Origin of the sequence: Olleya sp. 1-3, assembly GCF_002836085.1 — a bacterium.
In the GTDB taxonomy this organism is placed as follows: Bacteria; Bacteroidota; Bacteroidia; order Flavobacteriales; family Flavobacteriaceae; genus Olleya; species Olleya namhaensis.
In genome coordinates this window covers 1-57,671 of record NZ_PJBW01000008.1, presented here as the reverse complement: position 1 = coordinate 57,671, position 57,671 = coordinate 1, and the positions used below count along the sequence as shown (strand labels likewise).

The following is a 57,671-nucleotide window of genomic DNA, read 5'->3' as shown; positions in this document are numbered from 1 at the left end:
TGTTTGATTGGGATTCTAAATATTATAAAATAGAGAATCATAACAAAAAACTAATAGCAAGTGACACATCAGAAGTAAGAGCTTTCACTAAAAACGAATGGGAACTACTACTCTATCTTAACAACTATAAAATTTTAGCGTTTATTGATAAGCCCGCTTACATGTTTGATTGTTACGCTGTGGTTGCTCAAAAACTATAAATAAAAAAAAGCCCAAGTATAAACTTGAGCTTTTTTAGATTTAAATATTTTAATTATCCATCAGGATGCATAAATTTTTGCTTTCCTAATAAGGTGTCTTTAGTTTCTACATGCTCGTCATCCGGTACACAACAATCTACAGGACATACTGCAGCACATTGTGGTTCTTCATGAAAACCAACACATTCTGTACATTTATCTGGTACTATATAATAAATCTCGTCACTAATAGGCTCTTGCGCTTCATCAGCATCAACTTCCTTTCCATCAGTTAAAACCAACTTACCATTTAAACTAGTACCATCTTTGTATCTCCAATCGTCAGCACCTTCATAAATTGCAGTATTTGGGCATTCCGGCTCACATGCTCCACAGTTAATACATTCGTCTGTTATAATAATTGCCATAGCGTTTTTTAATCTTTTTTGTTTACTTAACTTTGCGGTACAAAAATAAAGCCAAAAAAGGTGTTATACAAATAATAATGAGTAACAAAGATCACATTACTGAAGCTTTTATACAATTAGGGCGTTTTATCAGCCAATTTTCTTCTGAAGAAGTAGAAAAAAAGGAAAACATACTTCACAACGATTTATTTTTTGATGGTTTTAAGCATCAAATTAAATTAGCGAAAGAATATAACGGTTGGTTTACAAAAGAAAATATTAGATTTTCATTAGATGGTTGGAGCACGCAACTTTCTGAAGACAATATAAAACAATGGCTAAACAATTATAATACAGACCAAGTAACCCCAAAAACAGTAGCCATAATAATGGCAGGTAACATACCACTTGTTGGGTTTCATGATTTTTTATGTGTTTTAGTTTCAGGTCACCATGTTTTGGTTAAACAATCGTCTAACGATAAGCACCTACTACCCTATTTAGCTAAATATCTAGAGCATGTAGCACCTGAATTAAAAGGAAAAATAAAATTTACAGAAGATAAATTAGAGGCATTTGATGCTGTTATTGCTACCGGTAGTAATAATACGGCGCGTTATTTTGAATTCTACTTTAAAAACAAGCCTTCCATAATTAGAAAAAACAGAAATTCTGCTGCCATATTAACTGGTAACGAAACTAAAGAACAATTAGATTTACTTTCTGAAGATATATTTAGATACTATGGTTTAGGTTGCAGAAACGTATCCAAACTGTTTATACCAAAAGGTTATAATTTTGATGCTTTCTTTGCAGCGATGTACAAATGGCATCCTATTGTTAACGAATCTAAATACGCTAATAATTACGACTATAATAAAGCCGTGTATATAATGAGCGAATTTGATATGTTAGAAAATGGGTTTTTGATGATAAAAGAAGACCAAAGTTATGCGTCACCTATAGCTACAGTGTTTTATGAGTATTATGACACTGAAGACACCTTAAAACAAAAGCTTGATATTGATAAAGATCTAATACAATGTATTGTCGCTGATGGCTTTTATGAAAATGAAATTCCGTTTGGAAAAACACAAAAACCAGAACTTTCAGACTATGCTGATGATGTTGATACTATTGCATTTTTGTTAGAAATCTAGTTAATAAATTATTATATTCTTAACTTATTTTAAATCAATATTTAGCACCTTTGTTAACTGAAAAATAAAGATAATTTCTGTTACAACAGAAACAAAAACTTGTACTCATGCAAAAACACAATTTTAGCGCAGGACCATGCGTTTTACCTAAAGAAGTAATACAAAAAGCATCAGAAGCTTTATTAGATTTTGATAATGGATTATCATTAATCGAGATTTCGCATAGAAGCAAGTCCTTCGTAGATGTAATGGAGCAAGCTAGATCTTTAGCTTTAGAGTTATTAGGACTAGAAGGTAAAGGTTACAAAGCTTTATTTTTACAAGGTGGTGCTAGTATGCAGTTTTTAATGGTTGCTCAAAATTTATTAGAAAAAAAAGCAGCGTATTTAAATACAGGAACATGGGCAGATAAAGCCATTAAAGAAGCTAAAATTTATGCCGATATTATAGAAGTTGCCTCATCAAAAGACGCTAACTACAACTACATTCCTAAAGGTTTTGATATTCCTGAAGATCTTGATTATTTTCACTGTACTTCCAACAATACTATTTTTGGAACACAAATGAAAAGTTTTCCAAAGTCTCCAATCCCATTAGTTTGTGATATGAGTAGTGATATCTTTTCTCGTACTTTAGATTTCTCTCAATTTGATTTAATATATGCAGGTGCTCAAAAAAATATGGGACCAGCAGGTACAACTTTAATTATAGTTAAGGAAGACATTTTAGGTAAAGTATCACGTAAAATTCCTTCAATGTTAGACTATAAAGTACATATTGACAAAAGTAGTATGTTTAATACGCCTCCTGTTTTTGCAGTATATACGTCTATGTTGACTATGCAATGGTTAAAAGACTTAGGTGGTATTAAAGCTATCGAGCAAGAAAACGATAAAAAAGCACGTTTAATGTATTCTGAAATTGATTTAAACCCTTTATTTAAAGGATTTGCAGCAAAAGAAGACCGTTCTGACATGAATGCAACATTTACATTAGTTAACGAGGATTTAAAAGAAACGTTTGATACGATGTGGAAAGAAGCTGGAATTAATGGCTTAAGCGGACACAGAAGCGTTGGTGGTTACAGAGCAAGTATGTACAATGCTTTATCATTAGATAGTGTAAAAGTACTTGTTGAAGTAATGAACGAGTTAGAAAGTAAAGCCTAAACTAGTAATGTAAACAGTTACAATAAATAAGTGTTTACTACATAGGCAAAAAAATAAATAGAATAAATGGTTATCCTAAATAATAAGGAATAACGCAATTACAATTATTATGAAAGTATTAGCAAACGATGGTGTATCTCAAAGTGGAATTGATGCATTAGAAGCAGCAGGTTTTGAAGTTAACACAACAACCGTTGCCCAAGAACAATTGATAAATTATATTAACGATAACGCTATTAGCGTACTATTAGTTAGAAGTGCAACTACAGCAAGAAAAGATTTAATTGATGCTTGTCCAAACCTAAAAATTATAGGTCGTGGTGGTGTTGGTATGGATAATATTGATGTAGAATATGCTAGAGAAAAAGGATTGCATGTTATTAATACACCTGCAGCATCTTCTCAATCTGTAGCAGAGTTAGTGTTTGCTCACTTATATGGTGGCGTAAGATTTTTACACGATGCTAACAGAAACATGCCTTTAGATGGTGATTCTCAGTTTAAAAAATTAAAGAAAAATTACGCAAAAGGTGTTGAGTTAAGAGGAAAAACTTTAGGTGTTATTGGATTTGGTCGTATTGGTCAAGAAGTAGCAAAAATAGGTTTAGGTGTAGGAATGAAAGTAATTGCTGCAGATAAGTTTATTGAAAATGCAGATGTAAAGGTTGATTTTTTTGATGGACAGTCTGTAAATTTTTCTATTAAAACAGAATCTATGGAAGACGTTTTAAAACAATCGGATTTTGTGACATTACATGTACCGGCTCAAAAGGATTATGTGATTGGTAAAGCTGAATTTGATTTAATGAAAGATGGTTCTGCCCTTATTAACGCTGCAAGAGGTGGTGTAGTTAATGAAGTAGAATTGGTTACTGCTTTAGAAAATGGTAAACTAGCCTTTGCTGGTTTAGATACATTTCAAAACGAACCAACGCCAGCTGTACAGTTATTAATGAATGGTAGAATATCATTAACACCGCATATTGGAGCTGCAACAAACGAAGCACAAGATAGAATTGGTACTGAATTAGCAACTCAAATCAAAAACATACTTTTAAACGGATAAATCAGTCGTTTTATCGATTCTTTAGTTCGAATTAAATTATTAAGAAGTCACATTGTTAAGATGTGGCTTTTTTTTGTACTTTGTAAGTATCAATATTATTAACTATTAATTTTTATATACAATGGCAGGAATTTTCGATCTTTTAAACTCAGATTTAGGTAAAACAATAATAAGCGGTGTTGCAGGTTCAACTGGACAAGACCAAGCAAAAACAGGAGGTCTTTTAGCGATGGCTTTACCAGTTTTAATGAAAGCAATGGAACGTAATGCTTCTACACCAGAAGGTGCTGAAGGATTAATGGGAGCTATTAGCGGTAAGCACAACGGAAGTATACTAGATAACCTTGGTGGTTTATTTGGTGGTGGTGTTAACGAAGAAGTAACTAATGATGGAGATAAAATATTAGGTCATGTTTTAGGAAACAAAAGAGCTGGTGTAGAGCAAGTATTAGGTCAAAAGGCTGGTATGGACTCAAGCGCTGTAGACAGTATCTTAAAAGTAGCTGCACCAATATTAATGGGTGTTTTAGGTAAACAAGCGTCACAAAACAATGTAAGTTCTTCTAGCGGAATCGGTGATTTACTAGGTGGTTTACTTGGTGGTGCTAGTAGTCAAGGTGCTGTAACTGAAGAGCAAAGCTTTCTTGAAAAAATGTTAGACAGCGACGGTGATGGTAGCATTATTGATGATGTTGCAGGAATGGTTTTAGGAGGATCTAATAAAGGAGGACTAGGTGGTTTACTAGGTGGTCTTTTCGGAAAATAAGATATACCCCTATTTATAATATTAAGAAGCCAAACAATTGTTTGGCTTCTTTTTTGTTTTATAATGCCTGATAAATGTTGTATTTTTAATAAAATCTAATAGTATGAAAAATTTAATATTAATTGCTGCTATCCTATTTATAGCTTTTAGCTGTGGTACAAATAAAAAAACTGCTACAATAACAAAAGACGCAGCACAGGTTGGAGATACTATTACCTTAAGTAGTGACGATTCTGACTACGAAATCTTGATTATAGAACCTGGATTTAATGCTTGGTTAGCAAGTAGAGCAAGACCTAAAGGGTTTCACTCTCAGTCCTTTTTAGAAAATAAAAATATTTTTTACGTGACACAATGGAATACGCGTGTAATGCAACCACAACGCTATAATGCTACTTTATACGAGATGCAAATAGATTATAGATCTAACATAGACTATGGTTATGACGTTAATTACCAATTATATAACTACTTTGTGTACTTTCAAAATAGATATAAACAAAATCTTTTAGGCGGTCGTATACCTACTAATTAAAGCCCTTTTAATACCTTTGCGACGACAAAAATTAAAATGGAAAAATTTAAAACACGTTGGGACATCCAACAAAATTGGCAACTCCTCTTCCCTTTACTTGGTATTGTAGGGTTAGGTTACTCTAGCTTTAAACTGGCTAAATTGCTGTTTGACAACAATCTAATCTTAACAATTGTTTTAGCAATTGTAATTACATATGCGTTGTTAAAGTTCTTTTTATTTCTATTTAAAAAACTAGAAAACAAATGGAAAGTTGATTATAGATGGGAAATGATTCGTATTTTTCTTGTCTTTGCAGTAACCGGAAGTTCTTCAGTATTTATTGGAAGACCAATAATTTCTTGGCTTGGAATTACTAAAGAAAACTTAAATGTTTTTGTCTATTGGGCATTATACATTATCATTGGCATAATATTTTACCAAATAATGCTAGTTTGTTTTGGTTGGCTATCTGGTCAACACAAATTCTTTTGGGAATTTGAAAAGAAAATGATTAGGCGTTTTGGTTTAGGTAAATTTGTAGATTAATTGAAACAACAACAGCACATCGCATTTAAAATTGCGGCAATAGTCCTTCTATTAGCTGTGTTAATGCCATCTGCGGTAAAGTTTACGCATATTTTTGAAAATCACAAGCATGAGGTTTGTACAGATTATTCAACAAAACATATGCATGAAATTAATTTAGAATGCGAGTTTTTCAAGTTTAAAGTAAACCCTATTTTTTCTATTAATTTTGAAACAGTTACATTTTTAAAACCATATAAAAAGCAAACTTTAATCGCTTCTCAATATCAGTTTGTTAGTGATTACCAAAAACTTGGTTTTGCACTTCGTGGTCCCCCACAATTAGTATAAATACATGTTAGTTTTCTTCGGAAAACATCTTTTATCATTCAACATTTATACTAAAAATTCATAAAATGAAAACTTTATATTTTATGCTATTGGCTGTAGTTTCTACTGTCTCAATAGCACAACAAAGCCTGTCTGGGCAGGTCTCAATTATAAATACGTCAGAAACCGTTTCTGATGCTACCATTTACTTTCCTCAGTTAGAAAAAGGAACAACTACAGATAGTAATGGTCAATTCATAATAAATAATTTACCATCGGGAACACAAAAAATAGTGGTTTCCGTTATTGGATTTGAAACCATATCTCAAAATATTACCCTTCCTACTACCCAACTTTTAACATTTGAAATCATCCCTTCTGTTATCGAAATGGACGAGGTCATATTATCCACTCCGTTTCATAAACTTCAAAGAGATAACGTTATGAAAGTGGAACAGGAAAAAATATCAGATTTACAAGCAAAAGGAGCTGTTACCCTGTCTGAAGGTATTACAAATATTGCAGGTGTAGAAAGTGTTACTACTGGTTTAAGCATTGGAAAACCAGTGATTAGAGGACTAAGTAGTAATCGTGTTTTAGTGTATGCACAAGGCGTACGACTAGAAAATCAACAATTTGGAGCTGAGCATGGCTTGGGAGTTAATGATGCTGGTATAGAAAGTGTCGAGGTTATAAAAGGACCAGCGTCCCTCCTATATGGTAGTGATGCACTTGGAGGTGTGTTATATCTAAATCCAGAACGTTATGCCGCATCAAACAGCAGTAAAACAGATGTTAATACACGCTATTTTTCAAATACAGAAGGTTACAGTACTAATGTGGGCTTTAAAAAATCTGCAGATCAGTTTAAGTTTTTAATACGTGCTAGTCAAGCGGAACATAGTGATTACGAAACTAAAAATTATAGTGTAACAAATACACGGTTTAGAGAGCAAGATTTAAAAGCAGGTTTAGGTTACCAAAGCACTAATTTTAAAACTGATTTTAGATACAACGTTAACTTATCTAAATTAGGTATCCCGGAAGAAATTGGAGCACAATCAAACTCCAGGACACCGTTAGAGCCATACCAATCCTTAACAAATCACATTTTAAGTTCTAAAAGTACTTGGTTTTTTAACAATTCTAGTTTAGATGTTAATCTTGGATTTATTTATAACGATAGAAAAGAATTTGAAGACCATCATCACGACCATGACGCAGACCACGATGATGAAGAGCACGACGAAGACGCGCACGAGGATGAAGACCATGAAGAAGAAGCACATGAAGATGAAGACCATGACGACGAGCTAGAAGTAGAAGCACCTGCGTTGCACATGAAACTTAAGACGTTTAATTATGATGTAAAATATAATTTACCAACGTTAGGTAAATTTGAAACTATTGTAGGCTTGCAAGGGATGAATCAAGTAAATACCAATTATGGAGAAGAATTATTAATACCAGATGCAACCACTAATGATGTTGGTGTACTAGCAACGTCTCACATACATTTTGAAACCTTTGACGTCCAATTAGGAGCAAGATTTGACAACCGTAATATTAACATTAATAACAGTATAAAAAAGCAATATAATAGTATTAATGGCGCTGCCGGAATCAAAGCTAGCTTGTTAAAAAACACAGTAGTAAGATTAAATTTAGCTAGTGGATTTAGAGCTCCTAATTTAGCTGAATTAGCCTCAAACGGAACCCACGAAGGAACAAACCGTTATGAAATTGGAAATATTGCACTTAAAAATGAGCAAAACTTCCAAAGCGATTTAGCTTTAGAATATAACAACAAACACTTTGAAGTATTCGCTAACGGTTTTTACAATCATATTAATAATTATATTTTCTTAGCGCCTAATGGCGAAACTATTGATGATACACCCGTGTATAACTACTTGCAAAGTGATGCCCGTTTGTATGGTGGCGAATTTGGATTGCATTTACATCCACACCCTTTAGATTGGTTACATGTTGAGTCTAGTTTTGAAACCGTTATTGGACAGCAAGAAAACAAAGACTATTTGCCATTAATCCCTGCAAATAGCTTAACTAATACCTTACGTGTAGAGTTTGAGAACACAACCTTTACAAAAAGTTATGCGTTTGTAAAATTAAAAAGCACTTTTATACAAAGTAACATTAGTGCTTTTGAAACCACCACACCAAGTTATACACTACTAAGTGCAGGTTTTGGTACAACCGTTAGCTTATTTGATAACCCTTTACAAATTAGTTTATCTGGTACTAACTTAACAGACAAAGTCTACATTAATCACCTATCAAGATTAAAATCTGAAGGTATTGCAAATATGGGACGTAATATCAGCATTGGTTTGGGGTATACTCTGTAACAATTATTACAAAAAGTGTGGATATCCCAGGAATTTTGTGGGATATTCACTACTTTAGTTGTTATATAACGAGTTAGCAAACATTTGAAAAAATCGCAATCAATGAAATTATTTAGTCTTTTAATACTTATTTTAATATTTGGATGTAATACTTCTGAAAAAAAAAAAGACAGAATAACTGACAATAAGAATATGGAGTCAATAGATAATTTTAATGACTCAATAATTGAAAAAAAAGAAGGAACTACAAAATTATTAATGGTTAATAGCGCAAGCCTTAAACCTTCAAAAGAAGTGCTGATAAACGGAAGAGATTTTTCCATTGTCGAAAACGAGAAAAAAGAAATAATATATTGGAGTACAAATGACAAAGAATTCTCTACACCTGAAGGTTATTCAGTTGGAATGAATTGGACTGAAATACCAGAGGAACTGAAAAATAAAACTGGAAAAATGAATGGTTGGGGATATTTTATTAGACTCAACTCTGGCTGGCAACTTGGCTTTTGTGAAGGGAGTACTTGTACTGATACTTATCCAAATAATCTTTCAGTTGTAAAATGGATATTTAAAAGAAAAGAATAAAAACGATTTGCTAACACCGTGTATAATTAATTGCTTTGGTCGTTGCCTATTTGGAAAATTCCTTCGGAATTTTCTCTGGTTCGTATTTGTTTACTAATTTAGTTGCTTAACCACGCAACTAACCATACACAACAACGTTGCCTACAATTTATGAAAACCGTCAATTACATTATAATTCTGTTTTTTTTAACAAGCTGTTCGGTAGACAAAACTGAAATAGTTCCAGCAAAATATAATGGTAAATACGGAGCAATAAATTCTAAAGGAAAGTGGCTTATTGAACCAACTTTCGATTCTATAAATAGTTTTTACAATGGTTTTGCAGACACATATAAAAACGGAAAACAAGGATTAATAGATATCGAAGGAAAATTAGTGATTGATTATGACTATGATTTCATTGGGCATGTTGAAAACGAGAGAGTTTTAGTTCAAACAGAAAACCACTACAATTTTGCGGATTTAAAAGGTAAATTAATATCTAAAACTTCCTTCTCAGATGCAGAAGAATTTTCTGAAGAGTTGGCTTCTGTTCAGTTTATCAAAAACGGAAAATGGGGATATATAGATGTTAATGGAAATTTAGAAATAGACACATTATTTTCTCTTGCTTACGAATTTAAAAATGGCCTTGCGGAAGTCGAAATAGAAACTACTGACACGACAACTGTTAATCCAAAATATATCATGTTAGAGCCAAAATTCTATGATTGTAGAATAGATAAGTCTGGAAAAATAATTGACACAATTGAATATAAAAAGAACGAAAGAAAATTTCCATTAATTGGTTCTGCAAACACAAACACTTTAGGAAAACTAAATAGATTTGGAGATACCATAATGCAAAAGAAATACAGAGCTTTTGGTTATCCACAAGGAAAATATATGTGGTATTTAACTAACGAGAAATATGGATTAGCAGATACAACTGGAACTATTCTAATAAAACCAATTTATGAGAACCTTTCTTATTTTAGTCATAATGGATTGGCAATAGCAAAACAAAATGGAAAATATGGCTATATTAATAATAAAGGGGACATAATTATTGATTTCAAATTTGACGATGCACGAAGTTTTAAATATGATTTAGCACCTGTGAAAATCAATGGTAAATGGGGGTTTATCGACCAACATGGTACTTTTAAAATCGAACCAAAATTTGAAAATATAATTGGTCATTTCCGAAAATTAAATGGAAAAACCGAACGAATTTATGAATACAGCGAGGAATAAAAACTGCACATAACACCATGTTTAATTGATTTCTAGTTCTAGACTATTCGAGCATTCTTGCGGATTTCTATTTGGTTTTTATTCCCTAAATTAGACGTTTAAACACTCATTTAATCAAATACAATCACATTATACACCAATATGATAGATTTATCTCAAACTGAGAAACAAATTAGACATGTCACAAATTTTAAAGACCTAATTTCAATGCCTTTTCAGGGAGAAATTAACGCAAGTTGTTGGACTCGTAATCTAGTAGGTGATTTTTCTGAAATTATTAAGCAAATAGAACAAAACGAAACTATAGTAGAACTTAATAAAGAAGAGCTACTAGATCTAAAATTGAGTGCACAGGGACAACTTGCCCGTAATATTATTTTAAATGATTTAGAGACGCTAAAAGCACAAGGCGCCTCTCCAATACTTAATGTGATCAAGAGTTATCAACGAGACGATGCCTATCCCCTTTTTCCAACGGATGTGTACTCTTTTCATGTAGACCGTTCTCCTATACCAACCAATACTTTTTTATGCACTTATCACGGAGAACCTAGTGAGATATTACCCAATGCACAAGCCAATCAGAAAATATTGGTACCAGAAATACGTCAGGAATTAAAAAAACTATATGATGGTGCTGATGATGGTTTTGAATCGTTTTTAAGCGAGTATTTCTTTGATTTACACTATCAGCCCAAACCTAATGCAAATATTGTAAACCTAGGTGTTGGTCATTTATGGAAGCTAGCAGTTGATCATCCAGGAAGTCAAGTCCTACCTTGTATACATCGCGCACCTAAGGAAAAAGAGGGCAACAGGCGGTTATTGTTAATCTGCTAATAGAAAATTACAATAAGAGTAATACGGTTTTAAGAAATCTGTAATTCAAAAAAAAGAAGCTGTATCTATCCGTGCGAAATTAAATATTACTAGTTTACGCCTAGTAATAAAAATCTAGGTAGATTTTCCATTCGATTTTTATTTACTAAGTTAGGCAACTAAACAGACTACTAATTTCAAAACTGCCTTTTAAATTTAATCACTCAGATGAAAATACCAAAAATAAAAGGAATTATAGACCGACGAATTTTAATCAATTATCAAATTGACAAAGCGGTCTTAGAAAATTATCTACCTAAACCTTTTAAACCTAAATTAGTAAATGGAAAAGGTGTTGCAGGAATCTGTTTGATAAGATTAAAGGACATCAGACCAAAAGGTTTGCCTAAACAAATCGGAATTTCATCTGAAAATGGCGCACATCGTATTGCTGTTGTATGGACTGAAAATGGTAAGCAAAAAGAAGGTGTTTATATACCAAGAAGAGATACGTCTTCCAAGTTAAATGCATTAGCTGGCGGAACTATATTTCCTGGCATTCATCATTTAGCAAATTTCACAATAAATGAAAAAGACGGACAGTACAAAGTCGCTTTTATAAGTCATGACGGTACTGCACTATCCATAACAGCAAAAGAAACAAATACTTGGAATACCGAAAGTGTATTTGAAAATTTAGACTGTGCTTCTAAATTCTTTGAAAATGGTGCAGTGGGCTATTCTCCCGACAAAAATAATTTTGATGGCCTTGAATTAAAAGTCTATAATTGGAAAGTATCTCTTTTAGAAGTTGAGCACGTAAGATCAAGTTTTTTTGAAAATGAAAGTATTTTCCCAAAAGGTTCTGTCAAATTTGATAATGCTTTATTAATGAAGGATATTGAACACGAATGGATTGGGTTGTCAAAAATCAAAAACTGATTCAATCTAAAAACAATTACTTTTCTAATATCGCCTTTATTATTCGGCGTAAGCCCTCCTCCAATATTACTCTAGGACACGCTAGGTTTAATCTAATATAACCATCAGCATTAGCAACAAACATATTGCCTCCTTCCAATAAAACACCCGCATTTTTAGCAAAGAATAAAGTAAGATTTTCATTATCATTAAAATAATGACTAACATCTACCCAAGCCAAATACGTTGCATCTGGAATTTTGAATATCGCCTCAGGTAAATAGGTATCTAATTGTGTTTTTAAGTACTTAAAGTTATCATCTAAATAATCTGTCAACTCAACCAACCAAGCATGTCCTTCTGAATAAGCAGCCTCAGCTGCTACGATGCTTAATGGATTTTCTACAGGTAAATAATTTTCGTTGTACTTAAGGCGTAATGCTTCGTTAGGGATGATAATGTTAGCAAACATATTCCCGGCAAGGTTAAATGTTTTACTTGGTGCCATACAAGTGATAATCTTATCCGAATTAGGAAAAAGACTAGCCAATGGTGTGAAGATTTTATCTTTACGGAGCACATCACAATGGATTTCGTCAGATATAATAGTCAAGCCATTTTCTAAACAAACGTCGCCAAACGCTACTAACTCTTCTTTAGACCATAATCTTCCCGAAGGATTATGTGGACTACAAAATATTGCTAAAACACATTTAGGGTCTGAAGCTTTAATTTTTATATCATCGATATCCATTCTAAATTCACCTTTTTCTTCTAGCAAATCAGAACAGACCAACGCTACCTCATTATAATCCGTTCCATGCTTAAAAAAGGCATAAGAAGGCGTAATAATCAATACTTTTTGATCTGATATACAAATATGACCAATCAAATCATATAAAGCCGGGACAACACCCTTGGCGTGTACTAAATGATTTGTGTCAATCGCCCAATTATAACGCTTAATACACCATTGCTTAAAACTTAAAGCATAAGAAGGATCAGCAACCATAGAGTATCCCAATAAAGGATGCTCTAAACGCGCTTTCATAGCATTAATAATTTCTGGAGCAATAGCAAACTCCATATCTGCAACCCACATTTTGATAAAATCTGCCTCTCGATATTTACCACTAAGGTCTTCCTCTGGATCAAAAAGATACCCTCTATAACCTTCAAGAGACATGGCATTTGTTCCTTTGCGTTCTAATACTTGATTAAATTGATATTTGGTAGATGACATTTGTTTCAAAATTTAAGCTAAGTAAAAGTACAACCTTAGAATTAAACAAGATTTTCTCTATGTAGATGAGGACTATGTATCTATCATATCTAATTAAGTGATAGTATTAGAAAATTTACTAAAGTCTATACTGACTTTTTATTTGTGTTTTATTTACTAAATTAGTTCCTTGAAATATGTTGCTAATTTTTAGATAAATATGTTACCCAAAATTCCTCAAAATACTATAAAACTAACTAAAGATAATTTGAAGGGTTATTTACTAAAGCAAATGTGTAACTTGGAAGGACGCAAGGCTAAACATGTATAAACAACTAAAATACTTAAAGTAAAACTTACGTAAACTAATGTATTCTAATAAAAAATTGATTAATTAACTTAGTAAGAAATGGACATTACAAGACATTGCATATTGTGTGAAAACCAAGTCAAAGATCTTGACACTGGCTTAACTTGTAAATTAACAAAAAAGGCTCCTGATTTTTATAAAAAATGTCCAAACATTAAGCTTGACAAAATGTTTGAGTATGAACTACATCAAGCTAATCTAAATTTACATTTAATACTAAAAAAGAAAAATATAAATTACACCAAAATTATTATTTTAGCAATCTTTGGAATTATTATAATTTTAGGAAACGAACAAATAACTAATACCTTACGACCTTTAAATTATTACTGGGTCTATCGAGTCTCATTAATTGGGATAGGAATCTTAATAATAATTAATGCTAATTTTAAAATGCAAAGTTTATTAAGTCAATTAAAATCCGTAAGATTTAAGAAAAGCAAAATTGATAACGTACTAGATAAATATCGAATTATATATTATACAACTTTTGACTATAAAAAAAAGATTCATGGTTATCAAGAAATTGAATTAACAATTAAATATAAAAATTGGAAAAAAAACAACACTACATCACTATTTATAATGTCTGACTAAGTTTTAAGGACCCAAAAACTCTAATATTTTTTTATTCTATTTTATTGCTAGATAATACATTTTAAAGATGTTACTAAATAATAAACAAACCTATAAGTTACAATTGCAATGAACATTAAGATAATAATTACAAGCATCGTTGCTTTTATTTGTTTAGAATCATATTCTCAAAATATCTATTCGGCATTACATCACGATAGACCTATTGATTTAAGAGAGGACTCAAATGTTTCTCAAATCATTTCTACAAATACCTTTTATAACCCAAATGGTATTGAAATACATAAAGAGGTTTCTATAATAAACGAAAAGCGAAGACTTTTATCAGAATTGAGATATGACGACACTGGAAAATTGGAAGCAAGACTCACTTTTAAATATAATTCAACAAAATTAAAAAGTCTTTCTAGAAAATTTGAACGATGGAACACATTTAGTGGTTATTCGTCCAAAATAACAACCTATGAATATGACGACAAAGGATTTTTAATAAAGATTAATGATAGAAATAAGAACAATGTTTTATTTAGACAAACATTTTTAAAAAATAATAAAAACGGTCATCCTATTGAATTAAAACTAGAAGAGATAAATTTTGATTTTTCGGGAAAAGAAATTGCAGAGTATGATTACTTTAACAACATAGTAAAAACAAAAGTCATTGATGGAAGCGGAAAAGTTATTGCTTCAAATAAAAGTCAGATTGATTTTTCCTTTAATAAATATCCAAATTCAGAATATAATGAGATGGGGGATTTGATTAAATCTACTAACTATGAGTACGAATACAAATACGACAAACACTCTAATTGGACCAAAAAAACTATTTATAAAATAGTTAATGGTAAAAGAGAAAAAAATCGAGTCTTCAAAAGGAAAATAAAATATAGAAAATAAAAACAGACACTTTAAAAAACTGGAATGAAAACAATCTTATTTATTTGTATAATTTGTCTTTATACAACACTAACATTTGGGCAAAAAAAAGAAATTTATTTCAATGATGATTTGGTTAAAATCACTAAATCAGAATTTGATAAAGAAAGTGATATTCATAAATCTTACGATTTAAAGTTTAATTTAGACACATTAATAGTAAACATTAAAGTTCAAAGAATAAAAAAAGGTAAAGTCGCCAAAACAAAACTTGATTCGATTAGAAATGAGCTCTCGCTGGTATCAAAACGTGATATTCCTGAACGCGATATTATAATTGTAAATTATTACCATGGATTGGACAAATGCAATTCGTCAGGAAATAAATCTTCAGTAAAAATAAGATATCAAAATTACTTAAAAAGGGTAAAAAAACTAAAAAATGTGAGTCAGTTTTTCTTATATAAATCACTAGAAGGAACTGATGGTTATGGAAAACAATTGAATTGGTTAAAAGACCCGTCTGGAATAATAGCAAAGACTTTTCTACCTATACAATACCCTTGTGGAAGTTATGTGATTATTGATGAAAATGGAAATTATTATGCCCATAAAGGTGAATATAATATTGATAATATCACTCGCTTAGTTAGAAACAAGAAAAAAACATTTGCTAACTCCGAAAATAATTAATAGAGCACTTAGTCTACTGTCAATTGCAAATTAAATCTCTCAAAATATAAATTAAAAAAAATATAAAGTGGCACAATATATGTTAGAAAAAGAGACTAAACCTAACCTAACAATTATGAAAAACAAGACATTACTTTTTGGACTTTTATTTTTAGCACTAACTAGTTGTAATAACGATGATGATATGCAAACCATTGATACAAGTAATAAAAATTTAGTCGCTTATTTTCCTTTTAATGGTAATGCTATAGACCAAATAAATTTAGAGAATACTAGTTTGGTTAAAGGCGCCATTTTAAGTACTGACAACCAAGGGATAGACAACAGTGCTTTTAGATTTAATGGTATAGATGATATTATAGAAATTAACCACAGTGCGGCATTAAATTTAACAAATGAATTTACAATCTCAGCACTTGTTAATCCTGAAGAAATCAAATCGCAAACAATTATAAGAAAGGGAGCTGCCGTAAATGGAATAGGAACTGTGCCTTATGGATTAAGTATGTCCGCGACAGGTACCATCTCATTTACCGCTACTACAGAAAATGGAGCAACAATAAACCACGTCAGTAAGCAAGGGTATCAAATAAATGAATGGTATTTAATAACGGGAGTCTTAAAGGATTCTGAGATGTTTTTATACGTAAATGGAGTCCTGGAAGATTCTGTCATTATTAATGGAGAAAGTAATACAAATTCATTCCCTTTATTAATTGGTTCAAGGTTACGATTAGAAAGTAATACTTTTAAAGGTGTTATTGACGAAGTAAGGCTTTACAATGTGGCTTTAACTGAATCTGAAATTTTAGCTTTGCAAAACAACTTGTAACTAAAGTTATAATTGTTATGGTAATTATTCAATCTTAGAGCGTGATATTATTCTAAACGGTATCACGCAATAGTAAATTATGATTTAGTTAAAACCTATATGTTGCAACTTCTTGTTTTCAATTATAATTAAAAAGAATATCGAACTATTAACTAAAATATTATAATCAACAATTTAGCAATACAGTACAATCTATAAAGTCTTATCTTTGCATACTTTACTATAATTGGAAGTTTCTATTTTAAGTATCAACTTGGTATATTCCGCAACACCTATCTATCTTATGACTTTACATGTCAAAATTACCAAAAGCGCATAAATTTATAGATCTTTCAGACTATGGAAGACCTATTGCTCAAATTATTGCCAACAGTTTAAAAAACACCTCTTTTACGCCTATCCATGTTACTTTAGCCTTTATTATATCCGGTTTAATAGCTGTATATTTTATTATTAATGGCAATTATTGGTGGGCAGCTTTTTTTTTAATTCTAAAATCAATTTTGGATGCAGCGGATGGCGAGTTAGCTAGAGTAAAACAAACACCATCTTATACGGGGCGTTACCTAGACTCGGTTGCAGATATATTATTAAATGCCATAATTTTTGTAGCTATTTGGTATATAACGGATGCCTCAATTTGGTTAACACTATTAGCCTTTTTAGGCATACAATTGCAAGGTACTTTATACAATTATTACTACGTTATTTTAAGAAACAAATTTGATGGTGATACAACCAGTCGTATTTTTGAAACTAAAATACCCACTGCTTTAAAAGGAGAACAACAACACCATGTCAATATTCTTTTTAAATTATACACAGCCTTATATGGCGGTTTTGATAAAACCATCTATTTTCTAGACCCAAGAGCGGCGTACGGTAAAATAGTGCCTAAATGGTTAATGACCTCAATTTCTACTTTTGGATTAGGTTTTCAGTTATTGATAATTGCTGTGTTATTAGTTTTAGGATTAAAAGACTACATCATACCGTTTTTTGTTGGTTACTCTGGGATGATTTTAATTTTTATTGCCATCAGAAAACTATACTATAAATAAAAAAGCTGCATCTTAATAAGATGCAGCTTTTTTGTTACTTGTTATTTTATTTAACCGTTATGGTTTCCTCTTTAGACTTATTATTATAGACATACGTATATAACCACATTAAGGTAAAGGATGGTATAATATCAAACCCAGGCAATGCTTCTTCAATAAAGGTGAAAACAGCAGCTATTTTTCCGGTTCGACCTTTGTATAATTTAGTCATTAACCATGCGGACGCAGGCGCCCAAACAATATCAGCAAATTCGCCAATACCAGGTATAATAAAAGAAACATATCCTAGAGCATCAAAAATTAGCCCTAAAAATAGTTTTGTGTATTTGTTTGTGTCGTTAAAAATCATTTATAATATTTTGTAATTCTATTTAATATAAAGCAAATAGTATTCCAAAAATCTAGCTTAATTTAGAACTTATTAAATTTAAAAACTCTGTACGCGTTTCTATGTTTTGAAAAGCACCTCTAAACCCAGAAGTTGTCGTGACACTGTTTTGTTTTTGCACACCACGCATTTGCATACACATGTGACTTGCTTCTATTACTACAGCTACACCTTCCGGTTGTAATGTGTCATTTATACAATCTAATATTTGATGTGTTAAACGTTCTTGTACTTGCAAACGTCTAGAAAACACATCTACAATTCTTGGTAATTTACTTAAACCTACAATATGTCCGTTAGGGATGTAAGCAATATGCGCTTTTCCAAAAAACGGCAATATGTGATGTTCGCAAAGCGAATAAAACTCGATATCTTTAACAATAACCATATCATTGTAATCTTCTTTAAACATCGCACCTTTCAAGATTTCTGCTGCATCTTGATCATACCCTTGCGTTAAATATTGCATTGCTTTTGCAGCACGTTCTGGTGTTTTTAATAACCCCTCACGTTGTGTGTCTTCACCTAAATCTTCAATAATATTTTTATAACGGTTTTTAACATCATCTGTAACTTTAACGTTATACTCTTCAAACTTTTTATATGGCATCTTTAGGCGTGTTTTCTTTTAATTTAGTACTGTAATACTTTTTTATCTTATTAATTTTTGGATCTATAACAAACTGACAATAAGATGTTTCTCGGTTTCTGTCATAATACATTTGATGATCGGCTTCTGCTATATAAAATGGTCCTAACGCAGTAACTTCTGTAACAATAGGACTATCAAAAACAGCTTCGTTTTCTAATAAATCAATAAAAGCTTCCGCTTGTTCTTTTTGACTTTCAGAATTATAAAAAATAGCAGATCTATACTGTGTCCCCACATCATGTCCCTGTCTGTTTAATGTTGTTGGATCGTGCGTTGCAAAAAACAACTCCAATAACGTTGTAAAAGTAACCTTATTTTCATCATAAAATATCTGAATACCTTCTGCATGTCCTGTTCTTCCTGTACCTATTTCTCTATAAGCAGGGTTTTTAATAGTCCCACCAGTATAACCAGACACAACCTTTTCCACACCTTCTATTCTTAAAAACACAGCTTCTGTGCACCAAAAACAGCCATTAGCAAATGTGGCTATTTGTAAATTTTCTTCTTTCATAGTATAAAAATAACTAATTCCGCATAGCTTTTCTTTATTCGACAATAGTCAAAATAAATTTTTAACGTTTAATTAGGAGTTTTTTTTTAACATCAAATTTAGATTTGTAATCTAAAACTGTAACAAAGGAATAATTTTACTGTCTTTACTACAGAAACCATCAATCAAAATTTAATGAAACCTTTTTTAATCACTTTTTTTGCATTACTAATCTCTTTTCAGACCTTAGCCCAAGACAAAAAATCTTACCAAATTAAACGTACCGACTATCCTCCAAAAATAGATGGTGTTTTAGATGATAAAGCTTGGAGCGATGCACAAATAGCAACAGACTTTACAGAGTTTAAACCAGATGTAGGAGATACAGCGCCCGATAATAAAAAAACGAAGGTCCAAATGACCTATGACGATACTGGTATTTATGTCGCTGCATATTGTTATGACAACCCTGAAGATATTATGCGTCAATTTACACAACGTGATAATTTTGGACAGTCAGACTTTTTTGGTTTAATTTTTAATCCTAATAATGACGCCCAAAATAATACTGAATTTTTTGTGTTTAGCTCCGGAACACAAGCTGACGCTGTTGAAAGTCCAAATTATGGTGAAGACTTTGGTTGGAATGCTGTTTGGGAAAGTAGCGTAAAATTAGTGGATGATGGTTGGATTGTAGAGATTAAAATTCCGTACCGTGCTTTACGTTTTACGCAACAAGAAGATCCAACTTGGGGAATTCAATTTCATAGACATTACAGAAAAACACGTGAGCAAATGACGTGGAGTGCAATTGATGTTACAAAAGGTAATATTGGATTGTATAATGCCGAGTTGAAAGGAATTAAAAACATCACACCTCCTACCCGACTTAGCTTTTTCCCTTATGCTTCTGGATTGGTAAGTACTTTTGATGGCCAAACAGATAGTGATTTTGCTGCCGGAATGGATATTAAATACGGTTTAACCGAAAACTTAACTTTAGATGCTACATTAATCCCCGATTTTAGTCAAGCCGGATTTGACGATGTACAATTAAACTTAGGACCTTTTGAACAACAATTCTCTGAACAACGTCAATTTTTTACTGAAGGTGTCGATTTATTTAGCAAAGGAAATCTATTTTACTCTAGACGTATTGGAGACCGTGCATCAGGACGATTAAGTTTAGAGGATAATGAGTCAGTTGGCGATTTTCCTGAAAAAATACAGCTATTAAATGCTGTTAAGGTTTCTGGACGTACTAAAAATGGATTAGGAATTGGTTTTTTTAATGCTGTTACCGAAAAAACCGAAGTATCCATTACAAATGAAGATACTAGTCTTAAAAGAAGCCAAGTTATAGAGCCTCTTGCCAATTATAACATTATGGTATTAGACCAACAGTTTAATAAAAACTCTGCTATTACCTTAATTAATACTAATGTGACTAGAGATGGTGATTTTAGAGATGCCAATGTTACTGGTCTATTATTAGATTTAGTAAACAAAAGCAATACTTATGGTGCTATAGCCGAAGTTAAAATGAGCACATTTAATGATGTTCAGAATAAAGACAATGGTTACACTGCACGTCTTGGTTTAGGTAAAAACAGTGGTAATTTACGTTATAGTGCAACTTATGACTATGCTGATGAAAACTATGATATCAACGACTTAGGGATACTGTTTAGAAACAATTACAGCAATTTTAATGCAGAGGTTAGCTATCGTACTTTTGAGCCTTCAAAAAACTTTAATAACACCTATTTAGGGACTTGGATAAACTACAATCAATTGGCTAATCCTAATACATTTACTGGGGCTAATACTGGGTTTAATTTTAATGGACAAACAAAAACACTACACAATCTTGGAATAAACGGTAATTGGAATTTTGGAAAACAATATGACTATTTTGAGCCTAGAAACGGGTTTGACAGCTATTTTGTTACAGAAAATTATGCGCAAGCTAATATGTGGATTTCTAGTAACTACAACCTGTTTTTTGCTTTAGATGCTAATTTAGGGTACGGACGTTTATTTAACGATACTCGTAAAAATTTTAATAATATATGGTTTGGTTTAAATCCGAGATTTAAATTTAACGACAAATTTTTAATGGTGCTTGGGTTTGATTATGACAACTATACTGCAGATAGAGGTTATGTTAATGGTCAAGAAATTGACGACAGAATTTTATTTGGACAGCGTGACCGTGTGGATATGACTGCTAGTATTTCTGGAAGTTATAACTTCAACTCTTTTAATGCTTTAACCTTAAGTTTTAGAAACTATTTAAGTACAGTAACCTATGACAATAGTTTGTATGTATTACAAGACAATGGGACTTTAAACAGGTCTGATATATATACCAAAAACAACATAAGCAGTGATCCTGATTTTGATCCAGACATTAACTTTAACACATGGAATTTAGATTTAAGTTATACTTGGCAATTTGCGCCAGGAAGTAACCTGACTGCCTTATATAGAAATCAAATATTTAATTTTTCTAACGACTCTGAAGCTAGCTTTTTTGATAGCACAGGAGACCTGTTTAAACAAGAGCAACGTAATACGTTTTCGTTAAAATTAGTCTACTTTATTGATTATAACGATTTAAAGAACGTATTCAAAAAGAAAAGCAAAACCAGTTAATTGTTGCCTAAGAATATATAAAGTAGTAATTTCCGTACTTTATAAGTAACTATGATTAAAGCAAAAAATATACATAAATATTATGACGATTTACACGTTTTAAAAGGTGTAGACGTCCATATTAAAAAAGGAGAAATAGTATCTATTGTTGGGGCTTCTGGAGCAGGAAAAACAACATTGTTACAAATATTAGGAACCTTAGATTTTATTGATAATAAAACAAAAAGTACGCTTGAAATTAATGGTAAACAAATTACTGGATTATCAGACAAGCAACTTGCACAATTTAGAAATCAACATATAGGATTTATCTTTCAGTTTCATCAGTTATTACCTGAATTTACAGCAATGGAAAACGTCTGTATTCCTGCTTTTATTAAAGGAACAAATAAAGCTGAAGCTGAAAACAGAGCTAAAGAATTACTTGACTTTTTAGGCTTATCACATCGCTACAATCATAAACCAAGCGAGTTATCTGGAGGAGAACAGCAACGTGTAGCAGTAGCTAGAGCGTTAGTAAATAATCCCGAACTTATTTTTGCTGATGAACCTTCTGGAAATTTAGATAGTGAAAGTGCAGAGAATCTTCATAACTTATTTTTTAAATTAAGAGATCAATTTGGACAAACCTTTGTAATTGTTACACATAACGAAGAATTAGCAAATCTAGCAGACCGAAAATTAACTATGGTAGACGGAAAAATAATATAACATATGAAGCAGTTATTTTCCTCTATTTTAAAGTATGTAAAAAACCCACGTTTAAAACAACTTAAACACGCTACTATACAACAAAAAGTAGGCATTGTGTTAGCATGTGTCCCTATTTGTATAGCTTTAGGACTAGGTTTTGGTCTTATAATTGCGCTCTTAGAAGCTTTAGGTGTTTATAGCTCCGATGATCACGCGGTATCAAAATTATTTGAAGAAGAAACACCACTATCCATTATATCTTCAGCAGTAATTTTAGCGCCAATAATAGAAGAATTAATTTTTAGAGGACCTATTACGCTTTTTAGTAAAAAGTATTTTAAAATAGCATTTTATACATTTTCTCTGTTATTTGGGTATGTCCATCTTTTTAATTTTGAAATAACGCCACAACTTATACTTTTATCACCATTATTAGTCGCTCCACAGATTGTTGTTGGATTAGTTTTTGGATATGTACGTGTCCGATTAGGTTTGATATACTCCATGTTATTACATGCGTGTTATAATGCTGTTTTAATTATTCCGTCTGTAATATTTATGTCTTAAAAATTAAAATCAGATTTTTTCACGCAACCAAAGTGTAGTTTTGACATCTATAAATAAAAGCAATGTTAAAAAAAACCGCTTATTCCCTACTCTTTTTTCTAAGTCTTCAATTTGTATTGTTTTCCTGTTGTAAAGAAAAAACTTATTTGGTTAATTTACAATCTATTGAAATTTTTAACGACACAGAAGATCCAATTACTACGACGTCAGAAGACTTAATAGTCTATCTTAATATAATTTATGACTACGATGATATTAGTGTAATAAACGCATCATCATTCAACTTTAATACTGCTGTAGCAACAAGTTGTCCTGACAATGTATACATATATCAATCAGAATTTACAGATCTAAATATTACCGCAGACCAAGAAATTAATGGTATTGCTGCTGGTCAAAGTTTAAATAGCATCATGAAATTTGCTTATTATAATATAGACAATCCGTTAGATATTAGTCAATTTTACAACACTACAGATAGTGAAGAAAACACATTGTCAAGAGCTCCTGATTCAATCGTTTTATTTTTTGATCAAACCATTCAATCAGATAGCCCTTTTAACTTAACAGTAGCTGTACAAAACTCTAATCAAGAAACATTTACAGCAGTATCAAACACTTATATCATAGAATAACATAAATGAATAAAAAAGACCTTAAAGATTTTCTAGATAATAAAGTAGAACAGTACAATAAACCTGACTTTATTACAAGTGACCCAATACAAATTCCGCATTTATTTACAAAAAAGGAAGACATTGAAATTTCTGGTTTTTTAAGTGCTACAATATCTTGGGGAAACCGTAAAAGCATTATTACTAATTGTCATAAAATGATGGATTTATTAGACCAATCACCATTTGATTTTGTTATGAATCATCAAGAGTCTGATTTAGAAAAGCTAGAAGCGTTTGTGCATCGTACATTTAATGGCTTAGATTTTATAACTTTTATAAAAGGGTTACAACACATTTATAAAAACCACGACGGTCTAGAAGCTGTATTTAATAAACACGCCCAAAACGATAGCTTACAGCAGTCTATCCATTACTTTAAGCAAACTTTTTTTGAAATAGAACACTTGCAACGTACACAAAAACACATTAGTGATCCGCTAAAAAATAGTGCATCTAAAAGAATAAACATGTTTTTACGTTGGATGATTAGACCCAATAATACAAATGTAGATTTGGGTATTTGGACTACCCTTAACCCTGCACAGCTATCATGCCCGTTAGATGTACACTCCGGTAATGTTGCTAGAAAACTAGGGTTATTAAAACGCAAACAAAATGATGGGAAGGCTTTAGCCGAATTAGATACTGCTTTAAGAGCTTTGGATAGCAATGATCCAGTTAAATATGATTTTGCGTTATTCGGCTTAGGTGTTTTTGAAAAATTTTAACACTTAAAGTCCAAATTATCAGTATTTTCGTGAAAAATAGTGTAATATTTATTTCTTTTAATGATTAAACCTGATTTTCCTAAAAATGAACTGGAGCGCATATCCTGTGTCAAAAAGTACAATTTATTAGATACACTTCCTGAAAGTGATTTTGATAATATTACTAGTTTAGTTGCAACTATTTGTGATGTACCAATTTCTTTAATTACGCTATTAGATACTGATCGTAATTTTCTTAAATCTCATCATGGTATAGATATACAGGAGTCTCCAAGAGATATATCCTTTTGTGGGCACGCTATTTTACACGAAGACAATATTTTTATTGTAGAAGATGCCCGCGAAGACATTCGTTTTAAAGATAACCCATTAGTTGACGGTTTTAAAGCTATATTTTATGCCGGTGTGCCTTTAAGAAATACAGACGGATTAGCGTTAGGGACTTTATGCATCTATGATCATAAACCTAGACAACTTACTAAACTGCAAAAAAAGGCATTAATTACAATTGCTAAACAAGTTATTAATTTGTTTGATTTAAAGTTGAATAATCGTCTTTTAGCCGACTCTAAACAAGAATTATTAGATCGTAATGCTGAACTAAATAAATTTGCTAGTCATGTCTCACATGATTTAAAATCGCCTTTAGCTAATATCATGTCTTTAACTAGTTTTTTAAAAGAGGAAGAAGACAATACTTTAACAGAAGCCTCTGTAGAGTACATTAATTATATTGAAGAATCTGCTGAGTCGCTTAAAAATTACATAGATGGTATCTTAATCCATTATAAAGCCAACGAACTTTTAAATGCAGATAAAGAATATATTGCAATTGACACTTTATTTTCTAGTGTACAACGCATCCATTTATTAGATGATAAGCATTTTAAAACAACACCAAATTCAGCTCTAATATTTATTAATAAAGCAGCTGTAACACAAGTATTAATAAACTTGGTTGATAATGCATTAAAGTATAACAACAAACCTAATCCTGAGGTCGTTTTAAATTATTCTGAAGACTCAAATTTTCATATCTTTTCTGTTACCGATAACGGAAATGGAATTCCTGCTAATCGGCAAGACGAAGTGTTTAAATTGTTTAATAACAATAACCAAACTGATGTCTCAGGTAAAAAAGGAACTGGAATTGGTTTATTTACAGTAAAAAACTTAGTAAAAAAATTAAACGGGACTATTACTTTACAGTCCAAAATAGATGTGGGAAGCATGTTTACTTTTACTATTTCAAAATAAAAAAAAGCCTAATCTAAAGATTAGGCTTTTTTTATATCAGTATTAAAAGTTATGATTTCCTCATAAGTTTAATAAGCTTCTTTGTTAATGTTTCTTGGTCTTTATACAATGTACCACTCATTCCTAAACATTGTCCATCTTCAAGCTTACCTGTTTTCTTACCGTTTACATAAGTTCCGTTTGTCTCTACAACCGTCCCATCATGTAACGTTATTGCTTCATCTAATTGTACAACACCATTTGCTGTATAATGAAACACTTTACTGTCTAAAAGAATAACGTAATTAGCATCTTCAATTTGTTTAGCATCCTGTGCCATTGCTGTATTTACTCCTAAAAATAAAGTAAAAGCAATAAGAATTAATTTTTTCATTGTAATATGTTTTAAAGTTTATTAGCCCAAACAATTTATAACTGCTATAAATCATTCTTTAAATTACTTAATTCAACTTCTATGCCAAACTTTTTGTAATTAAATTAACCTTTTAACCACGCTTTTCTAGTTTCCTTTTGAGCAGCAGTAGCATTTGGATTTTCAATTAATTTAGTCCCAGTTGTATAGGATTGTGTCGTTTTTGTTTTAATAACAATTTCTTTTCCACCTCTATCTAATACAACATTAATATCAGTACCTGGCTGCCACATATACATACTTGTAATAATAGCTTGAGCAGTTCCCATGTTTAATTCTTTACCATCAACCGTTTTAATAACATCTCCCGGTAATACCCCGTTTTCTGCCCAAAAACTGTTGTCTTTAACTGCTTCTCCAAAAGGAATAGTCATTGTTTCTCTATTTGGTGTAAAGATTAAAGCACCGTCATTCTGGATATAATTAGTTTTAACGCGTCCTTTATCTAAAGATAAACCTACTTTTTCAAAAAACACAGCGTAATCAATTGGTGTACCACCTACAACATGTGTATTTAAAAATTCACCAACACTTGGATACGTCATTGCAGTAAGTTCTTCTATTAATTTATCATCTTCAAAAGGCTTGTTTTTACCATATTTATTAGATAATTCTTTCATTAAAGATAAAATACCTCTGTTTCCGTTACTCTCTTCACGCATTAAAATATCTACACACATACCAATTAAAGCACCTTTCATGTATACATTATAATATTGTGGCGCGTAGGGTTGATCTAATACGTTTTCACTCATTGTAGTAAAACTCATACTATCATCCATATTAGCTGATGTTTGGATTTTACCTAAAATATCTCCGTAAAATTCTTCACTGTCAATTAAATCTTGATCAACTTGAAATAATGTAGCAAAATATTCTGTTACACCTTCGTACATCCATAAATGCTTAGAGAATGTTGGTTTATTATAATCAAAATAATGAACATCCTCAGAATGAACACTCAACGGTGTTACAATATGGAAAAACTCATGTGATACAACATCTATCATACTTTCGGCTAAAGCTTCAAAAGGCGAATTCTCCTCTAAAACAACAACTGTAGACGTATGGTGCTCTAAAGCACCAAAACCTTTTGGAGAGTCTGGCTTTCCTTCAGATAAATATAAATAGATATCATAACGTGGTGTGCTATTTACATCTCCTAAATATGCTTTTTGCGCTTGCATCATTTTTTCCATTACAGCTTTAATACTTGCTGCTGTGTGTACTTTATTTGGCGAGTAAACACTTAATACAATCTTGATGTCTCCAACCTGAAATTCTTCAACATCTAAATCTCCATAAAACATTGGGTTATCTGTAATATCAAAATATCGAGGGGCAAAATAACTAGACGTTGCAAACTTACCATCTTGACTTACTTTTTTACCCGTTTCTTGTAATGCAGATGTACGTTTAAAGTCTGCAGGAGCAGTCACGTCTAAACTGTATTGATTGTCTTTTAAACTATCAAAATAACCAATAAACCCATGTAAATTTAATACATAGTTAGTCGGCTCTATATTTGTTCCTGCTGGAGAAAATGGTGCCTCTCCACCTATTCCACCTGTAACTTCTTGATCAAATGTATCGTTAACATTATACGTAATGTAGTCTAACTGTGTTGCGTTTGCAATAGTCCATGTATTAGTGTCTACTTTAGTTGCAGGCAAAGCGTTACCCTTATAATCTACTGCTTTAAAATCATCAATATACTTACCAAAATCACTCACAGAATATGTTCCTTGCACAACTCTAGGCAATCTATACGTTACTGTTTGTGCTGTAAATCGTCCTGGATTAATAGTTACAGGTGCTTTATCATCTACTACTTTAGATAAATCTATAGACGTTGCTATTGGCGACTGTGATGCAAGTTTATCCGATGTTTTGGTACTGTTACAACCCACTAATAATAGGCCTGTTGCAATAGTTGTTACTAGAAGTTTTTTCATATTAAATCTGTGTGTTTGTTAATGGTCTTGCTTAAAAGACGCTCAAATGTAAAATTTGTTACACAATACATACATTAAGTTTTTGTTAAAATGTTATTTTGGATATACACTTATTATAAATGCAATTATTATCTTTGACAAACTTTAAAATTAATGCAGTTTAAAAACCCAGAACTTCTTTACGCGCTTTTCTTACTGCTTATTCCTATTATTGTTCATTTATTTCAGCTTAGAAAATTTCAAAAAGTTTATTTTACTAATGTAGCTGTTCTAAAAAAAGTACAATTACAAACTAGAAAAAGTGCAACAATTAAAAAGTGGTTAATCCTTTTAACTAGATTGCTATTATTAGCAGCAATTATTATTGCTTTTGCCCAACCCTATTTATCAAAAACAAACACCTTTAATACTAAAACCGAAACCGTTATTTACCTAGATAACTCGTTTAGTATGCAAGCAAAAGGTGAAAAAGGAGACTTGTTAAAACGTGCAGTTCAGGATCTAATTGAAACCATACCGGAAACCGAAACATTATCTTTAATAACTAATACAGAAAGTTATAGAAATACAACTATTAAAGCCATAAAAAATGAGCTTTTACAATTGGATTATGTTTCTAACCAATTGCCTTATGACGCTGCTTTACTAAAATCTAAAAAGGCCTTTTCTAGCGACAAAAACACGCTTAAAAACTTAATATTTATATCTGATTTTCAGCAAAAAAAATCAACATTAAACATTAAACAAGATACGGCTATCGCTATAAATTTAGTACAATTAAAACCCGTAAGCACTAATAATATTGCTGTAGATAGTTTATTTGTTTCCAAACAAGATCCTAATAGTTTAGAGTTAACTGTTGTTTTAAAAAATAATGGTTTAGAGGTTAAGAATTTACCAATTTCATTATTTGACAATGGTAGTTTATTATCCAAAGCCTCTGTAGATTTAGATGGTAAAGCAACTGTTATTTTTAATATTCCTAATAATAAAATAATCAAGGGTACAGTCACTATTGAAGATAAGCAATTACAGTTTGATAATGCGTTATATTTTAATATTAATGAAACTTCAAAAATTAATGTTCTAGCTATTAGTGATACTAATACATCATATTTAAGTCGAATTTTTACTGAAGATGAATTTCTATTAACTTCAAAAACGACAAGCAATTTAGATTACAGTTTATTTGATACACAAAATTTAATAGTTATTGATGAAACGGAAACTTTACCAAACAACTTAGTAACCGCTTTAAAAGTTTTTACGGACAAAGGAGGCGCAGTGGTTTTAATACCATCTCTAAAAGGTAAATTATCCGATTACAATACGTTTTTACAACGTTTTGGTTTTGCTCCTTTTGAAGCTTTAAATACAGCCGAAAAACGTATCACAACCATCAATTATGCACATCCATTGTACGCCAATGGTGTTTTTGAAAAACAAGTAGATAATTTTCAATACCCAAAAGTTAATCGTTATTACCCGCAAACAAATACTAAAACAACCGCTATTTTACAATTTGAAGACGCCAAACCCTTTTTATCTCAAAACAAATCTGTTTATGTCTTTTCTGCACCAATAAATAAGACTAATTCTAATTTTAAAAATATAAATTTAATTGTTCCAACGTTTTACAACATTGCAAAACAAAGTTTAAATACTACGACTTTATATTACACAATTGGACAAAATAATAGTTACGATGTCCCTGTTAATATCCAACAAGACCGTGTTTTAACTTTAGTTAATGGTACTGACAAAATAATACCAGAACAAAATTATTTTAATAACAAAGTGGTTATTAAGACTAATGATATTCCCGAAAAATCAGGGATATACGATTTAAAAAACAATACTACAATCCTCCAAAACGTAAGCTATAATTATAATAGAGCAGAAAGTAATTTAAACTACATTAATTTAGATGATGTAAAACACGCCACGGTTAACAACAATATTTCTACCGTGTTTGAAAACATAAATAACGACACCAAAGTTAACGAGTTATGGAAATGGTTTGTAATTTTGGGGCTCGTGTTATTAATTATAGAAATGCTCATCTTAAAATACTTGAAATGAACGTCTTAATAAAAACAGCAACAATCATTGACCCTTTAAGCAAATTTCATAACGAAATTTGTGACGTCTTAATTGAAAAAGGTAAGATTACTAAAATTGCTACAAGCATTGACAATACCAATAATTACAAAACAATAAGCTTAGATAACCTGCACCTTTCACAAGGATGGTTTGATAGTAGTGTTTGTTTTGGAGAACCTGGTTTTGAAGATCGTGAAACCATAGAAAATGGTTTAAAAACAGCTGCTAAATCTGGTTTTACTACTGTTGCGCTTCAAGCCAATACATATCCAGTAATAGATACCAATGCAAATGTTGCTTTTGTATTATCAAAAGCGCAAAACCATGCTGTCAAACTATTACCTATCGGTGCGTTAACTAAAAATAGCGAAAGTGTTGATTTGGCAGAGCTTTTTGATATGAAAAATGCCGGAGCAGTTGCTTTTTCTGATTATAAAAAACCAATTAGTAATCCTAACCTTTTAAAAATAGCATTACAATATGCTAGTAATTTTGATGGTTTAGTGTGCTCATTCCCATTAGAAACTAAAATTTCTGGAAAAGGAATTGTAAACGAAGAGTATAATAGTACATCGCTAGGCTTAAAAGGAAGCCCTAATTTAGCCGAAGCTTTGCAAGTAACGCGTGATCTGTTTTTATTAGAATATGCGGGAGGAAAATTACATATTCCAACTATTTCTACTGCAGAAAGTGTTGCCCTTATTAGAGCTGCTAAAAGTAAAAAGTTGGATGTAACCTGTAGTGTAGCAATCCACAACTTATGCTTAACAGATGACGTTTTAGTAGAGTTTGATACTAATTATAAAGTCAACCCACCACTTAGAATACAAAAGGATATTGACGATTTAATAGAAGGTCTAAAGGACGGTACGATTGACATGGTTACTAGTGATCATAATCCAAAAACTATTGAAGATAAAAAGGTCGAGTTTGACCATGCTGCTTTTGGAACCATAGGACTAGAAAGTGCTTTTGGCGCTTTAAACACAGTGGTATCTACTAAAAAAGCAATCCAATTGTTAACTAAAGGGAAAACTAGATTTGGTCAAGAAACAAGTAGTATAAATGAAGGAGAAATGGCAAATATTACGTTGTTTAATCCAACTGGCACATACGCTTTCGCGGAATCTGATATCGTTTCAAAATCTAAGAACAGTGCGTTTTTAGGCCAAGCGTTAAAAGGAAAAGCATACGGGATAATTGCAAACAATAAAATAGTATTATAATATAATGAATCAAGAGACAATCGAAGAAGGAAAAATATACGCTGTAGTTAGTTACCTTACCATAATTGGAAGTGTAATAGCTATAATAATGAATGGCGAAAAGAAAAACGAATTTACAAGCTTCCATAATAGACAAGGCTTAGGCTTGTGTCTTTTATGGATGTTAATTGGTTATTTTGTTAGTCAATTTGATAATATGCAAATATCACTTGCCTTTTGGGTAAGTATGGGAGCCTTATTATTTTTAGGCGTAATGACAGCAGTAAACGGGTCAATGAAGCCTATTCCCGTTATTGGACCTCTATTTCAAAAACTATTTAAAGCAATTGGTTAATAATGGAAAACTTTAACTTACATCACATCACAAGGCCATCGTCTTTAAAAGAAAACGCCCCTTTACTTATACTCTTTCATGGTTATGGAAGTGACGAGAATGATCTTTTTAGTTTTGCAACGGAATTATCGGAAGAATTATTTATAATCTCGGTAAGAGCACCATATCCAATGCAACCTTACGGAAATGCTTGGTATGCTATCAATTTTGATGCGGACAAAGGTAAATGGAGCGATAATGAACAAGCCATAAAATCTAGAGATTTAATAGCTACTTTTATAGACCAAGCTATAGCAAATTATCCTGTAAACAAAGACAGTGTATCACTTTTAGGATTTAGTCAAGGTTGTATATTAAGCTACGCAGTAGCCCTAACCTACCCAGAAAAAATCAACAATATTATTGCACTAAGCGGTTATGTTAACGAAGATTTATTTGACGTTAAAGATCCATCTGCTTACAAACATTTAAACTTTTACTGTTCTCATGGAAGTGTTGATCAAGTAATACCTGTAGATTGGGCAAGACAAGCACCAAAATTTTTAGATGCTTTAAATATTAAAAACCAATTTAAGGAGTTTCCTGTTGGTCATGGTGTTGCACCTCAAAATTTTTATGAGTTCAAAAATTGGTTGGATACTTTGATATAAATTTTGTTCCCTAAATAAAACGTATGGTTCCCTAATCAAAAACAGGTTTTAACTAATTGTAAGTTTTTGGGATACTACTAATTTGTAATATTTGAATAAAATAAATTCAGTATTATGAAACATCTACTATTATCAACAATCCTATTATTTACTATAACCACCTCCAGCGCATCAAATAAAGAGATAGTCGCAGAGGTGGTTTTTGAAAACTTATCAGATACCCCATTTGACACCGGTCAGTTTATAATCTCTGAAACAAATACCAAAGTATTAGTAACTAGCACAGATAGTTTTAATATTACACTACCCAAAAAAGGAAAGTATAATTTTAGTTTTTCAACCTACAATTTCATCTCCTCCATATCCTATCCTAAAAAAATCACTAAAAATAAGCATGTAATTTATATTAGATTAATTGCAAAAAACAATGCGTTTCAAAATAAATATTCATTACAAAAAAACTTAACTAATCAGGATAAACTTTCGGACGAAGACATTGCAGACCTAATAAAGTCAGGTAGCGTAAATTTTATAGCTAACGCAATTACTAATAACATCTCCGAGGAATACATTCAATTTAAAAAAGAATACAATATTGGTTTTATTATTGAAAACTGTGCTATCCATCCACTAGCTTTTGGTGTGGCTGTTGAAAACAATAAAATTATTTCAGCATTTTTAAGTAGAATTTATGGTGAGAATTGGAAAAACACACTAAAAAACAAACCTTTAGGCGTTAAGTAAGTTATATACTAAAGATTATCTAGTATACAATAAGTAGTCTAATACCTCAAATTCTACTTCTTCAGCACCCGTTACAAAATACTTTATTAATATTTCTCCCCAATATTGACCATCAGAGAAATCGGCAACAATCCATCTGTGATTAAGCATTTTAATAGTGTTAAATTGCATTTTTCTGCCTTCTGACGCTGCAAATGGTATTAAAGGATGTTGACCATCCGTTTCATTTAATTTATATAATTCGTTTTTTATAAACGGAATTAATGAATCGCTATCTAGTTTCTTGTTATAAAAATAATCTTGAGCCTCTTGGTTATAACGCAAATCAAACAAAGACAAATCAGACAACTCCTCTTTCTGGTTTGCTAAAGAGTCCTTAAGTGCTTCGTTTTTAGCAATAAAAATGCCCATACGTTTTTCGCCTGCATCTAGTATTTTTTTAGAATTTACATATTGAAACACCACGATTAGTGAGGCAAAAATAAACAGGTACATAAATATTTTATTCTTCATTCTAATAATTATTTAGATTGTAATTTTTAATTGATCATAAGCCAGAAAAACATTTTCTGGTAATTGTTTTTCCACCTCGTCATGAAACCCTAATAAATGACTAACATGAGTCAAGTAAGCGCGTTTAGGCTTAAGCAAAGCAATAATCTCTAAAGCCTGTTCCAAATTTAAATGCGAAATATGTTCTTTAATTCTCAAGGCATTGATGACTAAAACATCTAAATCTTTTAGCTTATCCAATTCTGTTTGCGTAATAGTTTTAACATCCGTCAAATAAGCAAAATTGTCAAATCTAAAACCAAAGACTTGTAATTTATAATGCAAAGCCTCAATAGGAATAATTGATTTTCCAGCAATAGTAAAAGCTTCGTTTTTAATTTCATTTACAGAAACCGTTGGCGCACCTGGATATCTGTTTTCTGTTGCAAAAACGTATTCAAACCTTATTTTAAGCTGTTCTATAACTCGTTTATGAGTATATATTGGTAAATCGCCCTGTCTAAAACAAAACGGTCTAATATCATCTAAGCCAGCAGTATGATCTGCATGCTCATGTGTAAATAAAAGTGCATCAATCTTTTCTGGATTAGCCAATAACATTTGTTGCCTAAAATCAGGTCCGCAGTCTACAACAAAAATCTTGTCATCCCACTCTACCATTATAGATACTCGTAAACGTTTATCTTTAGAATTAGTACTTAAACACACAGGATGTGTACTTCCAATAATGGGAATACCTTGTGATGTACCTGTGCCTAAAAATGTAATTTTCAATTGCCGAAGATTTTACACAAAAATAAGTTATTTATTTTGTTTGATATACTTATTTGATACCTTTGTAAAACTTAACAATATTGTGATTTTTATATGGAAATTAGGCTAAAAGGAGATAAAGAGTTTGAAAACATTCCCTCTCTGAAAGACAAGGCATTACGTATTAACTTAAACGAAAATATTTACGGTACGTTTGCTGAAATTGGAGCTGGACAAGAAACTGTTCGTCACTTTTTTAGAGCTGGAGGTGCTTCTGGTACTATTGCGAAAGCAATGTCTGCCTACGATAAAGATTTTAGTGATGCTATTTATGGTATTGAAAACGACCGACGTTATGTAACGGAAGCGCGTTTACGTAAAATGGTCTCTCATGAAATTAAATTGATTGAAGAGCGTATTGATCGTGAAAAAAATCCACACAAAATGTTTTTTAGTTTTGCAAACACTGTGGCTACCATAGATTTTGCAAAAAAGTATAAAGGACATGGTTGGGTTGGTATTAAATACCAAATTGATCCTGAAGAAGAAGAATATAATGAAATTGTATTACACATACGTTTTAAAGAAAACGATGCAAGATTACAACAAGAAACACTTGGTATATTAGGAACAAACCTTATCTACGGTGCTTTCTATAAATATAACGAACCTAGAAAATTACTACGTTACTTATACGATCATTTAGATAAAGATCAAATTGAAATTGATACTATTAACTTTTCAGGTCCTGTTTTTAAAGACGTTGATAACCGTTTAATGAGTTTACAACTGGTTAAAAATGGTATGACTGATGCTATTATGTTTGCTCCTGACGGAAATAACGTATTACCTGCAAGAGTATTATATAAAAAGAACATATTAGCCTTACGTGGTAGTTTTAGACCCGTAACCAAAGTAAATATTGACATGTACGAGAAATCGTTAGACATGTTTATCAAAGAAAATAAGGTTGATGAAAATAACACGCAGGTTATTTTTGAAATTACCCTTTCAAACTTAAGAGCCGAAGGTGAAATTGACGAACAGGATTTTATGGATCGTGCTAGATTACTATGTTCTTTAGGTCACACTGTATTAATCTCTAACTTCCAAGAATATTATAAGTTAGTCGAATATTTCTCTCAATACTCTAAGAGTAGAATGGGATTAGCTATGGGTGTCAATAACCTAGTGGATATCTTTGATGAAAAATACTACAGACATTTAAGTGGTGGTATTTTAGAAGCGTTTGGTAAATTATTCTTTAAAGATTTACGTGTTTACTTATATCCAATGAAAGAATCGGATGGTACACTTACAACAAGCGATACTTTAAAAGTACATCCTAGAATGAAGGAGCTTTACAAGTTTTTCAAATATAACGGAAAGGTTGTAGACATTACAGACTTTGATCCTGCAACTTTAGATGTATTCTCTAGAAGAGTACTAAAAATGATTGCTACAGGCGAAGAAGGATGGCAACAAATGCTACCAGAAGGAGTCTCTAAACTAATCTCTGAGCAGAGTTTATTTGGTTGCGAAACTGAAGAAATTCATAATAAAAATTAGATTCAAATCTAATTAGTAACAAAAAAGCGGCTTTAATTTATAATTAAAGTCGCTTTTTTTATTATAGCGTTGTGTTGTAGTAGATAAATGTTTCTTTTTAGGGACTTATAGTTTACTTTATGTTTCATTGTGTACTACACTTATTATAAATCAAATGTCATACCAAGATTCTAATTTTAATAAAAAAACTAAATATTTTTTTCAATCCTACCCTTTACACCTTTAAAAAAAGATTTCATAAACTTAAAATCTTCTTCAATATTATCTGTTGGAAAAAAAGGTTCAGAAATAGTATTTTGTTTATTTCCAAAGTCCAATGTAAACATTATAATGGGCACGTTAGCTTGCTTTGCTATATAGTAAAACCCAGTACGCCACTCGTCTACCTTACTCCTTGTCCCTTCAGGCGCAAGCGTTAATCTAAACTCCTCTTTATTTTCAAACAACTTGGCAATTGTCTGTACTTTATTCTCTTTATTTTTTCGATCTACTGGCACACCACCTACTGCTCTAAAATAATAGCCGAAAGGCCATGTAAAAAGCTCTTTTTTACCAATAAAATTTGTTTTTACCTGTGTGATTTTTCGTAACAAGATTCCGATTATAAAATCTAAATTACTAGTATGAGGCGCGGAAATAATGATAGCTTTTTTAATAGTATCCTTTGAAAAGTTAGTATTACCTACAACTTTCCAACCCATGATTTTAAAATAAACAAATTTAGCTAACCAATACATATTACATCTTTTTATACAACGCTTTTAGCGTGTCATGAGTAATAGTTTTTTTCCAGTTTTTACCAATTGCATTTTCCCAAAGTGGTTCTAAACTTAGAGCGACATTAATCATAATATCAAAATCCTTATCAGATAAATCTGCACAAATACCTTGCGGTAACGTTATATTATGTTTTGCTTTCATTTGCTTAAAAACAGCAACACCTTCTGGATAATACGCTTCTAAATGATCAAAAACAATACAATTACCGATACCATGTTTAACACCTAATAAATATCCCAAACCATAACTCATAGCGTGTGCAACACCTACTTGAGAATAAGCAATACTCATCCCACCGTGCCAACTAGCCATCATTAATTTATCTTGAGATTCTTCAGCTGGTAAATCATCATTTAAAAATATTTCTTCACATAATTCTAACGCTTTTTCGCCATAAGATTGGCTAAATGCATTAAGATATGTTCCGTTAAGTGACTCAATACAATGTACATAACAATCCATTCCTGTATAAAACCATTGGTCTTTTGGGACATCTTTTGTTAATTCAGGATCTAAAAGCACTTGGTCAAATGGTGTGTAATCACTATTAATACCAAGTTTACGTTCTGGTCCTGTTAAAATAGTGGTTCTAGACACCTCTGCTCCTGTTCCTGAAATAGTTGGTACACCAACATGATATACCGCTGGATTTTTAACGATATCCCATCCTTGATAGTCTTTACTTTCACCATCATTATTAATCATAATAGCAACAGCTTTAGCGATATCTAATAAAGATCCACCACCAATACCTATAATACCAGAAGGTCTTTCGTTAAAGGAAACAATAATATCTTCTACGTAAGCATCTATTTGTTCTGTTTTTGGCTCTTCATTAGCTGAAACATAAACGACTTTATCTTGATAGGATAACGGTATTCTCGAGGTTAACCAAGGATTACCTTTAAAAACATCATCCACAAAAAAGATAAATGGTGCGCTAGTGTTTAACCTATTAGGCTCTAAAATATCGCTTAATTGATTAAAACTACCTCGTCCAAATATAACTTTGGACACCATTGGAAAATTTTTATAACTCATTGACTTTTCGTCTTAGATTGTAAATTTATTACTTATTTAAGTTTTTCTGAAATATTTCTGAAAATAAACTAATATGATAACCATCTACTAAAGCATGATTAACATTAATAGCTACATTCATAACCAGATTACTTTGTTGTTTTACTGCTTTACCAAATGCTAATTTTGGTACTGAATCCATTTGACCCGATACAGGCTCTTTATGACCTGAAAAATCAAGCCAAGGTAACGCAGAACAATGTATACAATTTAAACCATTAACCGGTGGAAACAGATCCGGTGTATGCTCTATTCTTCGTTTTTCCGCAGATAAATTAGATAAAAACACATGTAAGTCTTTATCATAATCTATAAATGAAAATCCAAAAGTATTATTGGATCGCATAATTGTTGCCGATGCATGTATTGTATCACAAATTTGAACCGTATTATCTACAATTCTATATTTTAAATTTTCTACCGCATTAATAGCCGTCATACAAGCGTGTAAATACACACCAAAAAAGCTTACTTTATTATCTTTTGCATACTGATAAGCATGTTCCACATTAAACGGAATAGTAACACCAAAATAGGGATCTTTAAGCTTTGAAAAATGATCAAAATGTTGCTTTCTGTCCCATGTATTAATATCTAATAGTTTCACTTTTACTGTAAAATTTTAAGCAAGTCTTTAAGACTTTTTATTGTTTTGTATTGTTTAGACTCTTCTTGATTTACATTTACTTGTTCATGCAACCAAGTTGTATGAAAAGGTACATGTACTGCACTTGCCTTGATATTAATTAATGGTAAAATATCTGACTTTAAAGAGTTACCTACCATTAAAAACTCTGAAGGTTTAATCTCTAAATGATTTAATAATTTAGAGTAATTAGCTTCTTTTTTATCGCTTAAAACCTCAATATGATGGAAATAATCTAATAATCCTGATTTTTCAAGTTTACGTTCCTGATCTAATAAATCGCCTTTAGTTGCAACTATTAATTTATATTTTTGAGATAATTGCTTCAAGACTTCTTCCACGCCATCTAACAACTCTACCTCTTGATTAATCATTTCTTTACCAATATCTAAAATTTTAGATATGGTTTGATTAGAGACTGTATTGTTGGATAGTTCCAAAGCCATTTCTACCATTGACAGCACAAACCCTTTAACACCATAACCATAAACTGGAAGATTTTTCATCTCCATTTTAAACAGCTCTTGATCTATTTTATTTTCAGTCTCAAATTGGCTTAACAATTTAGCAAACTGCACTTCTGCATCTCTAAAATAGGTTTCATTAACCCAAAGCGTGTCATCAGCATCAAAACCAATAACTTTAATATGTCTGTAATCTACTTCCATAGTTTTTTTGCGCGCTCTAAATCTTCAGGAGTATCTATTTCTACACCTTGAATATCTGTTTCTACCATTTTGATACGCTTTCCGTATTCTAAATATCTTATACACTCAATTTTTTCTGAAGCTTCCAAAGTCAACATTGGTAACCTATAAAAATCCATTAAGGCCTCTTTTCTAAAAGCATAAACGCCTTTATGTTTAAAGTATTTAACAGGCACTGCTTCGTCTCTTGGATACGGTATTGGACTTCTTGAAAAATATAACGCAAAGTTTTGCTGATCAACAATAACCTTAACCGTGTTAGGGTTTTTAATTTCGTCCCAATCGGTAATATGCACCATCAATGATGCTAAGTCGACTTGCTTATCTGTATCTTCTTTAAAGACTTTTATTAGTTTTTTAAGAGATTCTGTATCAGTAAAAGGCTCGTCACCTTGCACGTTTACAACAACATCTATGTCTAAATCCTCTACTGCTTCTGCAATACGGTCACTTCCACATTCGTGTTGCTTAGTACTCATTAAAACATGACCACCAATTTTAGTGATTTCGTCAAAAATAATATCACTATCAGTAACCACAATAACGTCATCAAATAGTTTGGTCTCTACTGTAGCTTCATAAGTACGAGTAATTACCGGTTTTCCGCCTAAATCTTTCATTAGCTTACCAGGAAAACGTGAGGCACTATATCGTGCCGGAATCATTGCTATTATTTTCATCTAAGAATTAAATTGGAGCATAAAAATATAATAATTTAATGGTCTTCTTCAAAAAAATCGTCTTTAAAACCAATTAAATACAATTTATCTTTAGCTCTAGTTATAGCTGTATACAGCCATCTTAAGTAATCTTTATCAATTCCGTTAGGAAGATAAGGTTGTTCTACAAAAACAGTATTCCATTGTCCACCTTGAGACTTATGACATGTTATTGCATAACTAAACTTTACTTGTAAGGCATTAAAAAACTTATTGCCCTTTATTTTTAAAAACTTTTTATAGTTACTGGTTTCATCTTCGTAATCTTTTTGAACCTCTTGATATAATCTGTTAGACTCTTCATAAGGTAAAGACGGTGTTTCTGCCTCAATAGTATCTAACATCAAAACAGTTTCAAAAGGTTGCATTTTAGGATAATCAACCATCCTAACCTTTACTTCTGCAAATCTGAAGCCATATAATTCTTTAATGCTAAAAATTTCTAAAACTTCTACAATATCTCCGTTAGCAATAAAACCAGCTTCGGATGTAGGTTTTAACCAAAAATAATTATTCTTTACAACCATTAAATAATCTCCAGAAGATAATTCGTTCTCACTAAACAAAATACGACTACGTATTTGCTGGTTGTATAAATTAGCGCGTTTGTTACTTCTTACAATAATACTTGTGTCTTCATATCCAAAAGAACTATACGCATCATTTATAGCGTCCATAATCTCATAACCATCTACAAGCCTAACTATGTCCTTAAAAGACTTTAAATTAAACTTAAAGCTATCAAAAAAGCCATCGGCGATAGTTTCTCTTAAAATAGTTGCGTTTTCTAAAATACCGGAGCCTTCACCTTGCCTTACAACTTCATCTAATTCCATTTTAGTCACAGACTTGTTGTAATTTAGACTTAGTGTTTTTTCGTCCAATGCAGGACTTAAATCTAATTTTATTGGAGGTAATTGGGCTGTATCTCCTATTAAAAGCAATTTACATCTTTGACCTTGATACACATATTGCATTAAGTCGTCCAAAAGCGATCCATTTTCAAAAAGTTTAGAATCACTTGGCGAATCTGGTATCATCGAAGCTTCATCAACAATAAAAATAGTGTCTTTATGTTTATTTGGTTGTAACACAAATTTTACACCTCCACCCTTTTCTTTTTTCGGAAAATATATTTTTTTGTGGATAGTAAACGCCTCTTTTTTAGAATAATTGGAGATAACTTTAGCTGCTCGACCCGTTGGAGCCATCAAAACTGCACTTTTTTTTGCGTGCCACAAATTTGTCACAATCGTACCAATAATGGTGGTTTTACCAGTACCAGCGTAACCTTTTAACAAAAACACGCCATTTTCTTTATCATTTAAAATAAACTCAGAAAGTTGTAAAAGTAAAATATCTTGTTTTGAGGTTGGATTGAACGGAAAATGCTGTCTTATAAGGGAATAAAATTGAGAACTGGTCATTAAATAGTGTGGATTGAAAACTTTTTATCAAATATATAAATCATTTTTACCAACAATGGTTTTTACGAATAAAAAAAAATTGTAGATTTGTCACAGACCTTAATTAAATTTAATAAAATACTTATGATAAAATTAGCACTTATTATACTTGGAGCAATTTTACTAACAATTTTGATTGTTTGGCTTATTGACAAATTTATTCCAACAAAAGCAAAACCATTTATTACCATCGCACTTTGGGCACTTATTGCTTATTTAGGATTCTTAACTTTTAACTCTGTATATGGAGAAATTAAGTTTAACCAATTAAAAGAAAAAAGATACAGAGCAGCTATTGAACGTTTAGTAGACATTAGAGATTCTCAATTAGCACACAGAACTGTTACAGGTAAGTTTACTAAAAGTTATGATACTTTAATTAAATTTATTGAAAACGGTAAATTCACATTAATAGACAGAAGAGATTCTACAGTTATTGATGTTGAAGCTACAAAACGTTATGGTGGTGTAACAACAACTAAGGAAATTGTTATTACAGATACAATCGGATTTGAGCCTGTAAAAAATCGTTTGTTCAAAGGTACTGATAGATATAAGCAAATGATGAATGTACCTCTTGGAAAAGAAGGAACTAAATTTACAATGAACGCAGGAGAGATTGAAGACGAGAAAGGAAATAAAATTCCTGTATTTGAAGCGTTTGTAAAAAAATCAGACATTTTATTTGATCAAGATAAAAACTTAGTACTTAAAGAAAGTCAAGTAATATCTGTTGAAGGAGTAAATGGAGATGCACTACGTGTAGGATCTATGGATGAAGTTAAAACTATCGGAAACTGGCCAAAAACTTATGGCAGTAACGACTAGTAATAATAACGAATTAACCAACTTAGAATTGTCCATTCAAATTAGTTTGAGTGGACATTCTTTTTGTGTTTTAGATACAAATACAAAAACTATAGTTACACTTAAATCTGAACGCTTTTCTGTTAAGAAAACGCCATCAGAATTATTAGATGCTATCAAACATCTTTTTAATACAGAAACTGTATTAAAACAGCCTTTTAAAGCTATAAATGTCATACATGTTAATGATTGGTCCACAGTTGTTCCAAAACCATTATTTAATGAAGACACTTTAGCCGATTATTTAAAATTTAATACTAAAATTTTAAAAACTGATTTTATAACGTTTGATGACATCCATCCAAACGATAGTGTTAATGTTTACGTGCCTTTTACTAACATTAATAACTTTATATTTGATCAATTTGGCAGCTTTACTTACAATCATTTTTCTACTATTTTAATAGAACAATTATTGACCTTTGAAAAACACAGCAATACTCCAAAAGTTTATGTCCATGTGTCAGACACAAATTTTGAAATTATTGTTATCAATAAAGGAAAGCTAACGCTGTACAATACGTTTGAACACCAAACAAAAGAAGACTTTATTTATTATTTATTGTTTACCTTAGAGCAATTACAGCTTAACCCAGAAACCATAGAAGTATTGTTTTTAGGTGAAGTAACCAAGGACAGTCCGTTGTTTGAAATAGCTTATAAATACATCAGACACGTATCTTTTGGCAATAGAATGGACACTTACGCTTTCGCGGAAAAACCAACACACAATCACTCAAATTTCACATTACTAAAAAGCTTATAATGCGCATTGTATCAGGACAATTTAAAGGAAGAAGAATCACTGCTCCAAAAAAGCTACCTGTAAGACCTACAACAGACATGGCCAAAGAAGCCTTGTTTAACATTTTAAATAACCAATATTATTTAGATGACATTTCTGTATTGGATTTATTTGCAGGAACAGGAAACATAAGCTACGAGTTTGCCTCTAGAGGTACAGAAAATATTTTAAGTGTAGATCAAGATCATGGTTGCATTAAGTTTATTAACGAGACCGCTGCTAGCTTTGAAATGGACATACAAACTATAAAAAGTGATGTATTTAAATTTTTAGAACGAAGCAAACAACAACATACTATTATTTTTGCGGATCCGCCTTATGATTTTTCTGTTGAAGATTTCACTAAAATTCCAGATTTAATATTTGCTAATAATCTTTTAGAAACTGACGGTTTACTTATTGTAGAACACTCTAAATATACAGACCTATCAGGCATATCAAATTATAGCCACTCTAAAAGTTATGGCGGAAACACCTTTAGCTTTTTTGAAAATATAACTTCAGACGAAGAAGAGTAAAAACAAAAAACCATCTATTTCTAGATGGTTTTTTTTATAAGTAAGTAAATCTATAAGCCGGATTTTGTACTTCCTAAGAAGCCCCTATCATTTATCTGAGCTTGCTGTTACCAACACGCTTTAGCTACCTACCCTCTAACAATCGCGCGTGTACGCTCAAACGTTAGTATACATGGTATTGCACCTCATAGAGTTTACCTGGTTTCACTACAGCATGACCTGTACATTCTTTCTGTTGCACTTTTCCTCACCTCTCGGCGGATGGCTGTTAACCACTATGATTACACTACGGTGTCCGGACTTTCCTCTTTAAAATAAATTTAAAGCGATAAGGCAATTTACTGAAAGCAAAACTACAATAAACTAGACATTTTTAAAGCTATAATCTTTAAATTGTTTCCACTTTAAAGATTAATACTGTTTTGTTGATAACTATAAATAAAATCACAGTTTAGACTTCTTAATTAGCCTTCTATTTTTTAAATTTGTTACATCTTAATAATAGCATCAAAAAGACGCTAAAATAAATTTTGTAGCATTGGAACACTTTGTAGTATCGGCAAGAAAATACAGACCACAAACCTTTAAGGATGTTGTTGGACAATCTGCTATTACCAATACACTACTTAATGCTATTGAAAACAATCACCTAGCACAAGCTTTATTATTTACGGGTCCGCGTGGGGTTGGTAAAACAAGTTGTGCACGTATTTTAGCAAAAATGATTAACAGTGACGGTAACGAAACTGGAGAGGAAGATTACGCCTTTAATATTTTTGAACTAGATGCCGCATCAAACAACTCGGTTGATGATATTAGAAATTTAACAGACCAAGTCCGTATACCACCACAAGTTGGAAAATATAAAGTCTATATTATTGACGAGGTCCACATGTTATCTCAAGCTGCCTTTAATGCCTTTTTAAAAACGTTAGAAGAGCCACCAAAACATTGTATTTTTATTTTAGCAACTACAGAAAAGCATAAGATAATTCCAACCATTTTATCACGTTGTCAGATTTTTGATTTCAAACGTATTACTGTTAAAGACGCTAAAAACTATTTAAAATATATTGCTAAAGAACAAGGTGTAAATGCTGAGGATGACGCCTTACATATCATCGCTCAAAAAGCTGATGGTGCCATGCGTGATGCCCTATCTATATTTGATAGAGTTGTAAGTTTTGCAGGTAAAGAACTTACAAGGCAAGCTGTAACTGAAAACTTAAACGTTTTAGACTACGAAACCTATTTTGAAAGCACAGAGTATATCTTAGAAAATAAGATCCCTGAACTGTTGATACAGTTTAATAAAACTTTAGCAAAAGGTTTTGATGGTCATCACTATATCGCTGGATTAGCCTCTCACTTTAGAGATTTGCTAGTTTGCAAAAACCCAACTACTATAGAGCTGTTAGAAGTTGGTGAAGACACCAAAAACAAATACTTAGAACAATCTCAAAAAGCAAGTCAAGACTTTTTAATAAAAGGAATTAACTTGGCTAACGACTGTGACTTAAAATATAAGAGTAGTAAAAACCAACGACTCTTAGTCGAATTAACTTTAATGCAACTTGCCTCTATCACTTTTGATGGAGAAAAAAAAAATAGTAGTCGGTTCATAATTCCGCCATCTTACTTTAAAAAAATAGGCATTACTCCTGTAAAGGTTAATGTACCGCAAGCTGCTGTACCTGTTGTAAAAGCAACACCTACTCCACAACAACCCGCTAAACCTGTAACACCTAAAATTGTTTTAGAAAACGGTATAGCCTCTAAAACAAAACGTACTTCTGGTTTATCTTTAAAAAGTATCAGAGCTAAAAAGGAACATCAAATTAGACAATTAGATGTTGTTGTGGACGAAGAAAACTTACCAAGAGAACCATTTAATCAAGATGAATTAACTGAGGTTTGGAATGCTTTTGTAACTAAAATTGAAGGCGAAGGTAAATTTAACTTAGCCTCTATCTTATCTATTGACAAGCCTACTTTGGCACCTGATGGATTTTCTATTCAACTAACGTTTCCAAACGCGACAAACAAAGTTGAAGTGGAGCGTCAGTCTTTTGATCTCATGTCTTATTTACGTAAAAACTTAAAAAATTACGATATCACATTAGATATAACTATTAATGAAGAATTAGATACTAAATATGCCTATACGCCTCTAGAAAAATACGAGAAGCTAAAGGAGAAAAACCCTAATTTAGAGCTATTGCGTACCACTTTTGACTTAGACGTTTAACTATGAACAAATTTGCTTTTTTACTATTTGCGCTAATCCTTGTTTTATTAAGTTGTGATGGTCGTCATCATGTTAATAAAAAACCAAGGGATATTCTTATTGAAAAAAACCTATATCAATCCTTTGCAGAACAGACACAATACTTCCCAGAAAGCTATACTGAAACAAGCACAGATACCATTTTAAGCAATGGTTACAGAGTTACAATAAAAAGTTACACAGACATGACTAAAGCTGTGTTACAATCTTTTGAAGAAGACTATATAACTAACAATAATTACTATAGAGAATTTGTCTCTGAAATTGAAGTTTTCAAAGATGATAGACCAATATTTAAGCAAGTCATGGATGACAATTTTCTGTCTGAAAAAGTTAGCGACTATGTAAGCACTGAGATTTATATAGACCAACAAAAAAGCTTGGAAACAAACAAAGTACACATTATTGCATCCCAATGTATTCCTAGATCAACAAATTGCCCAACATACAATTTAACTATTGAAGCAAATGGGGATTACAACATAACAAAACAGAGTTAACTTTTAACACCTAAGACATGCTAGGACTTAAATTACCAACAGATCCACGTTGGGTAAATATAGTAGAAAAAAACATAGAAGAAATCTTAACAGATCATGCTTACTGCGAGCAAAAAGCAACAAGTACAGCAATCTCCTTAATAGTTAGTTTTCCTGAATATACCGATCTAGTACAAGAAATGGTTGCTTTGGTTAAAGAAGAGATTAGCCACTTTAAAATGGTCCATGATTTGATAATAGAAAACGGTTGGATTTTAGGTCGTGACCGCAAGGACGATTACGTTTTAAGATTGATTACCTTTTTTCCTAAAGGAGGGAGTAGAACAACACAGTTAGTGCATAGACTGTTATATGCTGCATTGATAGAAGCTAGAAGTTGTGAACGCTTTAGATTATTGTCTGAAGAATTAGAGGATAAATCTTTAGCTGAGTTTTATCGTAAATTAATGGTTAGTGAAGCTAACCATTACACCATGTTTTTAGGATTTGCAAGACAATATGGAGATCGTACAGAAGTTGATAAAAAATGGAATGATTTACTAGAATATGAAGCGCAAATAATGCAAGATTTAAGTAAAAAAGAAACCATACACGGATAAATAAAATTGCTAAATAAAAAAGCCCATTCTAAATTAGAATGGGCTTTTTTATTATAAAATATTATGTTTAGAATTTTACTCCAAAACCTATTTGCATGTTTGTGTTTTTTGCTTCTAAACCAGCATCATTATCATCTAAAACATTAGATAATCCATACGAATATCTAAAATCAATAAAAAATTCGTCAGTAATTAAATACTCTAAACCTCCTAATACCGAAAAACCTAAATTTCTCAATCCGTCTTCATAAGAATGCCCTTTTAAAGCCGCTTGAGGACCTAAACCAACAGATAAAGCTGAGTCTATTTTATATTTAAAAAATAATGGCACTTGAATATAATTGATACGTAACTCTTGATCTTTTGCTCCTTCTGCAGAAAACTGAACTTCTGGTGCAAAAGAAAATGAATCCGTTAAACTATATTCGCCAAAAAAACCAATAGCAAATCCATTTCTATGTGCATTTGCAACTCCAGCGGGTACACTAGGATCAAAATCTAAATTAGAAATATTATATCCAGCTCTTACACCGTATAACGCGTCTTGTGCATACCCATAAAACGAGGCTAAAACAAAAGTTAATAGTAAAATAGTTTTTTTCATGTTTTGAAAACTTAAATTGGTTTATTTAATACTTGATTGTAGAAGTAAAGATATATTTTTTTCAATAATATGATACATTAAATAGATAAAATGTATTATTTTAACTTTGTATGACTAGAAACAGTATCATTATACATACTTTTTATGATACCATCTGCAAGTCCAATTTTGGGTACATAAATATCTTTTGCACCACACCATTTCATTGCTGACAGATAAATACGTGTTGCTGGAATAATAACATCTGCCCTATCTTGATTTAAATCTAGAATAGAAATACGCTCCTCGTAAGAATACGTTTGAAGCATGTTATAATAAGAGGTTAAGTAAAAATAAGACAATGGTTTTCCCATGGCTTTACCAGAGACTTTAAATATCTTATTTATGTTTCCTCCGGATCCAATAACCTCTATTTTTTCATATTTTACAGTCTCAGATTTAATCCAGTTTTCAAGTTCTAACCAAGCTTCTTTTTTCACCATATCGTTTAATAAACGGACGGTTCCGATTTTAAACGATTTGGATGCTGTTTTTTGACCTTTATCAATTACAGAAAACTCCGTGCTCCCTCCACCAACATCTACATAAAGATAAGTCTTATTGGCATCTATATACGACTGCAAGTCTGTAGCTGCAATTATGGCAGCCTCCTCTTCGCCTTCAATAATATCTATTTGAATTCCTGTTTTTTGTTTTATAAACTTAGCAACTTCTCTTCCATTATTTGCTTCTCTCATTGCTGATGTTGCACATGCTTTATACTTTACAACACCGTGGGTTTTCATTAACAATTTAAACGCATGAATGGTATCCAACATACGATTAACGTTGTATTCTGAAATCTGCTCTTTAATAAATACATCTGCACCCAAACGCACCGGAACCCTAACTAACGAGCTTTTTTTAAAACGCGTTGGCTTATCTCTTTCTTCGACTATATTAGATATAAGTAATCTAACCGCATTGGACCCAATATCTATAGCTGCATATTTTTGAATATTAAGCATCTAATTTATTTTTTAAATAGGTGTAAGCTTCAAATTGAGACCTACATTTAGGTTCGTTATTTCTTTTATAAGTATTGTTTTGTGCTTTGTTTAAAATCCTAGCTTTTACATTATCCTTCCAACAAATGTGGAAGGTATCTATCAATTCTTCCTTAATTTCTTCGTCATAAATAGGACAACTTACTTCTACTCTATTTTCAATATTTCTAGTCATCCAATCTGCAGAAGAAATATACACTTTAGGTGCATTATCATTACAAAATACATATAATCTTGTGTGCTCTAAAAACTTATCTACAATACTAATAACCTCAATATTTTCGCTAATCCCTTTTACACCAGGAACCAAACAGCAAATACCTCTAACAATCATCTGTATCTTAACACCTGCTTGACTTGCTTCGTATAACTTGTCTACCATTTGGTAACTAGAAATACTATTCATTTTTAATTTAATGTAGGCAGGTTTTCCTTCTTTTACATTTTTGATCTCGGTGTCAATTAGTTGAAAAAACTTGTTTTTTGTATAATGCGGAGACGTAATTATATGTTTAAATCTATAAATTTTATAATTGACTTCAAAAAAGTTAAATACTTTATTTACGTCTTTTAAAATCTTTTGATTGGCAGTAAATAAGGTGTAATCTGTGTAAATTTTTGCTGTGGATTCGTTAAAATTTCCAGTACTTATAAAGCCATAACGTTTCAATTTATTATCTTCTTCTCTTTCTATCAAACACATTTTACTATGCACTTTTAATCCTTGCACACCAAAGATTAAATTAACACCTTCCCGCTGCATTTGTTCCGCGTAAGCGATATTAGCTTCTTCGTCAAAACGTGCTTGAATCTCCATAGAAACCGTCACTTTTTTACCGTTTTTTGCTGCATTAATTAAAGAACTTGCAACATGACTAATTTGAGCTAATCTATATATAGTAATTTTAATTGCTTTTACTTTAGGATCTAAAGCAGCTTCTCTTAAAAATTTAACCACATAAGAAAAGGTATGATAAGGAGCATATTGCAAATAATCTTTTTTAGCAATTGCCTCAAAAATACTACCTTCTAGACTTAATCCTTTTACTTTTAATGGTACAATTTTTTCGTACAATAAATCTTTACGTCCTAAACTAGGAAACCCCATGTAATCTCTACGATTATGGTATCTACCTCCAGGGATAATACTATCCGTATTATCAATCCCCATTTTATCCATTAAAAATGCTAACGTAGGTTTATCAATGGTTTTATCGTAAACAAATCTAACCGGCTCTCCTTCTTGTCTATCCTTTACACTGTCACTGATTTTTTCCATAAAACTCTTGGTCAAATCACTATCTAGATCCAACTCGGCATCTCTAGTAATTTTAATCATGTGAGCTGTAATTTTTTTGTAATCAAAAATGTTAAATATATCGTCTAAAAATAAACGTAACAGATCATCCAACATTATAATATTGTCTGTATCCCCGTTTTTGGGTAATACAACAAAACGATCCATGCTTTTTGAAATTTCTATTAAAGCATATTGATTACTACCATCTTCCATATACATATTAACAGCAAGATAAGCTGCACTGTCTTTAAGATTTGGTAACTTTATTTCAGAATTTAAAACAATAGTAACTAACGCAGGACTCACTTTTTCTAAAAAGTAACTTCTAAGGTATTGCTTTTGAGTTTTTGAGATTTTAGTTTCTCTTAAAATGAAAATATTTTCTGCTTCTAATTTTTTCTGAATATCATGTAATATTTTCAAACTTTCGGTTTGATGTTTAATAACCGTGTTTGTTATAATATCCAAAAGCTCTGAAGCCTTAATACCACCTAACTGACTTTTACCAGCTTTTCCTGCATAATCAATACGTTTGACAGTTGCATAACGTACTTTAAAAAATTCGTCTAAATTATTAGAGAAAATACCTAAAAAACGGAGTCTTTCTATTAACGGAACAGACTCGTCTGCAGCCTCTTGAAGCACACGATGATTAAATTGTAACCAACTTAATTCTCTGTTTACATATTTATTATCGATAATATGGTTAGTCATTATTTTCAGAATTTACTACAAATATATCTAATTAGATTGTCTATTTTAAATGTTTTGGAAATACAATTTTTGTGGTTTTACCATTTTGTATATTTTTCCATGAGTTTTGATCAAATTCTATTTGTACAAAACCTGACGTTGCTACGTTGTCAATACTTATGCTTCCTAGAGAGTTACATAAATTTGTTAAAGCAAAATTATGCCCAAAAAGCATTAAAACGGTAACAGAATCATCGCATGTTTTAATAGCGTCTAAAACCGATGGTCCTGAGAAGTCATAAAGTGCTTTTTTTACTTCAAAATTGACGTTTTTCAATTCCAATATATCGACGAACAACGTTGCTGTCGATTTTGTTCGTTGTGAAGAACTACAAAAAATAACATCTGGTTTTAATAGAATAGTTTTTAAGTGTTTAGAGACTAAAAGCGCATCATTTACCCCTCTTTTTTTTAATGGTCTGTCATGATCATTCACTTGAAATTGCCAAGAAGATTTAGAGTGTCTAATAAATTGTAAAACTTTGTTCATGATTGTAGTTAAAATACGTGTTTTTACGTTTAACGGTTTAAGCAACACCTTTTATCGGTTTTATATGTGCTATAACATATATATTTGATTAGACACCTAAATCAGCTTTCTTTTGTTAAAGAATTAGTTAAATTTGTCCCTGAATATAAGTAATTACAGAATACCTACGTTTGTCACTATGTGGCACCTCCCTTAAACTGTAGCATATTTTGGCTGAAATGATTAGTTAAAAATATATAATATAACGCAGTAAAGACATGTAATGTTATGGGAATACAACATTCTCTTTTATTATTTAATCGTAATACACTTACAGCTTAATGCTGTAGGTGCTTTTGTGTTTGTTATAGATTTTACAAAAAAAAATAAGATATAAGTTAAAAAATTATAAATTTTGAGAAAAATAGAAAATAATTTGAAATATTCAAAATCAGTGTTAGCTATGCTAATCGGATTGATGTTTAGTTGTTTTGCATTTGCGCAAACGCAATCACCTTCTATCCGAACAGGTGTTACCTTCCAATGGTCCGATAATCAACTTGGTGGAATTAGTAATCCAGCTACAATAAATTCTGTTACTGTAAACGGAGACGTATATAATACGTTTGTTGTACCGACATCTTATGAGATGACAATTCTAGGTCCTGATGGAAACTCTCCAAACATGATTCTTGAAAACGGAACTACTTTGGCTAATACAAGTAGTGATCCAAACTGGAACACTAAAGCTTTGAGTGCTTTTCAAGACAAAAACTTAAATCATTATTTTACTGCCAATCCAAATGGAGAAGCGATGTGTAATAATTTTACCAAAGCAGAAATCTCCAATGCACAAAGACAAACTATTTTTTATAGCAATCCTATACCATCTAACCAAGGTGGTATTTTGGCAGTTACAGAAAGAGGTGGAAACAACTGTTTTTATGTTGAAGTATGGGGTACACCAGTTGGTGGAGGTCCAGAGCAACAATTAGGAAATACATTTGTTAGAAATTCTGGTGATTATAGAGATGGTTGTACTTTTGGACCGCCAATAAACCTTAATACCGATTATTGGAGATCTGGACGTTGTAATGAAAACGGACAAACTATTGGTATTGGATTATTTTATTTAAACTCTATTGCTCCTACAGGATCTAAAATTACTAAGATAGAATTTGTTGCTGCAACACGAGATCATGGTGATGGTAAATTTTTTCTACTTCAAAAATATGCGCTTGATGGCGATTTCGAAGAGTGTGTAAATGATACCGCTAGAGGTGAATTAAGCGAAATAGCAACTGCACCAGATAACTCTACATACAGTTTAGTATCTGGACCTAGTCCAGCTGGGCAATCTTTTTCTTTAGCTTCAAACGGAAATTACAGTTATGTACCAACACCTGGTTTTACAGGAACTGTTACTTTTCAATATCAAGTATGTCTACCTGCACCAAACCAATCCGTTTGTGATGTAGCAACAGTTACGTTAAATTATCAACCTTTACCTGCTAGTCCAGTTTTAGATATAAGTTGTAATAATACTAATGATACTAGTACAATTACGGTAACATCTCCTGTTGGTAGTCAATACACTTATTCTATTAATGGAAGTCCTTATCAAAGTTCTCCAACATTTAATAATTTAGCACCAGGGAGTTATACTGTATTAGTCTCTAACACACTTGGGTGTACTAGTTTTGCATCTACAACAATTAATAATGCTTTGGAGATATCTAATGTTGCCTTAACTAATGCTGCATGTGATACAGGAAATACCGGAGCTATTGATATTACAATTTCTGGTGGTACAAGTCCATTTACTTACGCATGGAGTAACAGTGCTCTAACACAAGACCTAAATAACGTTCCAACCGGAACCTATAGTGTTTTAGTAACAGACGCTAATGGTTGCGAGGCTTATATGGATAATATTATTGTTGGTTCTCAAGACAATGCTAACCCTGTAATTACAGTACCTAGTACATTAAGTATAGAAGGTTGTAATGCAAACGATATAACAGCTGCTAATACTGAGTTTAATTATAGTACTTCAGTTTCTAATAATGTCCTTACTACTTTTGGTACACTTTCAAATTATAATACATCAGATGATACACAAGTACAATCTGTAACTTATATAGATACTATAACATCTAACGCTAATTGTACTATAGTAGTTCGTAGAACTTTTACTGCAACAGATGATTGTGGTAATACTTCAACTGCTATTACTACAATTACAATTAAGGATACTACCGCACCTGATTTATCTAGTTGTAACCTAATTGCACAAACAAACGAAGAGTGCTCAAGTTCTGATAACAAAACTATAATAGATACTTGGAATACTGATAATATTAACTTATTACAAAATTGTAGTACCGATAATTGTACTGACTCTGCAGACCTAGTGGTAACATCTAACTATGTTTACTCTAATTTTATATATGACTGTGGAACTAGTGGTAGTATAACTGTAACTTATACTGTTAAAGATGAATGTAATAATACATCAACAACAAGTGCAACAATAACAATAGAAGACACTACAGGTCCAGATTTAGCTAATTGCGCAGACATTAATAAGACTATAGAATGTGATAATGTTTCAAATCAATCTGAAGCTTTCCAATGGAATAATGCTAACATAGCAGCATTAAGAATCTGTGGTACTGATGATTGTAACACGGACTCTGCAAACAATGTAACTTCAGATTTTAATTATTCTGATTTTGTAGCTAACGCTTGTGGAGGTGGAACAATAGAAGCTGAATACTCCGTAATTGATGATTGTGGAAATATTACACTAATAACAGGAATATTAACTATAGAAGATACGACCCCTCCTACTTTTAATGAAAATTTACCTGCTAATGATACTGTAGATTATGATGCTATTCCTAATGCTCCAACATTAACTGCTACAGATAATTGCGGAGATGCTAATGTTACTTTTAGTGAAACTACTACGGGTGATATTTGTACTGGAACAATAACAATTACAAGGACTTGGACTGCAACTGATGAATGTAATCTTACAACAGAGCACATACAAACGTTAACCGTAACACAACCTGTTTTAGGAGCTACTATCGCAACTGTAACAAATGTATTATGTAACAGTGAAGCAACCGGAAGTATTGATATTACAGTAACAGGAGGAACAGCTCCTTATACATATGTTTGGAATGATGTAAGTAATTCAACTAGTCAAGATTTATCAAATGTTTTAGCTGGTGCATATAATGTAACAATTACAGACGACAATGGATGTACTACAAGTGTTGGAGCTACAATCTCTGAACCTTCTAGTCCTCTTAGTTTAAACATAACAAAAGTAGATGCTACAACTGCCCAAGGTTGTGCAAATGGACAAGCTACAGCAATTGTATCTGGTGGTACAACAAATTACACTTATTTATGGAGTGCATCAGCAGGTAGTGCAACTACTGCTTCAGTAACAGGATTATCTGATGGAACGCATAGTGTAACTGTTACAGATGCTAATAATTGTACTATAACTCAAAGTATAGTAATAGAATGTGTTAATACATGTGATGCAGAAATTGCAATTACTAATGTTACTGATGTACTTTGTACTGGCGACACAACTGGTACGGGAACGGTAACAGCTAACTCTGATGCTAATCCAAGTGCTACTTTTACTTTTGTTTGGAACGATGGGAATTCTGATGTACAAACTGATACAGCTGTAACTTCTAGTACATTAGCCAATTTATCTGCTGGGGTATATTCTGTAAGCGTAACAATTGATGGAACAGTTTGTCAAGCTGTTGCTAAAACTATTTCTATTACAGAACCTAGTAATGCTTTAAATGTTACTGCTACAACTACTGATGAGTCTGGTCCTACCACTGGTGATGGTACTGCTACTGCAATAGTAACTGGCGGTGTAGCTCCTTATACTTATTCTTGGACTCCTAATGGAGAAACTACTGATGCCCTTACAGGGCTTAGTGCAGCAGAATACTGTGTAACTGTAACCGATGCTAATGGTTGTACAGATACTACATGTGTAACTGTAAACCCAGGGTCTTGTAATAATCTATCTGTAACAGGATCTTCTAATCCTGCAATATGTTTTGGCGAAAGTAATGGTAGTATAACAGCTACTGTAACTGGTGGATCTGGAAACTTTAGTTACTCTTGGGATACTATTTCTAATACCACGACTTCTGTTAGCAATTTACCTGCTGGAGATTATACTATTACAGTTACAGATAATGTAACTCTATGTACTACAAACACAACTATAACAATAAACGAACCTAATGTTTTAAGTTCGGCAATAGCAGTTACTAATATATTATGTAAAGGTGACGCTACTGGATCTCTTGATTTAGCTGTTAATGGCGGTAATGGTGGTTATACATTTTTATGGAATGACACTAATGCTTCAACTACTGAAGATTTAATTAATGTAGTTGCTGGTACTTATACTGTAACTATTACGGATTCTAAAGGTTGTGAAACAATAAACTCAGCAACAATATTAGAACCTGCTGCTGTTGTTTCAGCTTCAATTACAAGTCAAACTAACGTAGATTGCTTTGGTACTAATTCTGCAACAGTAACTGTTGAAGGTGCGGGTGGTATTGCGCCTTACAGCTACTCTATAAATAATGGTGTTAATTATGTGACTTCAGGAACTTTTAATGATCTTTCAGAAGGAAATTATACTGTTATCGTATTAGATGCAAATGGATGTACATTTAATCAACCGATTACAATAACAGAACCTACAGCTGCTTTAGAAGCTTCAATAACAAGTGTTACAAATGTATTATGTAACAGTGAAGCAACCGGAAGTATTAATATTACAGTAACAGGAGGAACAGCTCCTTATACATATGTTTGGAATGATGTAAGTAATTCAACTAGTCAAGATTTATCAAATGTAATAGCTGGTGCATATAATGTAACTATTACAGATGCTAACGACTGTACTACATCTATTGGCGCTACAATTACTGAACCTACTTCTGCTTTAAGTTTAAATATAACTAAAGTAGATGCGACAACTGCACAAGGTTGTTCTAACGGTGAAGCTACTGCCATAGTATCTGGTGGTACAGCAAATTACACATACCTATGGAGTGCTTCTGCTGGAAGTCAAACGACTGCAAATGCTACAGCATTATCTGATGGAACTCACAGTGTAACTATAACGGACGCTAATAATTGTACAATAACTCAAAGTATAGTAATTGAATGTGTTAATACTTGTGATGCAGAAATTGCAATAACAAATGTTACCGATGTACTTTGTACAGGTGACACAACTGGTTCTGGAACGGTAACAGCTAACTCTGATGCTAATCCAAGTGCTACTTTTACTTTTGTTTGGAACGATGGGGTTTCTGACGTACAAACTGATACAGCTGTAACATCTAGTACATTAGCTAGTTTATCTTCAGGTGTATATTCTGTAAGTGTAACGATTGATGGAACCGTATGTCAAGCGGTGGAAGAAACAATAGCTATTACAGAACCAAGTAATGCGCTAGACGTAACAGCTACAACAACGGATGAGTCTGGACCAACCACAGGTGACGGTACAGCGACAGCTGTGGTTACTGGAGGTGTTGAACCTTATAGTTATTCTTGGTCTCCTGGAGGAGAAACTACAGATGCAATCTCAGGATTAAGTGCTGGAGATTATACTATAACTGTAACAGATGCTAACGGTTGTACAGATTCTACTACAGTAACTGTTAACCCAGGGACTTGTAATAATCTATCTGTAACAGGTGCTTCTAATCCTGCAATATGTTTTGGCGAAAGCAATGGAAGTATAACAGCTACCGTAACTGGTGGATCTGGAAACTTTAATTATAGTTGGGATACCATTCCTAATACGACAACTTCTGTTAGCAATTTACCTGCTGGAGATTATACTATAACAGTAACGGATACTGTAACACAATGTACTACAAGTACAACGATAACAATTAACGAACCAAACATCTTAAGTTCTGCTATTGCTGTTTCTAACATACTATGTAAGGATGATGCTACTGGATCTTTAGACTTAGCGGTTAATGGTGGTAATGGAGGTTATACTTTTTTATGGAATGACACTAACGCTTCAACTACTGAAGATTTAATTAATGTAGTTGCTGGTACTTATACTGTAACTATTACGGATTCTAAAGGTTGTGAAACAACACAATCAGCAACAATATTAGAACCTGCAACTAGTGTTTCTGCAACTATTACAACTCAAACAGATATTGTTTGTGAAGGTTTAGGTACAATTATAATAGAAGGTGCCGGAGGTATTGCTCCTTACTCCTATTCTATAGACGGTGGAGCTAACTACCAAACAGATGGTACATTTGCTAGCTTACCTGAAGCTAACTACACAATAACAGTAGTAGATGCAAATGGATGTACAACAACAGTAACGACTGAAATACTTATTAACTG

The 57,671-nt window shown here is 31.9% G+C and carries 56 protein-coding genes and 1 other RNA gene (1 of these 57 running past the window's edge); 37 read left to right on the top strand and 20 right to left on the bottom strand.

Translation table 11 applies throughout. The features are described from left to right. Positions 1-200, top strand: the 3' end of a protein-coding gene (locus CXF54_RS10250) for a class I SAM-dependent DNA methyltransferase (RefSeq protein ID WP_101203454.1). 541 nt of this gene lie to the left of the window's left edge; the window shows 200 of its 741 coding nt (coding positions 542-741); its start codon lies off the left edge, out of view; the stop codon is at positions 198-200. 53 nt (positions 201-253) lie between these two features. On the opposite strand, the gene CXF54_RS10245 is transcribed toward CXF54_RS10250, so the two are convergent. Then, positions 254-607, bottom strand: coding sequence for a 4Fe-4S dicluster domain-containing protein (locus CXF54_RS10245; RefSeq protein WP_090841120.1), 354 nt, complete (start codon positions 605-607; stop codon positions 254-256). A 77-nt stretch (positions 608-684) separates the two neighbouring features. Here CXF54_RS10245 and CXF54_RS10240 point away from each other — a divergent pair, with 77 nt between their 5' ends. The 12 genes from CXF54_RS10240 to CXF54_RS10185 all read left to right on the top strand — a co-directional run bounded on the left by CXF54_RS10240 (position 685) and on the right by CXF54_RS10185 (position 12,070). After that, positions 685-1,746, top strand: a complete 1,062-nt coding sequence (locus CXF54_RS10240; protein ID WP_101203502.1) for an acyl-CoA reductase — start codon at positions 685-687, stop codon at positions 1,744-1,746. A 107-nt stretch (positions 1,747-1,853) separates the two neighbouring features. Beyond that, positions 1,854-2,915: a 3-phosphoserine/phosphohydroxythreonine transaminase gene (gene serC / locus CXF54_RS10235; RefSeq protein ID WP_090841124.1), complete on the top strand. Its 1,062-nt coding sequence runs from the start codon at positions 1,854-1,856 to the stop codon at positions 2,913-2,915. Between the two features lie 109 nt (positions 2,916-3,024). Then, positions 3,025-3,981: a D-2-hydroxyacid dehydrogenase gene (locus tag CXF54_RS10230; RefSeq protein ID WP_090841126.1), complete on the top strand. Its 957-nt coding sequence runs from the start codon at positions 3,025-3,027 to the stop codon at positions 3,979-3,981. A 121-nt stretch (positions 3,982-4,102) separates the two neighbouring features. After that, a complete protein-coding gene (locus CXF54_RS10225; RefSeq protein WP_090841128.1) occupies positions 4,103-4,747 on the top strand; it encodes a DUF937 domain-containing protein in 645 nt (214 codons plus the stop codon). Between the two features lie 103 nt (positions 4,748-4,850). Then, positions 4,851-5,282 carry a DUF6146 family protein gene (locus tag CXF54_RS10220; RefSeq protein ID WP_101203453.1) on the top strand — a complete coding sequence of 144 codons (432 nt, stop codon included), beginning with the start codon at positions 4,851-4,853 and terminating at the stop codon, positions 5,280-5,282. 36 nt (positions 5,283-5,318) lie between these two features. Beyond that, positions 5,319-5,810, top strand: coding sequence for a DUF6787 family protein (locus CXF54_RS10215; protein ID WP_090841132.1), 492 nt, complete (start codon positions 5,319-5,321; stop codon positions 5,808-5,810). Then, complete coding sequence (locus CXF54_RS10210; protein ID WP_101203452.1) at positions 5,811-6,140, top strand: hypothetical protein; 330 nt, start codon at positions 5,811-5,813, stop codon at positions 6,138-6,140. It begins immediately after the preceding gene. 65 nt (positions 6,141-6,205) lie between these two features. After that, positions 6,206-8,488 carry a TonB-dependent receptor gene (locus CXF54_RS10205; protein ID WP_101203451.1) on the top strand — a complete coding sequence of 761 codons (2,283 nt, stop codon included), beginning with the start codon at positions 6,206-6,208 and terminating at the stop codon, positions 8,486-8,488. A 102-nt stretch (positions 8,489-8,590) separates the two neighbouring features. Continuing rightward, a complete protein-coding gene (locus CXF54_RS10200) occupies positions 8,591-9,073 on the top strand; it encodes a hypothetical protein (RefSeq protein WP_101203450.1) in 483 nt (160 codons plus the stop codon). A 102-nt stretch (positions 9,074-9,175) separates the two neighbouring features. Then, a complete protein-coding gene (locus tag CXF54_RS10195) occupies positions 9,176-10,309 on the top strand; it encodes a WG repeat-containing protein (RefSeq protein ID WP_198551055.1) in 1,134 nt (377 codons plus the stop codon). A 141-nt stretch (positions 10,310-10,450) separates the two neighbouring features. Continuing rightward, positions 10,451-11,149 carry a hypothetical protein gene (locus tag CXF54_RS10190; protein WP_101203448.1) on the top strand — a complete coding sequence of 233 codons (699 nt, stop codon included), beginning with the start codon at positions 10,451-10,453 and terminating at the stop codon, positions 11,147-11,149. A 207-nt stretch (positions 11,150-11,356) separates the two neighbouring features. Further along, positions 11,357-12,070, top strand: a complete 714-nt coding sequence (locus CXF54_RS10185; RefSeq protein WP_101203447.1) for a DUF2071 domain-containing protein — start codon at positions 11,357-11,359, stop codon at positions 12,068-12,070. A 16-nt stretch (positions 12,071-12,086) separates the two neighbouring features. On the opposite strand, the gene CXF54_RS10180 is transcribed toward CXF54_RS10185, so the two are convergent. Continuing rightward, positions 12,087-13,292 (bottom strand): MalY/PatB family protein, encoded by a 1,206-nt coding sequence (locus CXF54_RS10180; RefSeq protein ID WP_101203446.1) that lies wholly within the window; start codon positions 13,290-13,292, stop codon positions 12,087-12,089. 388 nt (positions 13,293-13,680) lie between these two features. On the opposite strand from CXF54_RS10180, the gene CXF54_RS10175 reads away from it, so the two are divergent. From CXF54_RS10175 to CXF54_RS10155, 5 genes are all read left to right on the top strand, one after another. Further along, positions 13,681-14,238, top strand: coding sequence for a hypothetical protein (locus tag CXF54_RS10175; protein ID WP_157823433.1), 558 nt, complete (start codon positions 13,681-13,683; stop codon positions 14,236-14,238). A 108-nt stretch (positions 14,239-14,346) separates the two neighbouring features. Beyond that, complete coding sequence (locus CXF54_RS10170) at positions 14,347-15,135, top strand: hypothetical protein (RefSeq protein ID WP_101203444.1); 789 nt, start codon at positions 14,347-14,349, stop codon at positions 15,133-15,135. Between the two features lie 24 nt (positions 15,136-15,159). Then, entirely contained in the window at positions 15,160-15,807 is a 648-nt protein-coding gene (locus CXF54_RS10165) for a hypothetical protein (protein ID WP_101203443.1), read from the top strand. Positions 15,808-15,922: 115 nt separating this feature from the next. Next, positions 15,923-16,639 carry a LamG domain-containing protein gene (locus tag CXF54_RS10160; RefSeq protein ID WP_157823432.1) on the top strand — a complete coding sequence of 239 codons (717 nt, stop codon included), beginning with the start codon at positions 15,923-15,925 and terminating at the stop codon, positions 16,637-16,639. Positions 16,640-16,932: 293 nt separating this feature from the next. After that, positions 16,933-17,700: a CDP-alcohol phosphatidyltransferase family protein gene (locus tag CXF54_RS10155; protein ID WP_101203441.1), complete on the top strand. Its 768-nt coding sequence runs from the start codon at positions 16,933-16,935 to the stop codon at positions 17,698-17,700. Positions 17,701-17,746: 46 nt separating this feature from the next. Here the strand turns inward: CXF54_RS10155 and CXF54_RS10150 are convergent, their stop codons facing one another. The 3 genes from CXF54_RS10150 to msrA are packed head-to-tail and all read right to left on the bottom strand — an operon-like array spanning position 17,747 to position 19,254. Beyond that, a complete protein-coding gene (locus CXF54_RS10150; RefSeq protein ID WP_090842173.1) occupies positions 17,747-18,049 on the bottom strand; it encodes a hypothetical protein in 303 nt (100 codons plus the stop codon). Between the two features lie 52 nt (positions 18,050-18,101). Further along, on the bottom strand, positions 18,102-18,698 hold the full coding sequence (gene folE / locus CXF54_RS10145) for a GTP cyclohydrolase I FolE (protein ID WP_090842175.1): 597 nt from the start codon (positions 18,696-18,698) through the stop codon (positions 18,102-18,104). Beyond that, positions 18,688-19,254: a peptide-methionine (S)-S-oxide reductase MsrA gene (gene msrA / locus CXF54_RS10140; RefSeq protein WP_090842177.1), complete on the bottom strand. Its 567-nt coding sequence runs from the start codon at positions 19,252-19,254 to the stop codon at positions 18,688-18,690. Before msrA ends, folE begins: the two co-directional genes overlap by 11 nt. 174 nt (positions 19,255-19,428) lie before the next feature. Between msrA and CXF54_RS10135 the strand changes: the two genes are divergently transcribed. The 6 genes from CXF54_RS10135 (at position 19,429) to CXF54_RS10110 (ending at position 25,813) form a co-directional block, all read left to right on the top strand. Continuing rightward, positions 19,429-21,891: a DUF5916 domain-containing protein gene (locus tag CXF54_RS10135; RefSeq protein WP_101203440.1), complete on the top strand. Its 2,463-nt coding sequence runs from the start codon at positions 19,429-19,431 to the stop codon at positions 21,889-21,891. A gap of 51 nt (positions 21,892-21,942) precedes the next feature. Further along, positions 21,943-22,602 carry an ABC transporter ATP-binding protein gene (locus CXF54_RS10130; RefSeq protein WP_090842181.1) on the top strand — a complete coding sequence of 220 codons (660 nt, stop codon included), beginning with the start codon at positions 21,943-21,945 and terminating at the stop codon, positions 22,600-22,602. Between the two features lie 3 nt (positions 22,603-22,605). Then, positions 22,606-23,151 (top strand): CPBP family intramembrane glutamic endopeptidase, encoded by a 546-nt coding sequence (locus CXF54_RS10125; RefSeq protein WP_101203439.1) that lies wholly within the window; start codon positions 22,606-22,608, stop codon positions 23,149-23,151. A gap of 62 nt (positions 23,152-23,213) precedes the next feature. Next, entirely contained in the window at positions 23,214-23,786 is a 573-nt protein-coding gene (locus CXF54_RS10120; RefSeq protein ID WP_157823431.1) for a hypothetical protein, read from the top strand. Between the two features lie 5 nt (positions 23,787-23,791). Continuing rightward, positions 23,792-24,556, top strand: a complete 765-nt coding sequence (locus CXF54_RS10115) for a TIGR02757 family protein (RefSeq protein ID WP_101203437.1) — start codon at positions 23,792-23,794, stop codon at positions 24,554-24,556. 60 nt (positions 24,557-24,616) lie between these two features. Further along, positions 24,617-25,813 (top strand): sensor histidine kinase, encoded by a 1,197-nt coding sequence (locus CXF54_RS10110; protein WP_101203436.1) that lies wholly within the window; start codon positions 24,617-24,619, stop codon positions 25,811-25,813. A 49-nt stretch (positions 25,814-25,862) separates the two neighbouring features. Here CXF54_RS10110 and CXF54_RS10105 read toward each other — a convergent pair whose 3' ends face one another. Both CXF54_RS10105 and CXF54_RS10100 read right to left on the bottom strand, forming a co-directional pair. Next, the gene (locus tag CXF54_RS10105; RefSeq protein WP_090842190.1) at positions 25,863-26,186 is read right to left on the bottom strand and encodes a DUF6799 domain-containing protein; all 324 of its coding nucleotides are present in this window, start codon (positions 26,184-26,186) and stop codon (positions 25,863-25,865) included. 104 nt (positions 26,187-26,290) lie between these two features. Next, positions 26,291-28,180, bottom strand: a complete 1,890-nt coding sequence (locus tag CXF54_RS10100) for a peptidase M61 (protein WP_101203435.1) — start codon at positions 28,178-28,180, stop codon at positions 26,291-26,293. 153 nt (positions 28,181-28,333) lie between these two features. On the opposite strand from CXF54_RS10100, the gene CXF54_RS10095 reads away from it, so the two are divergent. The 5 genes from CXF54_RS10095 to CXF54_RS10075 all read left to right on the top strand — a co-directional run bounded on the left by CXF54_RS10095 (position 28,334) and on the right by CXF54_RS10075 (position 33,237). Continuing rightward, a complete protein-coding gene (locus CXF54_RS10095; RefSeq protein ID WP_101203434.1) occupies positions 28,334-30,262 on the top strand; it encodes a vWA domain-containing protein in 1,929 nt (642 codons plus the stop codon). Further along, positions 30,259-31,509, top strand: a complete 1,251-nt coding sequence (locus CXF54_RS10090) for a dihydroorotase (protein WP_101203501.1) — start codon at positions 30,259-30,261, stop codon at positions 31,507-31,509. The genes CXF54_RS10095 and CXF54_RS10090 overlap by 4 nt, the downstream gene beginning before the upstream one ends. Positions 31,510-31,513: 4 nt before the next feature. Then, the gene (locus tag CXF54_RS10085) at positions 31,514-31,843 is read left to right on the top strand and encodes a hypothetical protein (protein WP_101203433.1); all 330 of its coding nucleotides are present in this window, start codon (positions 31,514-31,516) and stop codon (positions 31,841-31,843) included. 2 nt (positions 31,844-31,845) lie between these two features. Continuing rightward, complete coding sequence (locus CXF54_RS10080) at positions 31,846-32,493, top strand: alpha/beta hydrolase (protein WP_101203432.1); 648 nt, start codon at positions 31,846-31,848, stop codon at positions 32,491-32,493. Between the two features lie 114 nt (positions 32,494-32,607). Then, a complete protein-coding gene (locus CXF54_RS10075) occupies positions 32,608-33,237 on the top strand; it encodes a hypothetical protein (RefSeq protein ID WP_101203431.1) in 630 nt (209 codons plus the stop codon). A gap of 15 nt (positions 33,238-33,252) precedes the next feature. On the opposite strand, the gene CXF54_RS10070 is transcribed toward CXF54_RS10075, so the two are convergent. Then, positions 33,253-33,750: a hydrolase gene (locus CXF54_RS10070; RefSeq protein ID WP_143067841.1), complete on the bottom strand. Its 498-nt coding sequence runs from the start codon at positions 33,748-33,750 to the stop codon at positions 33,253-33,255. 12 nt (positions 33,751-33,762) lie between these two features. After that, positions 33,763-34,524, bottom strand: coding sequence for an MBL fold metallo-hydrolase (locus tag CXF54_RS10065; RefSeq protein ID WP_101203429.1), 762 nt, complete (start codon positions 34,522-34,524; stop codon positions 33,763-33,765). Positions 34,525-34,617: 93 nt separating this feature from the next. On the opposite strand from CXF54_RS10065, the gene CXF54_RS10060 reads away from it, so the two are divergent. Then, positions 34,618-36,072 (top strand): nicotinate-nucleotide adenylyltransferase, encoded by a 1,455-nt coding sequence (locus CXF54_RS10060; RefSeq protein WP_090842206.1) that lies wholly within the window; start codon positions 34,618-34,620, stop codon positions 36,070-36,072. Positions 36,073-36,260: 188 nt separating this feature from the next. Here CXF54_RS10060 and CXF54_RS10055 read toward each other — a convergent pair whose 3' ends face one another. Genes CXF54_RS10055 through CXF54_RS10030 form a run of 6 tightly spaced genes read right to left on the bottom strand, consistent with a single transcriptional unit; the run spans position 36,261 to position 41,431 of the window. After that, a complete protein-coding gene (locus tag CXF54_RS10055) occupies positions 36,261-36,809 on the bottom strand; it encodes a 1-acyl-sn-glycerol-3-phosphate acyltransferase (RefSeq protein ID WP_101203428.1) in 549 nt (182 codons plus the stop codon). Position 36,810: 1 nt separating this feature from the next. Further along, positions 36,811-37,893, bottom strand: a complete 1,083-nt coding sequence (locus tag CXF54_RS10050; RefSeq protein WP_101203427.1) for an iron-containing alcohol dehydrogenase family protein — start codon at positions 37,891-37,893, stop codon at positions 36,811-36,813. A gap of 28 nt (positions 37,894-37,921) precedes the next feature. Next, positions 37,922-38,539, bottom strand: a complete 618-nt coding sequence (locus CXF54_RS10045) for a CatA-like O-acetyltransferase (RefSeq protein WP_090842212.1) — start codon at positions 38,537-38,539, stop codon at positions 37,922-37,924. A 2-nt stretch (positions 38,540-38,541) separates the two neighbouring features. Next, positions 38,542-39,246, bottom strand: a complete 705-nt coding sequence (locus tag CXF54_RS10040; RefSeq protein WP_101203426.1) for an HAD family hydrolase — start codon at positions 39,244-39,246, stop codon at positions 38,542-38,544. Continuing rightward, positions 39,237-39,965, bottom strand: a complete 729-nt coding sequence (gene kdsB / locus CXF54_RS10035) for a 3-deoxy-manno-octulosonate cytidylyltransferase (RefSeq protein ID WP_101203425.1) — start codon at positions 39,963-39,965, stop codon at positions 39,237-39,239. Before kdsB ends, CXF54_RS10040 begins: the two co-directional genes overlap by 10 nt. 35 nt (positions 39,966-40,000) lie before the next feature. Then, on the bottom strand, positions 40,001-41,431 hold the full coding sequence (locus CXF54_RS10030) for an ATP-dependent RecD-like DNA helicase (RefSeq protein ID WP_101203424.1): 1,431 nt from the start codon (positions 41,429-41,431) through the stop codon (positions 40,001-40,003). Between the two features lie 123 nt (positions 41,432-41,554). On the opposite strand from CXF54_RS10030, the gene CXF54_RS10025 reads away from it, so the two are divergent. The 3 genes from CXF54_RS10025 to CXF54_RS10015 are packed head-to-tail and all read left to right on the top strand — an operon-like array spanning position 41,555 to position 43,660. Continuing rightward, a complete protein-coding gene (locus tag CXF54_RS10025; protein WP_101203423.1) occupies positions 41,555-42,298 on the top strand; it encodes a hypothetical protein in 744 nt (247 codons plus the stop codon). Then, positions 42,282-43,103, top strand: coding sequence for a DUF3822 family protein (locus tag CXF54_RS10020; RefSeq protein WP_101203422.1), 822 nt, complete (start codon positions 42,282-42,284; stop codon positions 43,101-43,103). Before CXF54_RS10025 ends, CXF54_RS10020 begins: the two co-directional genes overlap by 17 nt. Then, positions 43,103-43,660 (top strand): RsmD family RNA methyltransferase, encoded by a 558-nt coding sequence (locus CXF54_RS10015; RefSeq protein ID WP_101203421.1) that lies wholly within the window; start codon positions 43,103-43,105, stop codon positions 43,658-43,660. The genes CXF54_RS10020 and CXF54_RS10015 overlap by 1 nt, the downstream gene beginning before the upstream one ends. 37 nt (positions 43,661-43,697) lie before the next feature. Here the strand turns inward: CXF54_RS10015 and rnpB are convergent. Further along, positions 43,698-44,005, bottom strand: an RNA gene (rnpB, locus tag CXF54_RS10010) — RNase P RNA component class A. Positions 44,006-44,198: 193 nt separating this feature from the next. On the opposite strand from rnpB, the gene dnaX reads away from it, so the two are divergent. From dnaX to CXF54_RS09995, 3 genes are read left to right on the top strand one after another with little or no spacing between them, the layout of a single operon-like run. Continuing rightward, positions 44,199-45,908: a DNA polymerase III subunit gamma/tau gene (dnaX, locus tag CXF54_RS10005; protein ID WP_101203420.1), complete on the top strand. Its 1,710-nt coding sequence runs from the start codon at positions 44,199-44,201 to the stop codon at positions 45,906-45,908. 2 nt (positions 45,909-45,910) lie between these two features. Then, positions 45,911-46,447, top strand: a complete 537-nt coding sequence (locus CXF54_RS10000; RefSeq protein WP_101203419.1) for a hypothetical protein — start codon at positions 45,911-45,913, stop codon at positions 46,445-46,447. 17 nt (positions 46,448-46,464) lie between these two features. Then, entirely contained in the window at positions 46,465-47,046 is a 582-nt protein-coding gene (locus tag CXF54_RS09995; protein ID WP_090842229.1) for a tRNA-(ms[2]io[6]A)-hydroxylase, read from the top strand. Positions 47,047-47,113: 67 nt separating this feature from the next. Here the strand turns inward: CXF54_RS09995 and CXF54_RS09990 are convergent, their stop codons facing one another. From CXF54_RS09990 to CXF54_RS09975, 4 genes are all read right to left on the bottom strand, one after another. Beyond that, on the bottom strand, positions 47,114-47,650 hold the full coding sequence (locus CXF54_RS09990) for a porin family protein (protein ID WP_101203418.1): 537 nt from the start codon (positions 47,648-47,650) through the stop codon (positions 47,114-47,116). Positions 47,651-47,745: 95 nt separating this feature from the next. Further along, positions 47,746-48,657: a Ppx/GppA phosphatase family protein gene (locus CXF54_RS09985; protein WP_101203417.1), complete on the bottom strand. Its 912-nt coding sequence runs from the start codon at positions 48,655-48,657 to the stop codon at positions 47,746-47,748. Beyond that, positions 48,650-50,710 (bottom strand): polyphosphate kinase 1, encoded by a 2,061-nt coding sequence (ppk1, locus tag CXF54_RS09980; protein WP_090842234.1) that lies wholly within the window; start codon positions 50,708-50,710, stop codon positions 48,650-48,652. The genes CXF54_RS09985 and ppk1 overlap by 8 nt, the downstream gene beginning before the upstream one ends. Before the next feature lie 40 nt (positions 50,711-50,750). Next, positions 50,751-51,239: a SixA phosphatase family protein gene (locus CXF54_RS09975; protein ID WP_101203416.1), complete on the bottom strand. Its 489-nt coding sequence runs from the start codon at positions 51,237-51,239 to the stop codon at positions 50,751-50,753. A 394-nt stretch (positions 51,240-51,633) separates the two neighbouring features. On the opposite strand from CXF54_RS09975, the gene CXF54_RS09970 reads away from it, so the two are divergent. Continuing rightward, a partial coding sequence (locus CXF54_RS09970; protein ID WP_198551054.1) for a beta strand repeat-containing protein occupies positions 51,634-57,671 on the top strand: 6,038 nt, incomplete at its 3' end.

Coding starts and splice junctions, on each gene's coding strand:
- CXF54_RS10225 (WP_090841128.1), top strand. CDS start 4,103: ATGGCAGGAATTTTCGATCTTTTAAACTCAGATTTAGGTAAAACAATA.
- CXF54_RS10020 (WP_101203422.1), top strand. CDS start 42,282: ATGGCAGTAACGACTAGTAATAATAACGAATTAACCAACTTAGAATTG.
- CXF54_RS10240 (WP_101203502.1), top strand. CDS start 685: ATGAGTAACAAAGATCACATTACTGAAGCTTTTATACAATTAGGGCGT.
- kdsB (WP_101203425.1), bottom strand. CDS start 39,965: ATGAAAATAATAGCAATGATTCCGGCACGATATAGTGCCTCACGTTTT.
- CXF54_RS10175 (WP_157823433.1), top strand. CDS start 13,681: ATGGACATTACAAGACATTGCATATTGTGTGAAAACCAAGTCAAAGAT.
- CXF54_RS10110 (WP_101203436.1), top strand. CDS start 24,617: ATGATTAAACCTGATTTTCCTAAAAATGAACTGGAGCGCATATCCTGT.
- CXF54_RS10105 (WP_090842190.1), bottom strand. CDS start 26,186: ATGAAAAAATTAATTCTTATTGCTTTTACTTTATTTTTAGGAGTAAAT.
- CXF54_RS10220 (WP_101203453.1), top strand. CDS start 4,851: ATGAAAAATTTAATATTAATTGCTGCTATCCTATTTATAGCTTTTAGC.
- CXF54_RS10055 (WP_101203428.1), bottom strand. CDS start 36,809: ATGTATTGGTTAGCTAAATTTGTTTATTTTAAAATCATGGGTTGGAAA.
- CXF54_RS09975 (WP_101203416.1), bottom strand. CDS start 51,239: ATGAACAAAGTTTTACAATTTATTAGACACTCTAAATCTTCTTGGCAA.
- CXF54_RS10165 (WP_101203443.1), top strand. CDS start 15,160: ATGAAAACAATCTTATTTATTTGTATAATTTGTCTTTATACAACACTA.
- ppk1 (WP_090842234.1), bottom strand. CDS start 50,710: ATGACTAACCATATTATCGATAATAAATATGTAAACAGAGAATTAAGT.
- CXF54_RS09995 (WP_090842229.1), top strand. CDS start 46,465: ATGCTAGGACTTAAATTACCAACAGATCCACGTTGGGTAAATATAGTA.
- CXF54_RS10030 (WP_101203424.1), bottom strand. CDS start 41,431: ATGACCAGTTCTCAATTTTATTCCCTTATAAGACAGCATTTTCCGTTC.
- CXF54_RS10070 (WP_143067841.1), bottom strand. CDS start 33,750: ATGAAGAATAAAATATTTATGTACCTGTTTATTTTTGCCTCACTAATC.
- CXF54_RS10100 (WP_101203435.1), bottom strand. CDS start 28,180: ATGAAAAAACTTCTAGTAACAACTATTGCAACAGGCCTATTATTAGTG.
- serC (WP_090841124.1), top strand. CDS start 1,854: ATGCAAAAACACAATTTTAGCGCAGGACCATGCGTTTTACCTAAAGAA.
- CXF54_RS10130 (WP_090842181.1), top strand. CDS start 21,943: ATGATTAAAGCAAAAAATATACATAAATATTATGACGATTTACACGTT.
- CXF54_RS10190 (WP_101203448.1), top strand. CDS start 10,451: ATGATAGATTTATCTCAAACTGAGAAACAAATTAGACATGTCACAAAT.
- CXF54_RS09990 (WP_101203418.1), bottom strand. CDS start 47,650: ATGAAAAAAACTATTTTACTATTAACTTTTGTTTTAGCCTCGTTTTAT.
- CXF54_RS10080 (WP_101203432.1), top strand. CDS start 31,846: ATGGAAAACTTTAACTTACATCACATCACAAGGCCATCGTCTTTAAAA.
- CXF54_RS10025 (WP_101203423.1), top strand. CDS start 41,555: ATGATAAAATTAGCACTTATTATACTTGGAGCAATTTTACTAACAATT.
- CXF54_RS10245 (WP_090841120.1), bottom strand. CDS start 607: ATGGCAATTATTATAACAGACGAATGTATTAACTGTGGAGCATGTGAG.
- msrA (WP_090842177.1), bottom strand. CDS start 19,254: ATGAAAGAAGAAAATTTACAAATAGCCACATTTGCTAATGGCTGTTTT.
- CXF54_RS10095 (WP_101203434.1), top strand. CDS start 28,334: ATGCAGTTTAAAAACCCAGAACTTCTTTACGCGCTTTTCTTACTGCTT.
- CXF54_RS10155 (WP_101203441.1), top strand. CDS start 16,933: ATGTCAAAATTACCAAAAGCGCATAAATTTATAGATCTTTCAGACTAT.
- CXF54_RS10050 (WP_101203427.1), bottom strand. CDS start 37,893: ATGAGTTATAAAAATTTTCCAATGGTGTCCAAAGTTATATTTGGACGA.
- CXF54_RS10085 (WP_101203433.1), top strand. CDS start 31,514: ATGAATCAAGAGACAATCGAAGAAGGAAAAATATACGCTGTAGTTAGT.
- folE (WP_090842175.1), bottom strand. CDS start 18,698: ATGCCATATAAAAAGTTTGAAGAGTATAACGTTAAAGTTACAGATGAT.
- CXF54_RS10230 (WP_090841126.1), top strand. CDS start 3,025: ATGAAAGTATTAGCAAACGATGGTGTATCTCAAAGTGGAATTGATGCA.
- CXF54_RS10160 (WP_157823432.1), top strand. CDS start 15,923: ATGAAAAACAAGACATTACTTTTTGGACTTTTATTTTTAGCACTAACT.
- CXF54_RS10090 (WP_101203501.1), top strand. CDS start 30,259: ATGAACGTCTTAATAAAAACAGCAACAATCATTGACCCTTTAAGCAAA.
- CXF54_RS10115 (WP_101203437.1), top strand. CDS start 23,792: ATGAATAAAAAAGACCTTAAAGATTTTCTAGATAATAAAGTAGAACAG.
- CXF54_RS10040 (WP_101203426.1), bottom strand. CDS start 39,246: ATGGAAGTAGATTACAGACATATTAAAGTTATTGGTTTTGATGCTGAT.
- CXF54_RS10135 (WP_101203440.1), top strand. CDS start 19,429: ATGAAACCTTTTTTAATCACTTTTTTTGCATTACTAATCTCTTTTCAG.
- CXF54_RS10200 (WP_101203450.1), top strand. CDS start 8,591: ATGAAATTATTTAGTCTTTTAATACTTATTTTAATATTTGGATGTAAT.
- CXF54_RS10185 (WP_101203447.1), top strand. CDS start 11,357: ATGAAAATACCAAAAATAAAAGGAATTATAGACCGACGAATTTTAATC.
- CXF54_RS10000 (WP_101203419.1), top strand. CDS start 45,911: ATGAACAAATTTGCTTTTTTACTATTTGCGCTAATCCTTGTTTTATTA.
- CXF54_RS10120 (WP_157823431.1), top strand. CDS start 23,214: ATGTTAAAAAAAACCGCTTATTCCCTACTCTTTTTTCTAAGTCTTCAA.
- CXF54_RS10215 (WP_090841132.1), top strand. CDS start 5,319: ATGGAAAAATTTAAAACACGTTGGGACATCCAACAAAATTGGCAACTC.
- CXF54_RS10180 (WP_101203446.1), bottom strand. CDS start 13,292: ATGTCATCTACCAAATATCAATTTAATCAAGTATTAGAACGCAAAGGA.
- CXF54_RS10015 (WP_101203421.1), top strand. CDS start 43,103: ATGCGCATTGTATCAGGACAATTTAAAGGAAGAAGAATCACTGCTCCA.
- CXF54_RS10060 (WP_090842206.1), top strand. CDS start 34,618: ATGGAAATTAGGCTAAAAGGAGATAAAGAGTTTGAAAACATTCCCTCT.
- CXF54_RS09985 (WP_101203417.1), bottom strand. CDS start 48,657: ATGCTTAATATTCAAAAATATGCAGCTATAGATATTGGGTCCAATGCG.
- CXF54_RS10075 (WP_101203431.1), top strand. CDS start 32,608: ATGAAACATCTACTATTATCAACAATCCTATTATTTACTATAACCACC.
- CXF54_RS10205 (WP_101203451.1), top strand. CDS start 6,206: ATGAAAACTTTATATTTTATGCTATTGGCTGTAGTTTCTACTGTCTCA.
- CXF54_RS10170 (WP_101203444.1), top strand. CDS start 14,347: ATGAACATTAAGATAATAATTACAAGCATCGTTGCTTTTATTTGTTTA.
- CXF54_RS10150 (WP_090842173.1), bottom strand. CDS start 18,049: ATGATTTTTAACGACACAAACAAATACACAAAACTATTTTTAGGGCTA.
- CXF54_RS10125 (WP_101203439.1), top strand. CDS start 22,606: ATGAAGCAGTTATTTTCCTCTATTTTAAAGTATGTAAAAAACCCACGT.